Here is a 57671-nt window from a genome sequence, read left to right on the forward strand (position 1 = left end):
ACAGGGGCGCTGTTGATGGTCACCACAAAGTCTGACTCATCACTGCACACATTTGTAGCATCGCCCGTTACGGCATAGATATAAAGTGTCTGTGTTGTTGTTATCGGTGTGCCTGCTGCCAGCTGCGTACCTGTTCCGCCCGGTGCCGTATAGTAGTTCCCTACTGTAAGTGCCGGAAGCACATAGGTGTCACATGCCTGCAGGTCGGCTACCTCCGCTACTTCAGGAGCAGGGTAAATAGTTACCTCAAAGCTTGTCTCGTCAGTACACGTGTTTGGCGCCGTACCGGATTGCGCGTAAACGTAAACGGTTTGATCTGTATCTAGTACACTACCTGCAGGAAGCATAGTACCGCTACCGTTTAACCCAGTATAATAATTTCCTGTTGTTACAGCCGGAAGTGTATATGAGCCACATGAAGAAATATCAGAATAAGTTCCCACAACCGGCTGTGAATCTATAGTTAACGTTAGCGGTGCGACACCGTAAGCGTCGGGATCCGCATTCGCTGCATCTTCAGCCCTTACCCAAACAACCTCATCGGTACCTGTGTAGGTTTCAGGGCTTGCAATTGGGTTTGAAGGAGCTTCAGCGTCTGCCTGTGTGTGATAGAATGAATATACATAACTGGCAGGTACAGGATCTGTAACTGTCATCTCATCTGTATACGATGTAAGGTCAAAAGTTTCAATGCCGTCATAAGGCGCAGGCTCACATACATGAACTGCATAAGGCTCTAAATTTACGCTACACTCGTTAATATGAAGCGTAAACGGCCTTACTATAAAACAAGGGGTTGAATAACCAACGGCCTTAGCATAAATCACCTCACCGTCAGAACCTTCATAACCTATAGCAGGATCATAATAGATCATAGGATACCCTTCATCTATTTCCTGCTGGCTATGATAATATTCGATATCGTATTCAAATGGATTTGCAAGCGGTGCCTTCATGACATCATCATTTTGATGAAGATCAAAAAAACCATTTTGAGCAGGATCACCACAAATAGATAAATCTACAGGATCTGCAACATTAACTTCAGCCAAAGTAGCCGTAAATGAACGTTGGAATGATTGCCCGCAGTTATCTGTCACTGTAAGCGTATATGTTGTAGTAGCAGTTGGCGTGAAAACCGGGTTAGCTATAGCGGGATTACTTACACCTGTTGCAGGTGTCCATAAATAACTCGCCGCTCCCTGGTAAGTACCATCTATATCGCTGATGCTGCCACCTTCGCAAACTACCTGATCCTGAAATCCTCCGGCTACAAACGAGATATATTTAAAACAAACAGACTGCTGATTTGACAGCGCACCTGTTGATCCGGTAAAACCAAAATATACCGTAGGAGAACCTCCAAAAATGGAAATAATAATCTGATTATTATAGCTAATACGCTCAACACAATCAAAATATACTTTCAATATGTGAGTGCTCGCCCTCCAGGTTATTTTTACTTCGTGCTGCTGATTATCTTTTATGTTGCCAGATGTAGCCGAAGCCTGAACAGGCGCAACAAGATTGTGATTAACTAAACCGCTGCTTTCTAAACCAATATGGTCATAAGCGGGATCACCATAATTGCTGTTAGTATAAGTATCAAATTCAACGGCTAATGTCTGGCCTGTTAAGTTTTCATAACCAAGTCCGCCACCTGTATTTCCGATTACGGCATTAGAGGTAGACTTTAAAACAAATGCCATACCATCAGCGCCGCCTGCATTTGCTCCAAAGAAAGCATTGAAAACGATATCAAAGTCCTGAGACAAATCTATAGGGTTGCTATACCATGCAGCTCCTGAATTATTACCAGCGTTATTAGTAATGGTATAACAGTTTCCCCCTGTAGAAGCCGCGCTACCTATGTATGTAGGTGTAAGCTGGGAAATACCGGTAAAAGGAGCCAACAGGCAAACCAGCCAAAGCAGCTTTTGAGGTTCAAGATTGATTTTGTAAAAAATCTTTTTCATTGCAGATATATTAGCTTTAAATAATAATTATTTATTATAAATTGTATAAACACGTCAAATCTAACCCTTTTTCTTAACATTTAAATCATCGAAAATTTAACTTCACAAAAAAAGTTAAAAAAATATTATAAAAACGTTTTACTATCCCGAAATCAGTACTATTTCAAATTCTAAAAACGTATAACAGGAGTAGACAGGTTTTTCCCCACTCCGCTACGAAATATTTTAAAAAAGACTATAAGTGTTGCTTATAAAGAATTAAGAAACCTGATCACATCTTCGCGTTCTTTTGCAGAAAGCTTTTTGAACTTTTCTTTAGCAGCCTGTGCTTCCCCGCCATGCCACAAGATGGCTTCCATAAGATTACGCGCCCTGCCATCGTGTAAAAAGTTAGTATGCTTATTTACTGTCTGCACTAATCCTATTCCCCATAAAGGAGGCGTGCGCCACTCTGATCCTGAAGCCAGAAAATCTGTCGCGTTATCTGCAAGATTTTCACCCATATCATGAAGGAGTAAATCGGTATAAGGACGTATTGTCTGATTTTGATAACCGGAGATAAAGTAGCTGTCTCCAGTCTGCATTTTAGGTTTATGGCAGGCCACGCACTGCATATCGTTAAAAAGTTTTTTTCCGTTAAGCACATCCTGATCGTTATGATTGCGTCGTATAGGTACTGCTAAAACCCTGGAATAAAGCACCACCCTGTCAAAAGCAAGATCTGCAATTTCGGGAGTTCCACCGTTTGGAATGCTTCCACAATCTACGCCCGGTGGGCAGTTCTCATTAGGGAACATATAAGATGTAATTCCCATATCGTTAGAAAATGCGGCCGCAACCTGCTGCTTAACATTAGGCTGATTAGCCTTCCAGCCAAAACGTCCCAGTTTCTGCGAGTTGCTTTCTATATCATAAACATAGTTGGGCCGTCCTGAGATGCCATCTCCATCGTTGTCAAATTCATCGGCGAAGCCAAGAATTGCAGCATCCGGAACTGCCTCAAGCAGACCAAGACCTATAATCTGGTTTCCAACACGCGGCGAGATCATCGGGCCGGAAGCCAATGACCCATAACCCAAATTATTTATGGTATAAATTGGTTTTTTAAGTTCAACAGAAGTGCCATCATCAAAAGTTTCGGTAATGGTTTTATATGTTATTCCTATCTGGCCTTTTATTATTGGGCCTAAGATAGCATTATCCTGTAATTGCCCTCCATATGTTGGATCTGCCAAAGGCCCTCCGTGCGGATCCATGCCGGGTATGCTCAATCTAAGCAACAGTCCTCGTCCTAATTCTCCATCATATAAAGGCGGGCGCCCCCTTCCGTCCTTAAAATGGCAGCTTGCGCAGGCAACGGCGTTGTAAAAAGGCCCTAATCCGTCGCGGGCTGTAGTTGAAGATGGCGCCGATACCCAGCTCTGCCTGAAAAATGAATTCCCCACTCCAAAATCAGTAGATTCTGAAGCGCTTAGCCCATTATAAGCGAAACCAAAGGCTTCTTCTGTAGCATTACTGACTGTTGCTACTCCGCCCGAAAATTCTTCTCCTGCCTCGGCACCCAATGGCACATAATCGCTGCTATCATCCTTACTGCAGCCTGCAATAAAAAGAGAAGTTGCTACGAGTGCATAAACATATTTTTTCATTGTATTCTATAACAGAAAAAGTGCCCGTCATGTAGAGGGCACCTTTATTATTTCTTGCAAATATATTGTAAATTACTCTATGGTAACCGATATGCCTAATGCACTTGCTCCTGCAAGCAAGTTAGCTCCTAATTTTTCCTGAAGTGCAAGTACCGCTTTTTTAACTTTTGCACCTTCTGTAGATGTAGCTCCCTGAGAGATTGCAAAGTCAAAAGGAATCGCTATAGCCTCGATATCGTCTTCAGTTTCATCAAATGCTTTATCGGTATCTGTAGCAACCTGATTGTTAGCCTGTCTTACAAGATCCTCCAGAGATGGCCCATCGATATTGCCATATTCGCCTTCGTAAACATTTTCTATGCCTTTAAAGTTTAAGTAAATGTCTCTGTGCGTGTTGTCGCTAAAGCAGCTGTGCTCATCTTCCTGATCCATGTTAGCAAGAGCAACATCCATACGCTCAACTGCGAGTTCAGCAGATGCCAATGTAGCTATACCTAAATAGATATTTTGTAGCGCAGTGTCAACCGGTAAAGCAAGGAACACAGTCCTGTACTCTCCTCCCTCTTCCCATTGTTTAACAAGGTAATCAAGATTATCTGTAAGAAGATCTGCAACTACATTAAGATACTGGCGCCTTTTTGCCTGATTAATTGCAGCACTTCCATCAAGGTAATCAGTATAAGCCCTAAGTCCTGCTTTCTTTTCTGCAGGAGCTGTAAGATCCTGTCCCCAAAGTAAAAATTCAATAGCATGGTAACCTGTGCTGATATTTTTCTCACCACCGTCTTCGTTAAGGGCAGAAAGAAACTCTTTTGTAATCTCTACGGTCGCTGTGCTATTTATAATACCTCCGTTAACTATCGTTCCGTTATCATCAACATAGTCAATATAGTTTTCGTCAAGCGGCCATGCGTTAATAAGTCCTTCCGGTCCGTCTTCGTCATCAATTGGACCATTAGCAAAACGGAAGGCTTCTGTAGTTCCGTAGCTTTCCCTCGCTTCTTTCCATTTTGTTTTTGCAGTGTCAAAACCAGCCGAAGTTGGGTTTGCCGTAAATGCATTGATAGCAGTTTCAAGCTCTACTGCATCATCATAAGCATCTTTATAGTTTTGGTAAACGATTTTGGCGTAGTTAGCTACAACCTCTGATTTAGTAACTGTTCTTGACGTGTCGTTGTTATCGTCATCGCTGCATGAAGCAATTATAAGGCCGGCTCCGGCAAGTGATAAAAGGCTAATGGTAAGTTTTTTCATTGTTTAAAATTCTTTATTTAGATTGATTAAAAACAAGGCAAATGTAGAAACTTTTGGCACACTGCCAACAAAGTCAGAAATAATTTTTTCTTAAAATTGAAATTATAAATTATTTAGAATAATTCAATATAAGTAATCTCACTTTTATACTTTTGCATCAAATTATCGGAATATGAAAAAATTACTGTTTTCAGTTTGTTTTGTTTCAACACTATTATTAGCCTGTTCTTCAAGCGATAATAGCGAGACCAATAACAATAACACAAAAGGATACGACCGTACTGCCATGCTTACCAACTGGGCAGACAATATAATAATTCCTGCTTATGAAAATTATTCATCGAAGGTAAATACGCTTTCACAGCGTACCGCTGCCTTTACAGCTTCTCCAGATGCTTCAACACTTGCTTCTTTAAGGACAGAATGGCAGAATGCCTATACCGCTTACCAGTATATAGCAATGTACGATTTTGGCAAAGCTGCAGAGCTTTACCTTAAACAAAGTGCCAACACCTATCCTACAGATGTTACCGGAATACAGGCTAATATTGCATCAGGAACATACAATCTGAACCTTCAGGCGCAGTTTACCAAACAGGGTTTTCCTGCCGTAGATTACCTTATCAATGGCCAGGGCACGGATAGCGAGACAATCTCATTCTTCGCAAATGCAAATGCGTCAGCTTACCTTACGACGGTTGTAAACCAATTGAAAACTATTGCCGAAACAGTTACGGCGGACTGGAAAACAAACTTCCGCTCACAATACATACAGAATAATGGAACATCTGTAACCAGCTCTGTAAACAAGACGACCAACAACTTTATTAAAAATCTTGAGAAAGATGTGCGTACTGCAAAAATGGGCATTCCGGCAGGTCTGTTCTCAAATGGCACTACCTTTCCTGACAAGGTCGAAGCCTATTATAAAAATGATGTGTCTAAAGTGTTATTAAATGCTGGCATGCAAGCCGAAGTTGATTTCTTTAATGGCAAAGCTTTTAACGGAACTTCAACAGGTGCCAGCCTTAAAAGTGCACTCGATGATGTTAAGGCCGTTAGGAATAACCAAAATTTAAGCGATATTATAAACAGTCAGTTTAATTTGGTTTTCGCTGCAAACAATACACTCAGCGACAGTTTCTCACAGCAGATAGTAAACGATAATGCTAAAATGCTCGCTGCTTACAGTGCACTTCAGCAAAATGTTGTTTACATAAAAGTTGACATGATGCAGGCACTAAATATGACGATAGACTACGTTGACGGCGACGGCGATTAATCATGCATGATAAGATCAAAGCATACTTAAATTCATATACCGATTCAGCATCACTGGCATTTTACCGCATAGCCTTTGGCTTCATGATGCTGCTTGGCCTCATACGATTTGCACTTAACGGCTGGATAGACAAGTTTTATATCCAGCCGTCTTTTCATTTTACCTATTACGGCTTTAGCTGGGTTAAACCCATAGGAATGTATACTTACGGTATATTTATACTTTCTGCGCTTTCTGCTACAGGCATAATAGCAGGCTACAGATACAGGACTTCTGCCCTAACCTTTTTCCTGACATTTACATACATAGAGCTGATGGATAAGACAACCTATCTTAACCATTACTACTTTACCTCCATTATTGCCTTCATTTTAATTTTCATTCCTGCGGGTGCTTATTTTTCTGTCGACAGCTTTAAAAATCCCGAAAAACGATTTACAAAAATTCCGCGGTGGACTGTTGATATCTTAAAACTGACACTGGCAATAGTTTATTTATATGCCGGACTCGCAAAGCTTAATTCCGACTGGCTTGTTAATGCAATGCCTTTAAAAATATGGCTTACAGGCCATGCCGGGCTGCCAATTGTGGGCTCTCTAATGCTTAAAAGCTGGGTACATTATTTCTTTAGCTGGTTTGGAACCTTATACGACTTGGGCATTGTTTTTTTACTGATATACAAAAGAACACGATTATTAGGATTTGCCTTTGTAGTGGCATTCCACCTGCTTACATCTTTACTCTTCCCTATTGGGATGTTCCCGTACATAATGATAATATCATCGCTGATATTCTTTAGTTCAGGCTTTCATAAAAAATGTCTTTCAATGCTAGCGGATGCACTTCGCATTCCGCTATCTAAATCAGAAGGTGATACCTTTTATAAACCAAAAAATAAAAACCTTTATAAGGGCTGTATCCTATTGGTTACGATTTTTATGCTGGTGCAGCTGGTTTTTCCATTTCGTTATTTATGTTATCCGGAAGAATTGTTTTGGACAGAAGAGGGCTTCCGCTTCTCATGGCGTGTAATGCTTATGGAAAAAGCAGGCTATGCTCAATTTGTGGTATCTGATGCTAAGTCAGGTAAATCGCTATTAGTCGATAATGAGAAATTTCTAACGCGGTTTCAGGAAAAACAGATGTCTTTTCAACCCGACTTTATCCTGGAATATGCTCATTTTCTCCGCGACCATTATAGAGCTAAAGGTTTTGCCCATCCCGAAGTAAGAGTGCAGTGCTACGTTGCCCTTAACGGACGGCTAAGCCAGCCTTACATAGACCCTGCAGTAAACCTGGCGGATGAAAAAGAATCTTTTGCTCACAAAAAGTGGATACTGCCATTTAACGAAAGCATCCGGGGATTTTAGCATTTTACTTTTACCCCTGTTTTCTGCTTAGTTTATACGATATTTGCACTGTTAAAACTAAAGCATGACTGACAACTATATCATAGAAAAAGATTTTACGGGAGTAACTTTCGACACAGAGGAAATCATGTATAAGGATTTTGAACGCTGCACATTTACCGATTGTGATTTTTCAGGATGCGATTATACCGGCGTTGCCTTTATAGACTGCGTTTTTACTACCTGCAATTTTTATGAGGCAAAAATAAATTACGTCGCTTTTAGAGGCGCTGTTTTTAATGACTGCGATTTTAACGGGGTTAATTTTGCTATGGTAGATCCCCTGCTGTTTGAAATAGAGTTTAAGGACTGCATGCTTGACTATGCTAAGTTTTATACGCTTAAAATTAACGGAACGGTATTCAGCAATTGCAGCCTTATCGCAGTAGATTTTATGAAAACCGACCTTACCGGAGTTATTTTTGACAACTGCAACCTGCATAAAGCAGTATTTATTGATGCAATTGCCGATAAAGCCGACTTTACCACAAGCTACAACTTTTCTATTGACCCTGAACGAAATAAGCTTAAAAAAGCGATGTTTTCCCAGGCAGGGCTAAAAGGATTGTTGGACAAATATGAAATTATAGTAAAATAAAAAGCCCATTTATTAGGCTTTAAAAAATATCCAGCGTACATTTGCAGCTCACTATTAACCATGTTACAACGGTTAGTAGTTTAAAGACCCAGGGGCTTCCACCCACGGGTCTTTTTTATTTTATACACTTCCTTCCCTCTACATTATTATTTATAAGCATTCATAACTGTTACCTCATAAGCATTTTTACTTAACAGCAGATGAAGCATTGAACCATCGTTTGCATTCCACATCAGGTTTACTTTTGAGTTACCTTTTTGAATAGATGCGTTCATTGTATCGGGATTCCTGTTATTGTTATTATTAGAAAGGTCTTTACCATCTATGTTTCTGTAGATATCAGGATTATCAAAAGTCAATCCATTTTCGGTAAGCATTCCCTGAACCAATGTTGTAGCTTCGTTAATACCATTAGGAGTCTGCGGAAATACCATTGTAACATTACCGCTTGTCCCCTGCCTTAACCATTGCCTTGTTACCGGCTTAGCCGAATCATAAGTTCCCTTAACATCTAATGCTGTTGCTCCAAAGGTTTGGGCAATACATACTATCCCTGTCATAAAAAGTACCCAAGCATAAATGATTTTCATAACTATTTGGTTTTAAGTTGGATCTTAAAATTAGAAAAACCACTTTTTTATTGAAAGCACTTTAACAAAATAAAAAATCCCTTCCGCAAAAGCGAAAAGGATTTTATATATAATCGGAAAACCTGATTAGAATACGAATATCGGTCTTTCGCTCATCATAGCGTTAACCTCATCGGCAACCTGTTCAAGAACCTCTTCATCAGTATGGTTCATCACAACACGGTCAATCATGTCAACAATAGTTTCCATGTCTGCTTCAACAAGGCCACGTGTAGTGATTGCAGCAGTACCCACACGGATACCTGACGTTACAAAAGGTGACTTGTCATCAAAGGGAACCATGTTCTTGTTTACAGTGATCTCAGCTTTTACAAGTGCATTTTCAGCTTCTTTACCAGAAATGTTTTTATTTCTAAGGTCAATAAGCATCATGTGGTTATCTGTACCTCCTGAAATAATATCGTATCCACGTTTAACAAATGCAGCAGCCATAGCCTGTGCATTGCTGCGTATTTGCATAGCATACGTAAAGAACTCATCAGATAAAGCCTCTCCAAAAGCAACCGCTTTAGCAGCGATGATGTGCTCTAACGGCCCACCCTGGTTACCCGGGAATACAGCGCCATCAAGAAGCGAAGACATCATTCTTGTTTCTCCTTTAGGTGTTTTAAGGCCAAATGGGTTCTCAAAATCTTTACCCATAAGGATAAGTCCGCCTCTTGGCCCGCGAAGGGTTTTGTGCGTAGTTGTAGTAACAACGTGGCAGTGAGGAATTGGGTCGTTCATAAGCCCTTTAGCGATCAAGCCTGCAGGGTGAGAGATATCAGCAAAAAGGAAAGCACCTACGCTGTCAGCAATTTTTCTGAAACGCTCAAAATCCATATCACGAGAGTATGCCGAAGCACCTGCTATGATAAGTTTTGGCTGCTCCTTTGTCGCTATCTCCTGTATTTTATCGTAATCCAAACGACCTGTTTCTTTTTCTACACCGTAAAATACCGGTACATAAAGCCTTCCTGAAAAGTTTACAGGAGAACCGTGTGTAAGGTGGCCGCCGTGAGAAAGATCGAAACCTAAAATTTTGTCGCCCGGCTTAAGGAAAGCATGGAAAACAGAAACGTTAGCCTGAGAACCTGAGTGTGGCTGTACATTAGCATATTCGGCACCAAAAAGTGCTTTCGCCCTGTCTATGGCAATCTGCTCTATTACATCTACCACTTCGCAGCCTCCGTAATACCTTCTGCCAGGATAGCCCTCGGCATATTTATTAGTAAGCACAGAACCTGCAGCTTCCATTACCTGGTCGCTTACAAAGTTTTCTGATGCAATAAGTTCCAAACCGTGAATTTGCCTGTCTTGTTCCTCAAGAATAAGGTCGAAAATTTGTTCGTCGCGTTGCATTGTATAATTTTTCGTTAATTTGCCGTCAAAAGTACAAAAAACGTTTGGTAAAACGAATGACCAAACTATATTTGACTATTCAATAAAACAAAAAAACATAACGAAATATGCCGTTAACAGCAAACGATCCTTCAAGAAAATCCTGGCTTAACGTAAATAAAGACAGTGATTTCCCTATACAAAACATACCTTTTGGGGTTTTTATCACAAAAGACGATGTGGTAACCATCGGAACAAGAATTGGCGATCATGCCATAGATCTTGGTGCACTTCAGCAGTTAAATTACTTTGAAGGCATAGAACTTACTGATGATATGTTCATGCAGGACACCCTGAATGACTTTATTTCTGACGGAAAGAAAACATGGAGGCTGGTACGTAACCGTATCGCCGAGCTTTTTGATGTAAACAACACTACGCTTCAAAATAATGAAGACCATAAGGCAGTAGTTATCTTTAATATAGAGGATGTAGAAATGCAGCTTCCTGTACTTATAGGTGATTATACCGATTTTTATTCAAGCCGCGAGCATGCTACAAATGTAGGTGTGATGTTTCGTGACCCTGAAAATGCACTGCTGCCTAACTGGCTGCACCTGCCTGTAGGTTACCACGGAAGATCGTCTACAATAGTTCCTTCCGGAATTCCTGTACACCGACCAAACGGGCAGACATTGCCTAATGGCGAAACACAGCCGGTATTTGGCCCGTCTAAGCTGGTAGATTTTGAGCTTGAAATGGCTTTTATTACTACCGATGCCAACATTATGGGCGAGTCTATCCCTGTTGAAGAGGCCGAAGAACATATTTTTGGTATGGTGCTTTTCAATGACTGGAGCGCACGCGATATCCAGAAGTGGGAATACGTACCCCTAGGGCCATTCCTTGCCAAGAACTTTGCATCGTCAGTCTCTCCGTGGATCGTTACACTTGATGCCCTTGAACCATTCCGTACCAAAGGCCCATCGCAAAACGAACCTCAGCCTTTAGAGTACCTAAGACAGGAAGGCGCTCACGCGTTTGATATCAAACTTCAGGTTGCTATTGAGCCGGAAGGCGAAGTAGAAACCGTGGTTTCCAACTCCAACTTTAAATATATGTATTGGAGCATGGCGCAGCAGCTGGCACACCATACCGTAAATGGGTGCCGTGTAAACAGCGGTGACCTTATGGGCAGCGGAACAATCTCTGGTCCTACACCGGATAGTTTCGGTTCTATGCTTGAGTTAAGCTGGGGCGGAAAAAACCCTATCAAAATGAATGACGGCAGCGAACGCAAATTCATTAACGATAACGATACGGTTATTATGAGGGGCTATTGCCAGAATGATAATGTACGAATAGGATTTGGAGAGGTTTGCAGCAAGCTGCTTCCTCCTTTCACTAAGAAATAAAATATAAGCGCCCCAATAGGGGCGTTTTTTTTGACTTTTTATTTTAAAAGAAAAATTTAAATCCCATTTTATTGCTAAAAATGCAACAATTTTCTTATTGTTTTATTTTGAAGCATTAAATCCGAAATTACATTGTAACTTTATAATACGTACATAATAAATTTGCAATGAATTCACTTAAAAGACAATGGAATCCATTTATAATTGCATGGGTGCTTGGTCTGATCTTCTACTTTCTGGAATATGCCGTTCGCTCTACGCCAAGCATAATGATTCCTGAGCTTTCTAAATTATTTTCGGCATCTGTAAATGATGTCAGCACTATAATCGGTGCTTACTATATCACCTACTCTGTAACAAGCCTTGCCGCCGGACTTTCTTTCGATAAACTGGGCGCAAAATATCCGTTATTAACGGGAAGCGTACTATTAGGTTTAGGATGTATTCTATTTATAATCTCTGACTACACACCTGCTTACATTGGGAGGTTGTTGCAGGGAATGGGTTCAGCCATGGCTTTCCCTGCCTGTGTCTATCTTGCTGCCCGTGCATTTGCACCCAATAAGCTGGCAACAGCTATTGGCGTTACCCAATGCCTTGGTATGTTAGGCGGGTCTGCCGGACAATTTATCGCCGCCCCTGTTATAAATAATGTAATGAGCATTACGGCATTCTGGATCACGCTGGGTGTAATGTCGTTCATCATAAGCCTGCTCATACTCTATTTTATCCCTGTTGAAAATAAAACTGCAGAGGCAGCTTTGCCGAAGCAAAAACTACTTACTCCCTACAAAATCGTATTCTCTAATCCGCAGAGTTATATGTCGGGGATAATATCAGGTTTATTGTTTGCCCCAACAACCATTTTTGCCATGACCTGGGGCATTGCGTTTTTTCAGGAAGACAGGCATCTTGATTACAGTACTGCTACGCTTGCCTGCGCGCTTGTGCCGTTAGGCTGGGCTATCGGTTGCCCTTTATTAGGCTGGATTGCCGATAAGACGTATTACAGGAGGCCTGTAATAATAGGCGGCGGAATAGTTATGATATTTAGTTTTTTACAGCTATTGTATTTACCCGGCCTAATATCGCCCTATGCAAGCACATTGCTTTTAGGCATAGCATCTGGAGCAGCGATGATTCCGTATTCCATCATAAAAGAATCAAACCCCGATAACGTGAAAGGTACAGCTACAGGAATTATAAACTTTCTCACCTTTGGGGTCACTTCGTTATTAGGCCCTGTGTTTGCCCATTTCTTTGGCAGTACCCTTTATAACGTTTCAGATAATGAAGGGCACTTTCGTTCAGCAGGAATGTTTTGGGTGGGCTGCATAGCAATAGCGATAATAACTACATTTATAATTAAGGAAACGGGTAAAAAGGTAAGCCAGGCTTAAATTTTATTGGCCAGGCCTGCTGCAAAGATGTCGTCGTGATTAGCACTGTAAACCACTTTTTTATCTTTTATAAGCAGTAGTTGCGGCGACTGATGGATTACCCCAAATCGTGTAGCAATCTCGTCTGACACTTCCCTGTAATGCCTTAGATCTAAAAAGACTGGCTTTAGCACGTTTTCTCCGTATTCATACGTTCTTTCAAAACGCATAAGCATTGCCGCACTAAGGTCGCAGCGCGTGCTGTGCTTAAAAATTACCACAGGTGTAGTCGCAGATTCTTCAATAAGCTTATCCAACTGGCTAATTTCAGTTAGTTCATTCCACTCTATTGTGGGAGGCGATGGATAATCGATATAATAATTGCCGGGAAATTTTGCAATGATCCCCATCGCTAAGACGCTAATTTATTCTTTAGGGTTTCAGCATCTATATCACTGTGTGATGTGTCGTAAACAGCCGTTCCCTGTTTAATAAGTATAAGCTGCGGCGACTGGTGCATTACGCCAAAACGTGAAGCTATGGCATTGGATATATCCCTGTGTTCTAAAAGATCAAGAAAATAAGGCTTAGCACTTCCTTTTTCTATATTATACTCCCTTTCAAAATTTTTGAGTGCCATACGGCTGATGCTGCATCGTGTACTGTGCTTAAAGATTACCACAGGCACTTCTCTTGATTCTTCTGTGATCTCGTCTAACTGTTTTAGTTCTGTTAAATCGTTCCAATCCATATTTGAAGATGAATTATCTTTACTATCAGAATCGCCAAATAATTTACCTAATATACTCATAATGACATTTTTAAGACATTTTGTCTGCTAAAATTTAAACAATCAGATCAAAATCAGACAATTCGTCAGATTTTTCATATTGGAATATAAATTGAAATACTCTTATCAAATTTAAAAAAATTAAGATATGAACTTTGCCAATTTTACTATAAAATCTCAGGAAGCCATACAAAGGGCACAGCAAATTGCCCAAAGTTATGGACACCAGCAAATTGAAAACGAACATATAGTTAAAGCAATTTTAGAGGTAGACGAAAATGTAACGCCTTTCCTTCTTAAAAAGTTTAATGTTAACCTGCCATTATTCCAGCAAATACTGGACAGCACACTGCAAAGCTTCCCAAAAGTATCCGGTGGCGAGATGAGCATTTCTAGAGATGCCTCTACAGCACTTACTGAAGCCAGCAACATTGCCCGCAAAATGAACGATGAGTTCGTTTCTATTGAGCATTTGCTTTTAGCCATCTTTGCATCAAAAAGTAAGGTAGCCCAGATATTAAAAGATCAGGGTGTTACCGAAAAGGGCTTGGCGGCAGCGATAGATGAACTTCGCAAAGGCGAAAGAGTAACCTCAGCCAGTGCCGAAGAAACTTATAATTCGCTTAATAAATACGCCAAAAACTTAAATCAGCTGGCTAATGATGGCAAGCTTGACCCGGTTATTGGCCGGGATGAAGAGATTCGCCGTGTATTGCAAATCCTTTCTCGACGAACCAAAAACAACCCTATGCTTGTAGGTGAGCCGGGGGTGGGTAAAACTGCGATTGCAGAAGGGCTTGCACACCGAATCATTCAGGGTGACGTTCCTGAAAACCTGAAGAATAAGATTGTATTCTCGCTTGATATGGGCGCTCTGATTGCAGGCGCAAAATACAAAGGAGAATTTGAAGAGCGATTAAAATCGGTTGTTAAGGAAGTTACATCTGCCGAAGGCGATATTGTACTTTTCATTGACGAGATACACACCCTTGTGGGTGCCGGTGGCGGCGATGGCGCCATGGATGCTGCAAATATCCTTAAACCTGCCCTTGCCCGTGGAGAACTTCGGGCAATAGGCGCTACAACACTTGACGAATACCAAAAATACTTTGAAAAAGATAAAGCGCTGGAACGCCGTTTCCAAAAAGTTCTGGTAGACGAACCGGATACCGAAAGTGCCATCTCTATCCTTCGAGGTATTAAAGAAAAATATGAGACACATCACCAGGTGCGTATCAAAGACGAGGCTATTATTGCCGCTGTAGAGTTATCGCAACGTTATATTACCAACCGTTTCCTTCCTGACAAGGCGATTGACCTTATGGACGAAGCAGCTTCTAAACTGCGTATGGAGATCAACTCAAAACCGGAAGAGCTTGACGTGCTTGACAGAAGGATAATGCAGCTTGAAATTGAAATTGAAGCCATTAAACGTGAAAACGATGAAAGTAAGCTAAAATCCCTTGGCCTTGACCTTGCCAACGTTAAAGAAGAACGCAACGAGATCTACGCACGCTGGAAAAGCGAGAAGGATGTTGTAGACAACATTCAGGCCGCCAAGACCGAGATTGAAAATTATAAGCTTGAAGCTGAACGCGCCGAGCGCGAAGGCAACTACGGTAAAGTAGCTGAACTTCGTTACGGCAAGATAAAAGACAGTGAAGAAAAGCTAAACCAGATGGAACAGCAGCTTGCGGAAAACCAAAACGGGCACAGCCTTATTAAAGAGGAAGTAACCCGTGAAGATATTGCAGAAGTTGTAGCAAAATGGACGGGCATTCCTGTTACCAAAATGCTGCAGGGCGAACGTGAAAAACTGCTTAGCCTGGAAACCGAACTACACAAACGCGTGGTAGGACAAGAAGAAGCTATTGAGGCCGTGAGCGACGCCGTAAGGAGAAGCCGTGCCGGATTGCAGGATCAGAGGAAACCTATTGGTTCGTTCCTTTTTTTAGGTACAACGGGTGTAGGTAAAACAGAACTTGCCAAAGCACTTGCCTCATACCTGTTTGATGATGAAAACGCTATGACGCGTATTGATATGAGCGAATATCAGGAACGCCACAGCGTAAGCCGATTAGTAGGTGCGCCTCCGGGATACGTGGGTTATGATGAAGGCGGGCAACTTACGGAAGCCGTTAGAAGAAAACCATATTCGGTCGTACTGCTTGATGAAATAGAGAAAGCCCACCCTGACACTTTTAATATATTGTTACAAGTGCTGGATGAAGGCCGACTTACCGACAATAAGGGCCGTGTAGCTGACTTTAAGAACACGATCATCATTATGACGTCCAATATGGGAAGTACAATCATTCAGGAGAAATTTGAAAACCTGAAAGGCAATGTGGACGCTGCTATTGAAGCTGCCAAAACAGAGGTGCTTGGCTTACTGAAACAAACTGTACGCCCTGAATTCATAAACCGTATAGACGACATCGTGATGTTTACGCCGCTAAGCTCAGACAATATCAAAGAGATTGTAGGCTTACAGGTAAAATCGGTTACGAAACTGCTGGCACAGCAAAACATTACGCTGGACGCCACACCGGAAGCGATTGATTACCTTTCTAAAAAAGGCTATGACCCTGACTTTGGCGCACGCCCTGTAAAACGTGTCATCCAGAAAGAGGTTATGAACGAACTATCTAAACAGATACTTTCGGGCAAAGTGACAACCGACAGTATAATTTTACTGGATAGTTTTGACGGACAGTTGGTTTTCAGGAACCAGAGTGATCTTTTAAATAAATAAGAAGTATATAAAAACATAAAATCCCGGCTTATTTCTTGCCGGGATTTTTGTTTCAAAAACAAACCCCAACTCGCAAGTCAGGGTTCTACAAAGCGTAGCCGTATGTTTAACGGGCGCTTTTATATTGGTAATACTGTCGTATTGTCATTACATCTTTAGTAAGATGTTTGCGCCTGATCGCAACGAGATAAGCTCCTATAGCGATAGCCACACATGACAGCAGCAGAATAAACAGTGTATTGATAAGATAGTTGCTAAAACTTATGTTATCAAAATTAAAGTCGTTTAAGACCAAATATCCCGTAACAAACAGGACTATTAAAAGGACTAAATAGTAAAATGGCTTCATATTGTAAGGTGTTATTTTAGACCTCCTTTAAAATTTCATTGCAATTTCAACATTTAAACAATTACCTCATAGAACTTTATGACTATATAACTTTTGGTTAAGAAGAATTTTGTAGTCAAAAAACCACACACATACCCACACATCCTTAAAACGTTGAACTATTTACAATTCAAAAACAATCCATTACATTTAATGTTAATGTTTATCTAAACATTTTAAATATTATATAATTAAACTCCAAATTTGTAGTGATATTAACAACACCTATACTATGAACTTAAAAAGAATCTTCGGAGCAATACTTACAGTATTAGGCATTGGAAGCCTTATTTATGCTGCCTACGTTTTTGCTAATACTACTACAGCGGAACAAAACATAAAAACAACTATTATATATGGCATACTTGGCCTTATATTCTTCATCTCGGGTATCGGACTTATAAAGACCACCAAAGATGAAGCGTAACCTTATTTCAAGATGTTTCATATTGCTGACAGCTTTGACCATATTAAGTTGCGCGGCCGGAAAAGACACGTCTAAAAATGCTCTTTTTAAAACCAGGAAAGGCGAACAGAAATATATAAATGCCTACAACAAAAGCCTTAGGCTTTGGCCGGTGCCTTATACAGAACAGGATATCCCTACTACTTTTGGCACTGTGCACGCTGTAATAAGCGGCCCCGTAAATGCCGAACCACTCGTGCTGCTTCACGGTATGGATGCAAGCTCTACCATGTGGTACCTCAATGTAAAAGACTATAGCAAAAATTACCGTGTGTATGCTATTGACTACATCATGGAGGCAGGAAAATCGTCTCTCAAGGAAAACAGAAACTTAAACAGTGACGAAATAGTTCAGCTTTACAACGAAACATTTGACGGCCTAAAACTGACTAACATCAATCTTTTGGGCACTTCACGCGGAGGATGGATCGCTACACTATATGCTATACACCATAAAGAAAGAATTAAAAAACTTGCATTGCTCGCACCGGTACAAACTTTTAAGATGATAAGCATGAATTCTGACCTTATAAATGCTGCTAATTTTAAAATCGCACCAACAAGAAACCGCCTTAAAAAACTTGTTCATGACTTTTCATTATATCCCGAAAAAATTGACCCTGTTGTAAAAGACCAGATATATTTTGGGAACAAATACACCAAAACTAAGCTTGATTTGTTTTCCATGACTCCTTTTAGCGACGATGAACTAAAAAGCCTTGATCTTCCTGTATTGGTATTGGTAGGCGATCACGATATACTGAGTCCCATCACCATCATTGAAATCGCTGCTGAAAAAATACCCAATTCTCACGGTGCGGTAATTGAGACCGCAGGGCATTTTTTAACCGTAGACCGCGCCGAAGAGGTTGACAAACGAGTACTTGAATTTTTAAGCGAAAAATAATAAATCCCTGTTAATCAATTATTGCCAGCATAATGGTTTTCGTAGCTTTAATATACCAATCTAAAAAATAAAGCTATGAAATCTCTTATCGTTAAAAACAACATCAGGATTGATGCACCAGTAACACGAGTCTGGGAAGTATTGATACGACCGGAATATATAAGGAAATGGGACGACCTTCCTGAAGATTTTGGGGATTATGAAATACACCCTGCAACAATTATACAATGGCCGGACGCTTCTAAACTCAGCGTTATTGAAATTGAACTCAACCATAAATTAAGATATTCGCTATATGTCCCCGCATGGGATGACCTTAATATTACGAACATTGGCTACACCTACACACTCAATGTAGATGATGAAGGCCATACGTGGCTGGGTATAGAGATTGGCGATTTTGCAATTTTAGCAGACGGTGCAAAATATTACGATGCAAGTATTAACTTTGGGCAGACGGCATCGCAGAAAATAAAAGAGCTTGCTGAGAAAAAACCAATCGCACTTTAAACCACACTACATTGAATATTACCATTACAAACAATAAGCTTACAGCCCATATTAATCCGCATGGCGCTGAATTAATTTCGCTAAAAGATGAAAACAAGGAGTATATGTGGGAAGGTAACCCTGATTTTTGGGGCAAGCACTCCCCTATTCTTTTTCCGATAGTAGGTACACTAAAAGACAATACTTACACACATAATGGCTTTGCGTATACTATGACACGGCATGGCTTTGCGCGCGATAACAAATTTGCCGTTAAAGAACACGACAGTAAAAGCGTAACTTTTTCTCTTGTATCTAATACCGGAACAAAAAAGCTATATCCGTTTGACTTTGAGCTTGAATTAAAATATACGCTTAAGGACTCTACATTACATCTTGGCTATACAGTTAGGAATACTGGAAAGGAAACAATGCCGTTTTCGTTGGGTGCACATCCTGCTTTTGCACTACCAGGAGATTTTAAAGAATATAGCCTTAAGTTTGAAAAAGAAGAAATGCTCACTGCAACCCAGCTGGAAAACGACCTGCTGTCTGACAAAAAAACTTCCATCAGAGCAGATAATGCTGAGCTACCTTTAGAGTACAGCCTGTTTACTAATGATGCACTTATCTTTAAGGCTCTTGAATCTGACTATATAGAAATTAAAAATCAGGGGAAGGCTTTTTTAAAAGTAAGGTTTGAAGATTTTCCTCACATGGGAATCTGGACAAAAGAAAACGCCCCTTTTTTATGTATTGAGCCGTGGCAGGGATTTTCAGACAGTAATAATGCAAGTGGCGTGCTATCTAACAAAGAGGGAATAATTAATTTAGAACCTCATACAGAATACAATGCAGGTTTTTATATTGAAATATTAGGTTAAATTTGTTTTAATAACGCAACCGGAACGCAAACTTATCATCTACTTATAAATTAAAACAAAATGAAAAATCTAAAATTTAAATTCGTCGCATTTTTAATCGTGTTGGCGTGCATTAGCGCAGCCTGTTCTGTAGATGATAACGACAATTATTGCTACTTTCAGAGCTACACTAACCCTACAGGTGTAACAGGCCCTACAACCACAACAGTGAATACACCAATTACTCTTAATGTTGCATTTATTCCACTTGGAACGTGCGGTAAGTTTAACCGTTTTGCAGAAGCCACTACTACATCTCCTAAAGAAATAAGGATATTGTTAGACTACGAAGGATGCAGCTGCCCTCCCACTACAAAAGAATCTACGGCGCCTTATACTTTTACGGCGACAACGGCAGGAGAATATGAGCTGAGATTTGTGGCTGCAGACCCTACCAAAATGATAGTAAGAAAAATTACCGTTACAGAATAATACAAAAATCTTCCTAAGGGAAGATTTTTTAGTTTTGTAAGAACTTCTTTAATACATTTGAAAATCAATCACCAACCATGACCGATTTTCAAAAAAGCTTTGAGGAAGTAAAAGACCTTATAAAATTTCAGGACTACACATTAGCCATTAAGCGTGTAATAGATTTTACACTCGACACAGAAGACGTAACATTTTACCGTAAAACCTGCAACTTTCTGGACTGGTCAGATGCTAATGACGATAAATTTACTCTCGCAGAAAAAACAACCTCGCTCCTGAACGAATTGTATTCTGTCTTATCTGTAAAGCCCTTAAAGCCAAAAGAAAAAATACTTGATATAAAGCACCTCACAAAAAAACATTCTTCTGTGTTTTCTTTGGGACCAATAAACCTCGATCTGTCTGAAGGCGATATAGTAGGGCTTGTAGGCGAGAATGGTAACGGAAAGACTACCCTGCTCCGCTTGCTATGCGGTGAGCTTTATGCCACATCGGGCACTATTGATTATAATTTTAATTTTGAAGATGCGTATGACCTGCGCACAAAACTGGTTTACATACCGCAGCGCACCGATACCTGGAGGGGATCAATGTATGAAAATTTAGTTTTTACAGCAGCATCTTACGGTTACCTGCCACAGGAAAACATACTTATCGTTGAGCTTATAATAGCACGCCTTGGATTGCGGAAATTCAGGCAGCATGCGTGGAAAGACCTTTCATCAGGCTACAAGATGCGTTTTGAACTGGCACGAATGCTGCTTAGGAAACCTAAGATATTGCTTATAGACGAACCCCTTGCCAACCTTGACATATTGGCACAGCAAACCGTGCTCGAAGATTTTAGGGCTATCGCAAAATCACCATTCAGGCCTATTGGTATTATTCTTAGCTCGCAGCAATTGTATGAAGTAGAGAAAACGTCTGACCAGGTTATTTTCTTAAAACAAGGGGTTCAGCGCAACCTTCACGGAAACACGCCGGAAGGTACTGCACCGGAGGAAAAACAGCTCGTAATAGAATTTGAAAGCGAATGGACACAAAGCCTGCTGAACAACGTTTTCAGCCAGCATGAATTGGTTTCACTCCAATTTAACGGCGGAACTTATATTGCAACCTTTTCCAGCGATAAAACCATCCATGATTTTATGGGAATTATTACAAAAAATAATATTCCTGTAAATTACCTGCGAAACATCTCTAACTCTACAAGACGCTTTTTTGTATCATAACAGCTACACCATGTTCAAAAAAACCCAGCATTACCTGCTTCTTAACCATCCGCTTCTCTGGAATGTAAAATTTGTTCCATTAGTAATAACAGGACTTCTCATAAACATCATATTTTTTATTAGCGGATATATTTATGGAGAAATTGACTTTAGTGAAATAAGGGAAGAATATTATTATGGCGAAGGCAGTCCGGCTTTAGTAACATTTTTAAGCATCATATTATCTTTGCTTATTCTTATAATGTGGATCGTTTATTACATTCGTAATAATGCATTTAAGAGCTTTTATCCTAAAAAACGCACTTCATTATTTAAAGAATGGATCCTGATCTTTATAGTGTGCCTCTTTAATTGTTCTTATTTTATAACATTTACGTATGCAACCGAAGTACGGGCAAGGCATTATTACTCTAAGGCAGAACTGATCAAAAGACAGGACATACTGTCTAAAGCCTCTTTATTTACTGAGGGCAGTTACGAAAGGGGCACCGATACCGTATTCAATAAGAGAAGATATACAAGAAAAATATTTAGCTACTGTGGTAAAACATACGAGTTTAGCTCCTTGCTTAATAAACTTCCATATACATTCTCAATGCAGGGACATAGTAAAGATTCAGTTACTTTAAGAAAAGTGAGAAGATGGCTGGTAAACGGAAATAAAGATTCTATTTATAACGTATTAAAACAATTTCATGACCTGGCCGAAAAAGAGCACGACCTAAAAGGAAATATTACCGCCAATGAGTGGTTTGATCTTATATATCATTATCCTGATTTTAACCATTATAAAGTGATAGGCAACAACTCTTTCAGCCCTGTTTTTGCTTATGAAACTGAGAATAATACTCTCAGCAACACTGATGAATACGACGAGTACCAATATGACCAATATACTCCTTTAGACAGCGCAAAAATTGATTACAGCATCAATATAAAAAAGGTAGTGAATGGCAAATCTGTTATATTGCCTAAGTATTATGTTCCTATGAGCGCACTTAAAACTGTCTATGGAAGAATTAATAAAGCTTATACGAATCCTGTCGCAAATTTTACAATGCTGGCAGCACTTATCTATTTCACGCTGGGATTGTCTATGCTATTATTTTCATTCAGGGCAACATCAGGCAGAAGCTGGCTTATATCGGGAGTAAGCGGAGGAATACTTGTTTTTGCTACAGCTTTATTATCAGTTGTAATTGACGAAGTTGTAGATTACAGATTTAGGCGGATAAATGGCGAATATATGTTTTTAGCTATTTGGGTGGTAATCGTAATTCTATTGCTGCTTTATTATATTATAACGTCCCAAAGAAAGTCAAAAGGTATTTCAGGTATTGTACTCAATATGCTATTATGGCTGCTGCCTTTCTTGATACCGGCAGCATATACAATACTTAACCACGCCACACGAAATTTATATACTTATAAGATTATAGACGGTAAGACTGTGAGTTTTGATAATCCCGTCTATGTATGGACAAATGCAAATTTTGGTACTATGTTCTTTTTAAACATAGTGTTTGTTGGTTTGTATATGTACTTCTTTACGGTCTCTATAAAGAAATGGAAAGGAATCGCCGAAGCCTAATTGTTTAACTTAGGCAGGGTCCTGATATAAAGCTCTTCAACCTTTTTGCGTGCCCAATCTGTTTTACGCAAAAAGGTAAGGCTTGATTTAATGCTTGGGTTTTCGTTAAAGCATTTTATCTTTATAAGTTCACCCAGTGTACCAAAGCCGTAAAAGCCTACAAGGTCTTCCAGTATTTTCTTTAGCGTTATGCCATGCATCGGATTGTTTGAAACTGTGTTTTCCATGTTGCAAAAATAGTGAATAACATTAAAGCGGAAGCCTGAGGCAAAAAATTATAATAATTGTAACTAATACAGCAGTTGTAGCATTAAACTATTGTGCTTACCTTTGCAGTCCTTATGCAAAAAACGGTTAATATACTAAACAAGAGAGCAAGGTTTGATTATGAAATAATTGAAACCTACACAGCGGGCATTGTACTGGCCGGCTCTGAAATTAAATCCATACGTTTGGGCAAGGCTTCTATTGCCGAAAGTTTTTGCGAATTTCACGAACATGAGCTGTTTGCCATCAATACAAACATTGAAGAATATGCCTATAGCCGCAGCTTTAGCCATACCCCAAAAAGCGAACGTAAACTGCTCCTGAATAAAAAAGAGCTTAAAGGCCTTTTAAAGAGCGTGCAGAACAAAGGGCTTACCATAATTCCGCTTAAGCTTTTTACTAACGAAAAAGGCATTGCAAAGCTTGACATTGGGCTGGCTCGTGGTAAGAAAAACTATGACAAACGTGAAACGATGAAAGAGCGTGACTCCAAACGTGACATTGACAGGATCAAAAAAGAATTCAAATAAAAAAATGGCCTCATGTAAATTATGAGGCCATTTTTAGTTTTTATTTTCAAGCAGCGGTACAAACCTGAATTCACCGAATTCATGTTTTTCAAACTGCGTTTCGTTTTTACGTATCAGCATGGTCATAATCTGCGGGTCGTCGCCTACAGGTATTACGAGCCTTCCACCTATTTTAAGCTGCGCCATAAGCGGTTTGGGTATCATCGGCGCACCTGCCGTAACGATAATGCTGTCAAAAGGGGCGTAATTAGGAAGCCCTTTGTAGCCATCGCCAAAAGAAAGATGCTTAGGCCTTATATTGAGCTTAGGCAGCAGCAGCGATGTGGTTTTAAATAATTCATTCTGCCTTTCTACGCTGAATACCTTAGCGCCCATTGCATACAACACAGCCGTTTGATAACCAGACCCTGTTCCTATTTCTAATACCTTATGATCTTTCTCTACTTCAAGCAGCTGCGACTGAAAAGCCACGGTATAAGGCTGAGATATGGTTTGCCCTGCCCCTATAGGAAATGCCTTATCCTGATAGGCATAATCTTCAAAACTTGAATTAAGAAAAAGGTGGCGCGGCACTTTTTTTATCGCCTCAAGAACATTCTTATCGGTAATGCCTTTCTGTTCCAAGACGGCAGAAAGCTGATTGCGAAGTCCTTGATGTTTGGCTGTATCTTTCAATGGTAAGGGAATTTATTTTTGTAAAAATAGCAAACAATACGGTATTCTCAAATCTTAAAATCTTCTTAAAGCATATTTTAAAGATTCAGCAAAATTATAGGCTCTTTTGGCAGATGCTTTTGTTATTTCAAACCAAATAATAGTATTTTTGTTTTTCAAAATTTATACTTATGCTAAAAGTTGGCGTATTAGGTGCCGGTCATCTCGGAAAGATACACCTTAGATTGCTTAACCAATCTGAAAAATATGACCTTGTAGGTTTTTACGATCCTAACAGCGAAAACGCAGATAAAGTAGCCGCTGAATTCGGTTACAAAAAATTTGACACCATACAATCACTTATAGAGGCTGTAGATGTTGTAGACATCGTAACACCTACCCTATCCCACTACGACTGTGCAAAAGATGTTATTCAGGCTGGTAAACACCTGTTCATAGAAAAGCCTATATCTAATACTGTTGAAGAAGCTGATGAGCTTATCGCCCTTAGCAAACAATATAATGTAAAAGGACAGGTAGGCCATGTAGAGCGCTTTAACCCTGCTTTTATAGCGACAAAAGACAAGATCGAAAACCCAATGTTCATAGAAACACACCGCCTGGCAGAGTTTAATCCGCGTGGTACAGATGTTCCTGTGGTACTGGATCTAATGATACATGACATTGATGTTATACTTAGCGTTGTAAAATCTAAGGTAAGCCTTATCAATGCCAGTGGTGTTTCGGTAATCAGCGATACGCCTGATATTGCCAATGCCCGTCTTGAGTTTGAAAATGGCTGTGTGGCAAACCTAACGGCAAGCCGCATCTCTATGAAGAACATGCGCAAATCGCGTTTCTTCCAGAAAGATGCTTATATCTCGGTTGACTTTCTTGACAAGATCTGCGAAGTGGTAAAAATGAAGGATGCACCGGAAGTCCCGGGAGATTTTGACATGATACTGCAAAACGCTGAAGGCATCAAAAAACAGATTTATTTTGACAATCCTGACGTTAACGCAAACAATGCCATACTTGATGAGCTTGAAACATTTGCAGACGCCATTAACAACAATACTACCCCGATTGTAACACTTGAAGATGGTACGGAAGCACTTCGTGTAGCCTATCAGATTATTGATTGCTTTAAGAAGTAATATCAGACAACAAACAAATCCTATATACAAACAACAAATAAAATGAAAAACATTGCAGTAATAGGTGCAGGAACAATGGGTAATGGTATTGCCCACACCTTTGCACAAAACGGCTTTAACGTTAAGCTGATTGACAAGTCTGAGACAACCCTTGATAAAGCAATGGCTACTATTGAAGCTAATCTTGACCGTATGGTTGCTAAAGGCACTATAACTGGGGAAGACAAAGCCAAAACCATTACTAATATCATTACTTATACTGATATTAAAGATGGTGTGGTTAACGCCGACCTTGTTGTGGAAGCGGCTACCGAAAATGTTGAGCTTAAACTGCGCATTTTTAAAGACCTTGACGGTTTTTGCGATGAGAAAACAATTCTTGCTACAAATACCTCTTCTATCTCTATAACACAGATTGCTGCTGTTACTAAAAGGCAGGACAAAGTAATAGGCATGCACTTTATGAATCCTGTGCCCATCATGAAACTGGTGGAGATCATCCGTGGATATAATACATCAGACGAGGTGACTAATGCTATAATGGAACTTTCTGAAAAACTGGGTAAAGTACCTGTAGAGGTTAACGATTACCCTGGTTTTGTAGCAAACCGCATTCTTATGCCGATGATCAACGAAGCTATTGAAACACTTTACAATGGTGTTGCAGGTGTCTACGAAATTGATACGGTTATGAAATTAGGTATGGCACACCCTATGGGTCCGCTTCAGTTAGCCGATTTTATTGGCCTTGATGTTTGTCTTTCTATACTTAATGTAATGCACGACGGATTTAAAAATCCAAAATATGCGCCATGCCCGCTGTTAGTTAATATGGTAATGGCCGGTAAGCTGGGCGTTAAGTCGGGCGAAGGTTTTTACGACTATAAAGAGAGTAAAAAAGCTGAGAAAATTGCAGCAATGTTTACTAAATAATGTACAGGAAGACGGGTTTATAATCCGTCTTTTTTCTATCTTGTAACACTATGGAATCAAACTGGATAAACACTATTTTCTCTATGCCTTTCCTTATCGGAGCAGTCTTTACAATTATGGGACTGATTATGTATTATTTCCCTCCTAAGAAAATTAACGGATTATACGGCTACAGAACAGGATCATCTATGGCTTCTCAGGAAAAATGGGACTTTTCACAGAAATATTCTGCTGCAATGATGGCAAAATGTGGCAGCGGAATGATGCTAATAGGTATCTTGCTAATGATCTTTCCGCAAGAAAAATTTATTGAAACAGCAATAGGTGTGGCAGGAGCAATTGCAGCCTGTATTGTTCTTTTAACACAAACAGAACGCGCCATCATTAAACGATTTGGAAAATAATACATGGCAAAAATAGTTCCTTTTAAAGCAGTACGCCCGGCACGTGACAAAGTAAGCCTCGTAACATCGCGCTCGTATGACGAATACAGTCCCGCCGAACTCGCTTCGCAACTGGACTATAATCCTTTTTCGTTTCTGCATGTGCTTAAACCAGCGTATTTGAATATGCAGAAGATATCTGCAACGACAAGATTTAAATCGGTTGCCACCAAATACAACGAATACAAAGACGAGGAAATCCTGAAAAGAGAAAGTACTCCCGTTTTTTACCTTTATGAAATACAAAGCAAAAACAGGGTATATACCGGTATTATTGCCGGAACATCTATAGACGATTACAAAAATAACATCATCAAAAAACATGAGGATACACTGCCTTATCGTGTAGAATATTTTAAAGATTATCTTCACCTTACAGGCTTTAATACGGAACCCGTACTTATAACCTATCCTGAAAAACCCGAGCTTACAAAATATATAGCCGATAAAAAGCACAAACGTCCGTTATACCTGTTCTCTTCGCTTAACAGGGATAAGCATACGCTGTGGCGCATTAAGGATGAAAGTGAAATACAATGGCTTCAGGAACAATTTAACTCTATTGAAAGCCTCTATATCGCTGATGGGCACCACCGTTCAGCATCTTCAGAAATGCTGTATGATGAAGACAAAGCGACATCGGGCAATGCAAACCTGGATTACTTTATGAGTTTCCTGATTGCAGAAAATGACCTTAAGATATACGAATATAACCGCATTATCCACGACCTGAACGGACTGAGCAAAAAACAGTTCCTTACCGCTTTAAACGCCGACTTTACTGTTGAGAACAAAGCGCAGGAGCTATGGAAACCCGATGCTAAATTCAGTTTTGGGATGTACCTTGACGGTGAATTTTATGCCTTAACGCTAAAGGACACTACATTTGATTCGACCTTAGAAGCGCTGGATGCCCAGATATTATACGAAAAGGTATTGCACCCATTGTTAGGTATTACCGATTTGCGTAATGACAACCGTATAGAATATATTCCCGGAAACAAACCTATCACCCTGATAAAACAGATGATAGATGAAGAGGAATATGAGGTGGGCTTTATGTTGTATCCTGCAAGTATCAATGAAATTAAAGACTTAGCCGATAATAACCTGATAATGCCGCCAAAAAGCACATACATTGAGCCAAAGTTCAGGAGTGGATTGGTAGTATATGAGCTTTAACAAATCATTTGACCGTTAGAATTTGCTTATTCAACCTCAATCAGGAAATTTTTCTAAACGAACTTACAGGCTTAAATTTGCCTTCATTTTTTTTCGAATAAATCGAAAAATCCAATACCTTAATTATGTCAATACAATCTAACCTACTAGAAATAACATCAACACTTCCTGCTCACGTAACTCTTGTTGCAGTTAGCAAAACCAAACCTGTACCCGATCTTATGGAAGCCTACAATGCAGGCCAGCGTATTTTTGGCGAAAACAAGATACAGGAAATGGAAGCCAAACACGCAGAAATGCCAAAGGATATAGAGTGGCACATGATAGGCCACGTGCAAACCAATAAGGTAAAATACATGGCAACGTTTGTAAGCCTTGTACATGGTGTGGACAGCCTCAAACTATTGGCAGAAATAAACAAACAGGCTAAAAAGAACAACCGCGTTATCGACTGCCTGTTGCAGATGCATATTGCCGAAGAAGAAACTAAATTCGGGATGGATGAAAACGAACTGGACGAACTTTTAGCATCGGAAGAATTCAAACAACTCGAAAATATAAAAGTAACCGGACTTATGGGGATGGCTACCTTTACCGAAGACGAAAACCAGATACGTAAAGAATTTACCCATCTTAAAACTGTTTTTGATGTTTTGAGCAGTAAACCCGAAACCCGAAACCTTAAACCCGTAACACTGAGCATGGGTATGAGTGGAGATTACAACATCGCGATTGGCTGCGGAAGTACTATGGTGCGCATTGGCAGCAGTATTTTTGGCCATCGATAAAACAGTTGTTATTCATTGATTAATTTGATGGCTTTGGCTATTGACAATAATTTTAATTTACGTACTTTGTAACTTTAAAACTCAACATAAAACATACGCTTTTTTTGTACGCCATACTCGACATAGAAACTACCGGAGGACAATTTAATGAAGAAGGTATTACCGAGATCGCCATTTACAAATTTGATGGCCACGAAGTTGTAGACCAGTTTATTAGTCTTGTAAACCCCGAAAAACCCATACAGCCTTTTGTTGTAAAGCTAACCGGTATAAACAATGCCATGCTTCGCAGTGCGCCTAAGTTTTATGAAGTGGCAAAACGCATCATAGAAATTACCGAAGGCTGCATTATCGTGGCGCATAATGCCCAGTTTGATTACCGTGTTCTTCGCACAGAGTTTAAAAACCTTGGGTACGATTTTGAAAAACAGACACTCTGCACTGTAGAACTTTCGCAAAAATTATTGCCCGAACAAAAATCGCACAGCCTTGGCAAATTAGTACGCGCATTAGGTATACCTATGAGCGACAGGCACCGCGCTACGGGAGATGCCATGGCTACGGTTCAGTTATTCAGGCTATTGCTATCTAAAGACACCGAAAAAGAAATTTTTACAAGCCTTATAAAGACCGAACAGAAAAAAGGCATTTCGCCTAAGCTGCTTGATTTGGTTGAGGCTATTCCATCAGTTACAGGATTATATTATATATACAAAGAAAGTGGCGACCTTATCTATTTAGGTAAAAGCAGAAATATAAAGAAGAGGGTAAATCAACATTTTACCAGCGCAGCACGAAAGTCTAAAAAACTGCAGCGTGAAGCATTTTCAGTACAATACGAAGAAACCGGAAGCGAACTTATTGCGCTTCTTAAAGAGTGCCAGGAAATAAAGGTAAACAAACCGGTTTATAACCGTGCCATGAAAAAAACCATTTTTCCATGGTCGCTTTATGCCGAAAAAAATGAGTTTGGCTACCTATGCCTAAAGATCCAAAAGACCGATAACCGTAAAAAAGAGATTGTTTCTTTTCCCGGTATCGTGGAAGGAAGAGATGCCCTTTTTGCCATTACCGAAAAATATAAGCTCTGCCAAAAGATAAATGAGATAAGTACGTCTGATAAAGATAGTTGCTTTCCGCTTGAGCTGGGTAATTGCAACGGCGCCTGTATAGGCCACGAAACGCCGGTTGAATATAATGAGCGCGTTATGGAGTTCATTAACAACAATAGCTTTCATAACCAGAGCATGATAATTATAGATAAGGGCCGTACCATAGATGAGCGCAGCGCCGTGCTTATTGAAAAAGGCGAGTATAAGGGCTATGCTTTTTTTAACCTTAACTACCAGGTAAATAATATCGAAATCCTTAAAAACATTCTTGTCCCTATGGAAAACAACAAGGATGCAAAAAAGATCATTCGAAGCTACATTCGTAAAAAGAAAGGCTTAAAAATAGTGCGTCTATAATAGATTGCTTATTTTTGATAAAAGCAAAACCAAACCCCTTGAAAAACGGCATTATAACCGAAGATTTCCGCAAAAAGCTGCATACAATTGTATATGAAGCCGACACGCCCGCAGGCCGTTTTTTTGACCTTGCGCTGCTGGCTGTAATACTTATTAGCGTTGCTGCTGTAATGCTTGAAAGTATAGCTTCCATAAAGATAAAATACGGGCATGCCTTAGCTGTTATAGAATGGATTGTTACAATCTTTTTTACGCTTGAATATATAGCACGAATTATCGCTGTAAAAAAACCTATACATTACATCTTCAGCTTTTATGGTATTGTAGACCTATTGGCTACCATACCTAAATACGTGGGGCTTTTATTTCCGGGAACGGGTGTATTAATAGCTATACGAGCCATACGTCTGCTGCGTATTTTCAGGATACTCAAGCTGGCACATTTCGTTGGTGCTTCTAACCAATTACTTGTAGCCTTAAAATCGAGCCGTGCTAAAATAGCGGTATTCCTGTTTAACGTAATCGTATTGTGCATCATACTCGGTACACTCATGTATATGATAGAAGGGCCTGAAAATGGCTTTACAAGTATCCCCATCAGCATTTACTGGACTGTGGTAACGCTTACTACTGTTGGCTTTGGCGATATAACTCCTGCAACGCCTTTTGGGCAGTTCGTTTCGTCACTCATTATGATACTGGGGTATGGTATTATTGCTGTGCCCACCGGGCTTGTAACAGCCGAACTTATGCGTGATAAGGGCGTAATTAACCTCAATACCCAGGTATGCCCTAATTGCGGTGCCGAAAAACACCGTGACGATGCAAAATTCTGCTATAATTGCGGACATTCACTTGATACCTGATGAACACACATTTACCAAATAAGTACCTTATTACTGTAATAGGCCCTACTGCCATAGGCAAAACAGCCATGGCTATCGAAATTGCCAAACATTATAATTGCGAGATCATATCTGCCGATAGCAGGCAGTTCTTTAAAGAAATGGCTATTGGTACGGCCGTACCTTCTAAAGAGGAACTGGCAGGCGCAAAACATCATTTTATACAACACATAAGCATCTTTAAAGATTACAACGTAGGCGATTTTGAGCGCGATGCCATCGCCAAGCTTGATGCACTTTACCAGAACAATGATTTTGCTGTTATGGTAGGTGGATCTGGACTATATATAGATGCTGTATTAAAAGGTTTTGACGATTTTCCTGACGTTGATATGTCGGTAAGAGAATTGCTTATCGCGAATTATGAAGAGAAAGGTATAGAATATTTGCAACAGGAATTGCAAAGACTTGACCCTATACACTATGAAAACGTAGCAACGGGAAATCCGCAAAGAATGATGCGCGCCCTGGAAGTATGTATCAGTTCCGGAAAACCGTATTCTTCATTCCTGAACATAAAAAAGAACAGCAGGCAATTCATTCCAATAGTTATTGGACTTGAAGCCGAAAGGGAAACCATGTACAGCCGCATCGACCAAAGGGTAAATATTATGGTAAACGAAGGCATTTTAGATGAGGCAAAAGCGTTATATCCAAACAAAAAACTTAATGCACTGCAAACAGTGGGATACCGCGAACTGTTTAGTTACTTTGACGGTGAGATTACGCTCGACTTTGCATTAGAAGAAATAAAAAAGAATACGCGCCGTTTTGCCAAAAGGCAAATGACCTGGTTTAAGCGTAGTGAAACTGCCAGATGGTTTGATTTTAAATCACCGGCAGCAGAAGTTATTAATTATATAGATACACAATCAAATGCCAATATCTGATCAGTTTACATCTGTTTACTCTCACGACTGGGAAATAAATTTTTTACAGTGCAACCCTAACGGATTGCTTAAGCACACTGAGCTTTGCAACCTGCTTCAGCTAACGGCCGGATACCATGCCGAACACGGTGGTCTGAGCTTTACAGATATGCAGGAATTTGACCAGGCATGGGTACTGAGCCGCATGCGTGTTGAAATTGAAGAATTGCCTAAATGGCGTGATATTGTTACGGTAAAGACGTGGATATACGATCTACAGGGTTCGCGTTCTATACGTGCACTGGAAATGTATGTGGGCGATAAGAAAATAGTGGGATCAGTTACTTACTGGGCTGTGTTCAACACCAAACTGAGAAAAGCCGAAGCGCTTGCCCTGCCCCATGAGCATTTTGAAAAATTCCCTGAAAGGGAGGCGACATCAGAATCGTTTAGAAAGGTAAACCTGCAAAGGGAAAGCGCTCTTGCTTTCGAAAAGAAGGTTGTCCTGTCTGACCTTGATATCGTTTTCCATGCAAACAATGTAAAATACCTTGAGTGGTGCCTTGACAGCATAGACCACCGCCCTATCCTGAAACAGCAGCTAAAAAGCTTTGACATGAACTATATGCGCGAACTGATGATGGGCGACGAAATACAGATACATACCGCAGCAGAAGATAAACAAACTTATTTTGTGGTAAGCAAAAACGAAAAACCCAGTTTTGCACTTGAACTGAACTGGAAATAAAAATGCCCCTTAAAAATAAGGGGCATTTTTAGTCTTATTTCTCTTCAGAAACTTTGTTTTTAACAACAAGCCTGAAGCCTTCACCGTGAATGTTCAGTATTTCTACATCCTCATCCGGTTTAAGGTATTTTCTTAGCTTAGCGATGTAAACATCCATACTTCTTGATGTAAAGTAGTTGTCATCTCTCCATATTTTGGTAAGAGCAAGTTCTCTTGGCATCAGGTCATTTTCATGCAGCGCAAGCATTTTTAGAAGTTCGTTTTCTTTTGGCGATAGTTTTATAGGCTCATCGTTATCAAAAGTAAGGAATCTAAGTTTTGAGTTCAGGTGGAATTTACCAATCTGGAATTCAAATTTAGAGTTATCCGTTTTAGTTTCGGATGCTTTTCTCTGAATAATAGCTTTGATTTTCATCAAAAGAACTTCAGAATCAAAAGGTTTGTTCAGATAATCATCTGCACCCACTTTATAACCTTTCAATACATCTTCCTTCATCGATTTGGCAGTAAGGAAAATGATGGGCACTTCCTTATTTTTTTCCCTAATCTCTCTTGCAAGTGTATATCCGTCTTTGTAAGGCATCATGACATCAAGAATACATAAGTCGAAGTTATCTTTCTTGAATTTTTCGAAACCTTCCATTCCGTTTTTAGCTAGTGTAACATCAAAATCGTTGATTAACAAATAGTCTTTAAGTACCGCCCCAAAATTTGGATCGTCTTCAACTAAGAGAATCTTTTTGTTTGCTTCTTCCATATTTTTTTAATTAATTAATGGCATTTTTATTATAAAGGTGCTCCCTTTTCCTTTTTCACTTTCCACGTAAATGTGGCAATTATGGTCGTCTATAATTCGTTTCACGTAAGCCAGCCCTAAGCCATGCCCTTTTACGTTATGTATGTCTCCTGTGTGCTCTCTGTAGAATTTCTCAAAGATCCTTTTCATCGTTACTTTAGACATCCCTAAACCGTGATCTTTGATCTTTATAAGAATAAAGTCTTTCACGTTCTCGGTATGAATATCTATAACGGGTTCTTCAGGAGAATATTTGATGGCATTATCCAGAATATTAACAAGAACATTCGTAAAATGCACATCATTTAGCAACGCCGTTGTTCTTTGTGCATCAAAATGCTTCGTCAGCGTTCCGTTTCTTTTTTCAATAATAAGATGAACATGCTCAATTGCGTCTTCAATCACCTCGTGAATGTCGGCTTGGTCTTTTGTAATATCAAGCTCTCTTTTATCCAGCTTAGAAATCTGCAGCACATTTTCTACCTGTGCATGCATCCTTTTATTCTCGTCCCTTATCATCTGGAGATATCGCTGTACCTTCTCGGGGTCGGTAAATATCTTCGGGTTCTTGATCGCGTCTAATGCAAGGTTAATTGTAGCAATGGGCGTCTTGAACTCATGCGTCATATTGTTTATAAAATCTGTCTTGATCTCAGATATCTGCTTTTGTTTGATAAGCTGGTTAATAGCACTCAAATAAGCAATTATGATAATTAGTGTAAAAATTATAGACAATAACGTTATACTAAAAATCTCCCTGAACAAAAAATTCTCCTTTTTAGGAAAAGTCAATAATAATGCAAATCTGGATCTTCCGTTGTTATCAAAAATTGCATAATCTTCGTGATTATCCGGTATATACTTAAAAGTCTTCGAACCAATACTTGTTGCCAGCTGATTTTTGTAGATGGCAAAATCAAATTCAATATTGATCTTATTTTTACTGAGTTCCTCAGCAATAATATCTCCTAGTTCCTGACTTGTTAGCCACAGTTCTATCGGGTTATATTCTCTAAAATCCCTTAAATAAAGACTGAGCTGGTTTGAACTTATCACACCTTTTGCTTTATCATCAAAATTCCTGCCACTACCCGATTTTAACCTGCCTTTTTTTACAATACCGGAGTCGTCATTATCAAAGTCCTCTTCCCTGTAATCATTTCCGGTTAAATGTTCCGAATAAATAATTTTTGCATCCTTAGTTTTACTGTACTGATAAACACCTAAGAGATCAGCTCTTGTAGGTTCATGACCTGTGCTATCCAGATAATCTTCGGCAATCTTATAAAACTTTTTTTCTGCTTCTTTACCTATACGGTATGATGTTTTTTCAAGCACATGCTGAACATTATACTGAAACTGCTCCCCGCTTGTTTTTAGGGATGAGTTGACCCAATAAAGCTGCACCAGTATTATACCTATCAGCGATAGGCTCATAAAAAACACCAGTAAGCGAAATCTCGTCTTATTCATCGTTACAAAATTAACATTTTAACATTTACAGCAAGGATACATTAACCAAACATTAACAGCAGGCCTTATTTTTCCATTTTATTTAGAATTTTAAGGATTTCTAACGCATGTGCCTTAGCATTTTCCAATTCAATATTTGTAATTATAAAATCGCTTAATTCTTCTTTTTTTTTATCATCCCACTGAGCATTAATACGTTCCAAAACTTTTTCTCTCGTTGTTTTGTCCCTTTCCATGACTCTGCGTATTCTTAGATCAAGAGGTGCTGTAACTAAAATTATTTTATCGCAGTCTATGTAGCTGCCACTTTCAAACAATATTGCTGCCTCTCTTATTACGAATTTTTCATTATTATGCTGCTCCATCCACTTTTGAAAGTGCTCTTTTACCTTGGGGTGAATAATTGCGTTAAGCGTTTTAAGCTTTTCAGGGTCGCTAAAAACTACCGAAGCAAGCTTTGACCTATCAGGCATTTCATTGGTAAATACATTTTTACCAAATGCTTCTCTTACCTCTTTAACAGCGTCTGGAGTATACAAAATTGTTTTAGCCTCATCATCCGCTATATAAAGCGGTATTCCCTGCTCCTTAAAAAAGTTAGCTATAGTTGTTTTACCACTGCCTATACCGCCTGTAAGCCCAATGAGTCTTGCTGCCATTACTTAAAGAATAATTCGGGAAATGCTTTTTTGGGATCTTCTTTTAAGATATGAACCTTTACAAAAGACTGAAGGTATCCGCTGCCATATCCGTAAAATTGTATAAATACTGCTATGACAGATAGTAAACCGATTTTAAAACTTTTGTTTTGTAGTGATGAAATAATCGATACTAAAAGTGTATACATTATATATAGATATGCAAAAAAGTAAACACCAAACAAGGCCAAGATAAGCGAACCGGTCAACCCAAGTATAAATAGTGTAGGAAAAAGAAATGTGATCTTTTTATACTCAGGATGCCATAAATCAAGAATAGGACGGGCTTTACCAAATTTATTTACCTGTTTTTTAAATTTTTCCCAGTCAATCCTGCGTTTATGGTATACATAAGAATCTGTAAACAATGTCGTCTTATACCCCAGCTTCCATAAACGGATAGAAAGATCAGGATCTTCTCCCGGGTGGATATGGCCAAAACCTCCAGATGTTTCAAAAGCGTTTTTAGAGATCCCCATATTAAAGCTCCTTGGCTGGAATTTTTCAATTTTTTCCGATTTTCCTCTTACACCGCCGGTAGTAAGAAACGATGTCATGGAAAAATTAATTGCTTTCTGAACGTCGCTGAACGAGTCAAGTGCAGCATCAGGACCACCAAAACAGTCCACATAATTAAGTGTCAGATTTGTATTTACGCTCTCCATGTAATGCGGCGGAATAATACAATCTGAGTCGAGTATAATAAAATAGTCCCCTTTCGCTATTTTCATTCCGTAATTCCTGGAATCACCCGGCCCGCTATTAGGCTTAAAGTAATACGAAATATTGAGCCTGCCATTGTAACTGTCTACAACATCCTTACAGGTTATGGCTGATCCGTCTTCAATAATAACGATCTCGTAGTCTTCTTTAAACGATTGCAGCGTCAGACTCTGTAAAAGCTCTTCTACTTCGTCTGGCCTGTTAAACACAGGGATTATAAGTGAAAAAAACATCCGGTTTATTTTTTTAACAAAGTTACTCTTTTATAAATAAAAAAGCCACCAAAATTGGTGGCTTAATTATTACGACAGGTAGTAATACCTGCCTATATTTCAATTATTGTCTTTTGATAACTTTAATTGTTTTTACTGTGTTACCTGCCGTTACATTTACAATGTAAGCAGCATCAGCAAGCGCAGACATATCTAATTTCACATCCGCACTGTTAGGAGCAAGTGTAATAACCTGCTGGCCTAATAGGTTGAATACTGTAACAGATGTAATATCTGAAGAGTAAGAAATATTCAATACATCTTTAACAGGGTTTGGATAGAAAGTAAATGCTTTTACATCAAATCCTTTATCTCCAAGCACCACGTCTACAGTTACTGCAAGAGCATTAGCACTTTCACAGGTACCTACAGTTTGCGTAGCGTAGTAAGTAGCACCCTGTGTAAGCTGAGTGTCTGCAGCAAGAGGATTAGTTCCTGCAGCAGCATCTGCTTCAGTAGCATACCATGTAACGGTTCCCTGAGCAGTTACAACAATATCTGCAATTGTAGCATCGGCAGCATCAGTTACACTTACCGTTTGAGGAGAATCTCCTGTTGGAGCAGCAATATTTGCAATTGTTATAACAAAAGAGTTTTCGTCAGAACATACAATATCTGTACCTTCTGTAGCATATACATAAAGAGTAGTTGTCTCTTCGATTGCAGTACCAGCCGCAACTTCAGTTCCAAGACCACCAGCTTCAGTAAAGTAAGCACCGCTTGTAAGTACAGGAAGTACATAAGAGTAACATTCGTTAACATCAGCCGGAGCATCTGCAACAACATTGTGTATAACCGCAGTTACGCCAAATCTTGTTAAGCCTTCGCAAGTATCAATTGTTTGAGAAGCGTAGTAAGTAGTACCATTTACAAGTGCGGCATCAGCAGCAACAATATTACCGGCTATAGCAGCATCATACCATGTGATGTTATCGCCAGTAGCTGTAAGCTGTGCAACAGTGGCAGCAGAACAGAATTCCTGCTCGCTATCTCCGGTTGGAGCAGCAGTAACATTTATTGTAGCCGTAACAGCGCCTCTTACAAGACCTTCGCAAGTACCGATAGTTTGAGAAGCATAATAAGTAGTACCGTCAACAAGAGCTTCTGTAGAAGCTAAAGCTGTACCACCTGTAGCATCTGCATACCATTTGATTGATGCATCGTTTGGAAGCAGATCTGCAACAGTAGCTGCATTACAGAATTCCTGAGCAGCAGCATTAATAGGAGCAGCAGCAATAACGTTAACAGTTACAGTTACTAAAGTCCTTGTAAGTCCTTCGCATCCATTTACAGTTTGAGAAGCATAGTAAGAACCTGAAGCAAGAGCATCGGTAGAAGCTAAAGCTGTACCACCTGTCGCAACGCTATACCATTTGATAGAAGCATCGTTAGGAAGAAGTTCTGCCACAGTACCTGCATTACAGAATTCCTGAGTATCATCTGCAACTGTAGGAGCTGCAATAACATTTATAACTGCCGTAAGAGCAGTTCTCGCAACGCTTTCGCATCCGTTTACCGTTTGAGAAGCATAGTATGTAGTATTATTTACAAGAGCAGTAGTAGCCGCTAAAGCAGTACCGCCTGTAGCTGCAGCATACCATTTAATTGCTGTACCTGTAGCAGTAAGACCAGCAACAGTTCCTGAGTTACAAAATTCCTGTGTTGCAGCAGCAACTGTAGGTGCTGCGATTACGGTAACAGTAACATTTACTGTTGCAGAAGAAGTACACCCTATAGCCGTTGTGGCCGTAGCTGTATACGTAAGAGCTCCTGTAGGTTTTACATAAACCGTTAATGCCGGCTGTCCTGTGTAAGCCACAGTTGCAGCAGCATCAGTATAAAGCGATGTTACCGGTGCCCAGGTTACTGCATTAGGAAGACCTGCACCAAATACGATATTAGGCCTCAATGTCGATGCACTGCCTACAGAATAAGTAGCTTCACCGTCAAAACCGGCAACATTACCAGCAACATTGTCTTTAGCCTGAGTATAAACACTGTCAAAAGTTGTAGCAGTTGTTTTAGTTCTCGTACCACTACCATTACCGCCATTACCTGCATTGTGAGCAATTTCAACAACAAGATTACCGCCACTATAATTAAAAGGTGTCGTAAGGGTAAATGCCACAAGACCGGTTGCATTTGCAGTAGGTGTATAAGAAGCATTATAAACTGTTGTAAGACCTGTAGAAGGTACCACTCCCGCAGTCAAGTTATCATTAGCTGTAGCACCTAATTTAATTCTCATATCGTTAAGTTCAAATGCTGATGAAGCAAAAAAGTCAAATGAAAGCGAATTAATTACAGTACCGCTCACTATTCCCTGAGCCTGAAGCTCGGCTGCTGTAAACAAAATTTGCGTTTTAGTACCACCGTAATAAGCACTGAACGGATTAGGATATGAAGTTGTGCTTGGAGCAGTAGTTCCATTTCCGTAAGCAACTGAAGCTGCTGTTAAACCTCCAGACAATGTAAGTGGCTGTGACTGACCTTCACATACTGCAACCGGAGACGAAGAAATAGATGCTGCCGAAGGTATTTGTCCTATTGTAACAGATACTGTTACCGGAGCGGCATTACAAAGCGTTCCTGCAGACTGTGAAGCCTGAAGCGTATACACTGTTGATACAGCTGGATTAAATGTCCATCCTGTTGCAGCATTACCTGCAACACCCGTTGACGGGGTCCATGTAAAGACATCATACGCCCCTGCACCGGTTACTATCGTTACAGGAGCAGTAGACTGGCCTGCACAAACTGCGGCAGGAGTACTTAATGTTAATGCCGGAGGAGCATTTACAGTCGCAACAACAGCTGTTCTTGGAGACCTGCAATATGTCTGCCCTGCAAACATAATATCCGGTCTTTTTACAGCAAGTGTTCCTGTTACAGGATCTACTCCTGTAGAATAAAGTACAGTATTACCTGTTGTTGATGTGTAGTAAGTAACCGCATTGTTTATAAGGTCTGCACCTGCATGAGATACTTCTACAATAATATTAGAAGTTCCGTTCCATACATAAGGCGTAGTCAAGTTGATAACCTGCCATCCTGATGCTGTATGAGTATGCGTAACAGGACCATAAACGGTAGTAAGACCCGAAGCCACAAATGTTGTAGAAGGTATAGTTGCTGTTGCAATAGTACCCATTTTAACAGTATAGTTAGCATTTGTAGCGCCGTCGCCTAAAGTAGTAGTCCTAAATGCCAGAGACGTGATATTGCCGGCAGCAAGGCCTGCAGCGTTAAGGTCGGCAACAGTATAAACAATCTGCATCCTATATGCCGCAAAACGGTTGTTAAATGCTGTAAGAACCTCAACAGGGTCTGTCAAACTTGCACCCGTACCCACTGTTGCAGTACCTGCAAGCGCAGTAGCAGATGTAGCATAGAAAGTAGTTGTAGCATTTACATTAGTTGTTAATGCTGAAGCTGAACCAACAAGGTTACCCCCTGTTGCTGCATCAAACCACTGTATTGCAGAACCTGCACTTGCCGTTGCATTCAAAGTGATATTACCTGCACCGCATCTTGTAGCAGGGGTAGATGCTGTTACAGATCCGTAGTCACAAAGTGTACCAAATGTGCCTGAAAGGCTCCAGTCACTAAAATCAGATCCGCAAGCTGTTCTTACAAAAACATAATATGTAGTTAGAGGAGCTAGTGATGTAACATTTGCAGTTGTACCCGTTACAGCTGTTCCTGCTGCTACCGGTGTAGTATTAGAAGTAGATACTACGTATTGATAACCTGTAGGCACACCCAAAGTAGGTGCATTCCAATTGATTGTAGCGCTATTCTTGGTTATGTTTGTAGTAGCTGTTAATACAGGTTTTTCACAAGATGGGATAGCCTCTACAATTACATTGCTAATATGGAAATCATAACTAGGAGTATCATCAACCGGACCTTCTGTTGCCTGAAAACCTACTTGAACCGTTTGACCGATATAAGACGATGGTATGACTACAATAAAATCAGTAAGCGCATTTGTTAGCGTAGTAGTGTTTGCTGCACTAAAAGTATATAACGGTGTCCATGTAGCACCACAATCTGTAGTGATCATAACAAAAACCTTATCGTCAGTGCCCTGCATACCTGTAGCATTAGCAGTAGCAGCAGTATTATTTGTTATAGCGGCCTTAAATTTAACCCTTGAAGCTGCAGCAATAGCCAATTTAGGGCTAATGATCCATTCATTCTTAGTATTAGAAGTAAGGTTAACTCTTGCAGTAGTCGCTGTAAAAGCAGTCGAACTTGTCCAGCTCGACGTTAAACCTGCAGGATTAGCCGTTGTAGGAGTTGCACCTGCAGCAGTAACAATAGCTGCTTCATACCAACCTGGTACAGCTGTTAAAAGATTGCTTCCGGTAAAACCTGTAAAATTATTAGCTGAAGGAAGTGCAACGGCTGGAGTAACAGCTTTTGTTGCTGAATTTGACCCTGAAGTAGTATTAAAATAAACATCATACGGACCTGATCCACATCTGTTGTATTCAAATACCTTTACATAATATACACCACATCCCAGTCCTCCTACAGTTACTGAAGAACCTGTACCTTCGTATACAAGCTTTTGACCTGTACCAGAATAAGCTGCATTTGGAGTATATGCAGGAATAGCAGTTCCTGAAACAGGATCTGTAATAGGAGAATCACTCACATAAACCAGTCTTCTTGCTCCCGAACCATTAGTCCAAGATGCAGTAAATCCTGTTGCAAAATCACCCGATAGCGTTATACTTGATGATTGTACAGTAGGAGCTCCTATAGGATTTACAGTAGATACAGATGATGTAGCTGTTAATGCACTGTTTGCACACGTTGTTTTTAGTCTGTAACGAATTGCAGTACCTGCAAAAGTTGGTGGACTATAAGAAAGTGTTGTTGCTCCTGAACCACCTACCGCATTAGACCAGGTAGTCCCTCCATCTGTAGATTGTTCCCACTGAAATGTTATTCCGGGAGCAGCAGGATTCGCATTCATTATACTAATTGCCGATGGTGTACCGGTACCGCATATAAACTGATCAGCAAATCCTGCTACACTACCACCTGCAGGTGTGCCCGAACAGGCGACCGCAGGAGTATAAGTAAATCTTAAACCAGACATCACCACAGCTGCTGGAGCACCTGACGTAAAGCGTACAGTAGATGAATTTGACCAAGAACTTGCTGTATCATCCCATGAAGGAGTAAAATCAGGCACGTTTATTGATAAAACCCTGTTATTAAAATCTGTGTTTGCCGATCCTCTTAAACCAACTTGAGGCTGATACCCTGTAGAATTCGCAACTCCGGTGAAAGCTCCATAATTAAAATTAATTACACCCGTAGCTTTATTAATACTAACCTGAAAATCAAGTCTTTCAACGGTTTCCTGATTCCAGCGGGAAGCATTTTTCCATTGAAAAACATAATTAGTACCCGTGTCTTCCCATCTTAGCTCATAGACACCACCTACCGTGCTATTCCTTAAATCCATTCCTAATGGGGAAATAACGCCCGTACCCGTAGTAGAAGAGCTAATTGGAGTTGTTGAATTTGTTGTTGAAGTACCTAATAACAAAGATCCATCAACGCGCATCACGACAGACGTGACTGCAGTTCCATTATACGGAAAACTTGTAGGCAAAGTAATGGCATACGTTTCTGCGTCGTATGCTGTACTACAAGCATTACAGGTAACGAGGGCCGTTCCTCCTGTAATTTCTGTGTACGTATTACCTGTTGATTGCGAGAATGAGTAGCCCGCAACCTGCCCATATCCTGCCGTTATTACGGAGAATAAAAAAGCGATTAGTAAAGTAATTCTCTTCATATAAATGATTAATTAATTAAAAGTTAATAAAAATAAAAAATTTAGTGAAGTCTGTAACACAACACCTATAAAAAGTTATATTTTTACATAAATAGCATGTAATTTTATTTTTTAGTAGTTTAAAACCAATAAAGTGTTGTTTTTTAAACAATATTTAATAAATAGATAAATATTTTATGTTAAATACTGACTACTAAAATGTTGTAATTATTAATAATATTGAATATATAGTATAAAAAAAGCCTCACAAGGAGGCTTTTTGTTATCAATATCACAATATTAAGACATAAGATGCGTTACTTGATACTTTCTACGCCAACCATTTCGTTAGCATCTGCCTTGTAATCAACATTTTCGAAATCAAATCCGAAAAGATTATAGAAATCTTTCCTATATCCTGCTAGATCGCCAATGTCTGAAAGGTTTTCGGTATCGGCCTCTTTCCAAAGTTCCGCCACTTTTGCCTGAACATCATCACGCATTTCCCAGTCATCAATCCTGATCCTGCCTTTATCATCAACAGGAACTTCAGGACCATTATAAAGCCGTTCAGCATATAAACGCTGAATCTGCTCTATAGTACCTTCGTGTATACCCATCTCTTTCATTGTTTTATATAACAATGATATATACAGAGGTATAACCGGAATTGCAGAACTAGCCTGTGTAACTAATGCTTTGTTTACAGAAACATAAGCCTTACCATGAAGGTCTTTCAGTTTATCTGTAATTTCAAATGCAGTTGCTTCAAGGTGGTCTTTAGCGCGGCCGATTGTACCTTTTCTGTATACAGCCTCAGTTAATGATGGGCCAATATAAGAATAAGCAACCGTTAGGGCACCTTCTGCAAGTACACCTGCATCTTTAAGTGCGTCTATCCACATCGCCCAGTCTTCACCTCCCATTACTGTAACCGTGTTGTCAATATCATCACCCTCAGCAGGATTAATAGAAACTTCAGATACTTTACCTGTATGGAAATCTACTGTTTTGTTAGAAAAAGTCTGCCCTATAGGCTTAAGCACAGAGCGGTGCAATACACCTGTATCAGGATGCATACGTACCGGAGATGCAAGGCTGTATATAATAAGGTCAATTTTTCCAAGATCTGCTTTGATAAGATCTATAACTTCATTTTTCACCTCTTTTGAGAATGCATCGCCATTTACACTTTTAGCATAAAGGCCTGCTGCGTGCGCTTCTTTTTCAAAAGCCGCCGAGTTGTACCAGCCAGGAGATGCCGTTTTACCTTCCACAGGAGGTTTTTCAAAGAAAACACCTATTGTAGATGCATTGCTGCCAAAAGCGCTGGTTATTCTTGATGAAAGTCCAAAACCTGTAGAAGCACCTATAACAAGCACTTTCTTAGCACCGTTTATGGCACCTTTAGATTTTACATAGGCAATTTGTTGTTTCACATTTTGCGCTGCGCCATCAGGGTGGGCTGTCAGGCAAATGAATCCTCTCATTCTTGGTTCTATAATCATAACGAAATAATGGAATTACTGTATAAGTGTATTTTGTTTTAAGTACGCAAATATAATCTTTTTAATTAAGGAGTGCCTCGGCGTGCGTGAGTGCAGAGTCTGAAATATCCTTGCCTGACAGCATTTCGGCTATCTCCCTAATCCTTTCGGCGTGAGACAACAGCTTAAGTTCAGACACTGTAGTTTCCCCCTGTGTAGATTTAAACACTTTATAATGCTGGTCGCCTTTGGCAGCGATCTGTGGTAAATGCGTTATTGCCATAACCTGCATGCCGCGGCTCATCACTTTCATGATATCGCCCATTTTATGAGCCACTTCACCCGATACCCCTGTATCTATCTCATCAAATATAATCGTAGGCAGTTTAGAATAGTCGGCCAGCACAGCTTTTACAGCAAGCATGATACGAGACATCTCCCCGCCCGAAGCTACTTTTTTAAGCAGGCCAAAGTCGGTTCCCTTATTACCTGAGAACAACAGGTTGATCTCATCCTTACCTACCGCATGGTAATTTTCGGTAACATTCAATTGAAAATTAAAACGGGCGTTAGGCATGCCTAACTGCGCTAATATAGCAGTGATCTTATCGCTCAATACAGGAATAGCTTTTTCACGTTTTGCATGTATCGCTAAAGCTGTGCTGTCAATTTCGGCTTTTATCTTTTCAGCTTCAATTTCCAGTTTTTCAATAGTATCATCTAATGTACCTGCCATTAACGCCTTGCTGTCTAACGCCTCCTGAATTTCCAAAAGTTCACCCACTGTAGCCACCTGATGTTTCTTTTGGAGCGTATAGATCAATTGTAATTTCTGGTTAACCAGTTCAAGTCTTTGAGGATCATCTGTAACCTTTTCAAGGTTTTCAGACAATTCATCTGTTATATCATCAAACTCTATTATAAGGCTTGATATTCTTTCAGACAATGCAGCATATTCAGCAGAGATACCACTTACCTTTTGCATTGCCACTTTTATTTCTTTTAAATTTTGGAATACGCCAATCTGTTCTTCATTGGCAATTGCCAATGCCTTCCCTACCGACTCTTTTATGAATTCTACATTGCTAAGCTTTTCCAGTTCTGCTTCCATCTCCTCCTGCTCTCCGGCTTTAAGGTTTGCACCAAGCAGTTCCTGAAGTAAAAAAGCATTATAATCCTGTTCTTTACCAAGTGCCTCTTTTTCCTCCTTAGCTTTTTTAAGCTGAGCCAAAACAGATTTATAACCTGAGAATTGTTTTTTATAGATACTTACCAATTCGCCACTTCCGGCCACCGCATCAAGTATCTGCATCTGGTATTGCTCATCTGATAGTTCCCGTGTCTGTTGTTGCGAATGTATATCTAACAGATAGTTACCTAACTCCTGAAGTTCCTGAAGATTTACGGGGCTGTCGTTTACAAAAGCACGTGATTTACCCGAAGGAAGTATTTCCCTCCTTATGATGGTTACGTCTTCGTAATCAAGGTCGTTTTGTTTGAAAAAATCCCGAAGGTGGTAATCTGTAATGTTAAAGTGGGCCTCCACAATACACTTTTGCTCCTTATCCTTAAGAGAGGAAAGGTCGGCGCGGTTACCCTGCACTAGTCCCAGCGCACCTAATAATATAGATTTACCGGCGCCTGTTTCGCCCGTTATGGTAGAAAGCCTGTCAGAAAAATCGATATGCAGATGCTCAATAAGAGCAAAGTTTTTTATGTGTAGTGTTTGCAGCATATGTTAATTACATAATACAATACAAATATAGTATTTAGCAGCAAATAAAAATGCTTATAACAAATTTATAACCCCTATTTGAGTTTTTATATAATCGCTTAAAATAAAAAACCGGCAGCAATAAATGCCGCCGGTACTATATAATGTTTTGTGTAAATTTCTATTTTATCTTATTCCATTTAGCTCCGTTAAGTGGGGACAACCTGCCTAATGTTTCCACCAAGTCGCTTACGTTCATGTTAGGCCCTCCCGAAAAAACAGCAACAATCTCCTCTGACTTCGCATCAAAAAACACCCTTGTAAGTAATGCGTTAGGACGCACGCTCTGCACCTTAGACAAGGTTTTTATTGCAGCAATCACTTTCTCTTTACCACCTTTCTGGTCATCTGCCATAGTATCCATAGCACCTAAATGATAATCATATAAGGCATCCCTAAAAGGAGCAAAAGTACTGGATAAAAGATCGGCGATAAGGAAATACCTGTTTTGGTTACCGCCTTCCTGCTGGCTCCACCCTTTATAACTCTGCCCTGCACCAAGGCTTGCAATATTTTGCGCTACCTGATAATAAGGGGTCCCACTGTTTTTTTCATAAGAATCAGCATCCAGGCCTATGATTATGTTTGCATAGTAGGCAACCATAGCTACAAGGTTTGAGTCAAAGCTGTTTGGGTTATAATACAAACTTTCTCCCTCGTTATACCTAAAATTACAGTCTTTGTCATTAAAGTTAAATATCGGCGAAGAATAGGTAGAATTAAAAATCGGCCTCGAAGACTGTATCTGTAGCGCGGCGGTAAATGCATTGGAATCATACCCTGATACATTGATGATCATAGAGCATTCTATACGCTCGCTGCGATCAAAGTCTCTTGATGTCCAGCGGGTGTTGTTTACAAAATCGTTAAGTGAACGCTCTAGCGTTTTAAAGACCTGCGGGTTTGCATCTGTAATACGATCAAAACTTACCTTTACCGTACAGTTAAGCTCCTGCCCTTTTACAGAAACAGTGAACAGTAACAAAACTACTCCTAACCATTTATACATTGTAATGCGATTTTATCTTATTTATAATATCTTCCGCTACTTCTTCTTTAGATTTAAGATCTAAAGGCTCAAGGTTAAAGTCCTTATCAATAAATGTAACTTTATTGGTAGGCGTACCAAAACCTGCCCCTTCATCATTTAGCGAATTTAAAACTATCAAATCTAAGTTTTTTTTCCTGATCTTCAGCTTTGCATTCTCAATTTCATTTTCCGTTTCCAGTGCAAAACCAATCAGGAACTGATTTTTCTTGATCTGGCCCAGCGAAAACAGTATATCTTTTGTTTTTTCAAGCTCAAGCAAAAATTCGCTGTCACTTTTCTTTATCTTTTGTTCTGCCACAAATTTCGGCTTATAATCTGCAACAGCGGCAGCGGCTATTGCAGTATCAACTCCATCAAAATATGCATGGCAGGCTTTATACATTTCCTCTGAAGAATTCACATGAACTACAGTAACCAGCGAATGCTCAAGCTTTAAATGTGTAGGCCCGGCAACGAGCACTACCTCAGCGCCGGCATCGGCAGCAGCCTTTGCGATGTCAAATCCCATTTTTCCGGTAGAATGATTTCCTATAAAACGCACAGGGTCCAGTGGTTCGTATGTGGGACCGGCAGTAATTAGTATTTTTTTTCCGCGAAGGGGTAATTTAGCTTCAAGATCGGCTTCTAAAAAGGCAATTATGTTTTCAGGCTCAGCCATCCTGCCTTCACCTGAAAGTCCGCTGGCAAGTTCTCCGCTTTCGGCAGGTATCATGATGTTACCGTGAGAGTGCAGCGTTTTAAAACTTGAGAGTGTAGAGGGATGCTTATACATATCCAGATCCATTGCCGGAGCAAAATAAACAGGGCATTTCGCCGATAGATAAGTAGCAAGCAGTAGATTATCTGAATTGCCCGACACCATTTTAGAAAGTGTATTGGCCGTAGCGGGGGCAATTAAAAAGAGGTCGGCCCAGAGTGCCAGGTCAACATGGTTATTCCATACCGCATTTTCATCTTCTTCGTTAAAAAAGGAAGAATGAACCGGGTTTTTTGATAGTGTAGACAATGTAAGCGGCGTTACAAAGTCTTTAGAAGCAGGCGTCATTATAACCTGTACATGAGCGCCTGCTTTCATAAAAAGCCTTACCAGCGAGGCTGTTTTATAGGCGGCTATCCCCCCGGAAATGCCGAGTAAAATTTTCTTCCCGCTTAAAACAGACATCCCTGTAATTATTTGTTTTCTCTTCTGTAAGATATCTTCTCATCTAACCATTCCTGCACCGCTAATGCGTGAGGCTTAGGCAGTTTTTCGTAGAATTTAGAAACTTCGATCTGTTCTTTGTTTTCAAAAATTTCCTCCAGGCTGTCGTTGTAAGTAGCAAACTCCTCAAGCTTCTCGATCAGTTCCTTTTTTATTTCGGTATTGATCTGGTTAGCTCTCCTTGCTATAATGGTAATTGCTTCATACACGTTACCTGTAGGCTCTTCTATTACATTCTTATTGTAAGTAATAGTGTTTACGGGAGCTGTTGTTTTCTTTAAATCCATGACTCGTTTATTTAGAAAATTTTTGTAATTCAGTGTCTATGTTTGCAAGCATCTTATCTGCCTGCGCTTTGTATTTTGTTTCAGGGCTAAACTTTATAAGTGCGTTATAATTTGATTTCGCCGTTTCAAGACGGTCCTGCATCTTATTCTGTACACTGTTTATAGCCAGCTGGTAAGAAGAGTCAAATTTATAATATAAAGCGTCTTCTTTGTACTTTGTACCCGGATAATCCAAAATAAAATTATCAAGTGCCTTTATTGCTGCGTTGTGGTCGCCTGTGTATTCTGATATTGTATTGTATTGTTTAGCGATCTCGTAAGCTTTAAGCTCCAGTTTTTCCCTTAGTTCTTTCACAAGGCTATTTGCTTCTGCCATGTACTGCGAGTTAGGGTAGTTATCTATAAACAGCTGTAGTTTATCGAGAGCCTTATAAGTGTCTACCTGATCAAGTGAATACCTTGGCGACAACATATAATAACTTTTACAAGCCAGGAATGCTGCTTCTTCTGCCTTGTCACTCTTAGGATAAATAGCGGTAAAACTATCAAACTGGTAACCTGCAGTATAATATTGCTTTGTTTTATAAAGCGCGGTAGAATACATGTAAAACATTTTCTGAGCCTGCGGCTTACCTTTATAAGAAGGAGAAATCTGTTCAAAAAGCCTTATGGCTTTTGTATATTTTTCTTTTTCATACAGTTTCTCGGCAACCTCATATTTCTTAGCAATATCGTCATTTTTAAGCGCTTTCTGGTATTCGCTGCACGATGTAAGTGCTAATGCAAAAAAAAGTATATAAAAGTATCTTGTCATATTTGTATTTTAGGCTGTATACAGCCGCTATTTTAGCAACTGCAAATTTAGTTAATAATTAGAGAATACAAAATCTTTTTTTAAGGCCGCCGGATATAAAAAAAGATGCCTTCAACAGGCATCTTCCTAAAACTTAATTATGCGCTTTTTATTGCACGATATTATGTCCGTTTGCGGTAAAATTCTTCATATCGTTGTCAAACATATAAAGACCGCCTTTATCATCTCCTATAAGATCTATTTTATCAAGGATCACTTTAGCTGTAGCTTCTTCCTCTATCTGCTCAGAAACATACCACTGAAGGAAATTATGTGTTGCATAATCTTTTCCTGTAAGTGCAATATCTACAAGTTCGTTGATGCTTGCTGATACTTTTACTTCGTGTTCATATAACTGGCGGAAAAGTGTCCTGAACGATGAGTAATCCAGCCTTGGTTCATCCAATGCCGAAACTACTGCCTCGCCACCGCGCTGGTTTACATATTTCAAAAGCTTCAGCATGTGCTGTCTTTCTTCGTCAGACTGCTTGAACATGAATGCCGATATACCTTCAAACCCTTTAATTTCTGCCCATGACGCCATAGCAAGGTAAATTTGGGAAGACTCTGCTTCCATCCTTATCTGGTCATTAAGCGCTTGTTGCATTTTATCCGATAGCATGGTGTACTGTTTTAAAGTTATCTATACAAATTAACGGATTTTTTTTACAAAGTCACCCAGCCTGCCTGCTAAATCTTCGTTAACAGGAACAAGCGGAAGCCTCACCACATCCTCGCAAAGCCCTAAGTGTTTGAAAACCGATTTTATTCCCGCAGGGTTACCCTGTTCGAATATCATGTCGATAGAATCGGCTAAAAGGTAATGCAGTTTATACGCATCATCAACTTTTTTCTCAAGACCAAGGCGAACCATATCTGAAAACTCCCTTGGAAAGCCTTCGCCGATAACAGAGATCACTCCTGCCCCACCGGCAAGAACCATAGGAAGCGTAACCATATCATCTCCCGATATTACCAGGAAACCTTCCGGAGCACACTGAATAAGTTTCATTGCCTGTACGATATCGCCCGCAGCTTCTTTAATTGCCACAACGTTAGCAAAATCGTTTGCCAGGCGGATAACCGTTGCCGGAAGCATATTGCTTGCTGTACGGCCCGGTACATTATATAATATTACAGGTATAGGTGAAGCATCTGCCACAGCTTTAAAGTGCTGGTAGATTCCTTCCTGCGTAGGTTTATTATAATAAGGAGATACAGAAAGTATCGCTGCAAATGCAGAAAGATCTCTTGTTTTAAGCTCTTCCACAACCTCAGCGGTATTATTGCCTCCCACCCCAAGCACTACAGGCAGTTTGCCTGCGTTTGCCTTTAACACGGTCTTTATAACAAGTTCCTTTTCATCTTTAGTCAGGGTAGCTGCTTCTGCTGTAGTACCTAATACTACAAGATATTCAATGCCACCAGCTATCTGATAACCGACTATTCTTTCCAGTGCCTCAACGTCTACTGAAAAGTCTTTTTTAAAGGGAGTAATGAGCGCAACGCCCGTACCTTTTAATGACTGCATGTTAAATTTTATTTAGGATTTTTAAATACTTGAATAATTCTGAAATGAATTCAGTATACTTTTCTGCCTGGCTGCTTATCATAAAGCTGTTAAGGCGATTATCAATGCTGGAAAAACCAACCTTAAACTTTGCCTTAGACTTTAATGTTGCCAGTAAAAGCGGTGCTTTCTCTATATCATAGTAGCTAATAAGCATATCAAAGGGTTTATTGATAAAAGCAGCAACGTCTTCTTTAGCAAATGTACCGCCTACAGATATGTCTTTTCGGGTATAGTGACAGCAGTCTACTATTTCTTTAGGTTTTATTTTTTCCTTAAAACTTAATGTTTCGATATTACTCCTCTTGAACCCCATACCGATCAACTCGGTTATCAACCCCTCTTTGTCAGCAAAATAGCTCTCATCAATAAGGATACCAATGGTATTTATAGCGTCGGGAGAAGTTGCCGGTTTATATCCCGGTAAACTTTTCTTAATTATTTTTTTAAGGCCAAAATCTTTAATAAACTTCAAAAACATAGTACTTTTACTTGTCGATTACAAAAATAATTCAAATATAGGTCATTGCAATGAGAATCTTCAAAAAGTATAACACATACGCAACACGGTTTGTTTTATTTTTAACACTACTTCCTTTTTTCGCTGCCTGCGCCACAACAGGGCTTCATAACACCAAAATTGAGGCCAGAAAAACGCCCATAACAGCATCGCTTCCTGAAACGGCATCCATAGAAAATTTTATAGCACCTTACAGGATACAGTTAGACAAAGACCTTGACAGCGTTTTAGCCTACGCTCCCGAAACATTCGACAAAAGTAAAGGCAAATGGAGCAACCCAATGGGCAACCTGCTTGCCGAAGCCACTTTTGCAAAAGCTGACAAATTATTCTTTGCGAAAGAAAACAGGCATATAGACCTCTGCATGCTTAATCACGGCGGCATACGATCCATTATCCCCAAAGGTCAGGTTACAACCCGTACAGCTTTTGAGATCATGCCTTTTGAAAACAGCGTTAAGATCGTAGCCCTTAAAGGCACACAGGTACGCGAAATGGCAGCCTATATTGCGCGCGAGAAGAGGGCACATCCTCTGGCAGGTATAACCATTACGCTTGATGCCAATGGTATGGTAAAAAACATTACAGTACAAGGAAAACTTCTTGACAACAACACCGTTTATTATGTTGCCTCTATAGATTACCTGATAGGCGGTGGCGATAACATGGCATTCTTTGCCACAAACGAAGGCGTGTTTGACCCTGACTATAAGCTTCGTGACCTGTATCTTGATTATTTTAAGGAAACAGACACATTGCCAATAATAACCACCCAGCATATTATAACAGAATAACGCATGAAAAGAAGGGATTTTATACAGAAAACCGCAGCGGGTTCTGCACTGGTACTGGGAGGACTTTCGCTAAACAGCTTTAGTGCACCTAACATAAAGAAGATAACCATACTGCACACAAACGATGTGCACAGCCATATTGACCCTTTTCCTGTAGACGACCCTAAATATCCAAACATGGGCGGTGCGGCAAGAAGAGCAACGGCCATACAGCAGATACGACAGGAAAACCCCAATACATTACTCTTAGATGCAGGCGATGTATTCCAGGGAACGCCCTATTTTAACTATTATGGCGGCGAACTTGAATTTAAGCTCATGAGCATGATGCAGTATGATCTCTGCACTATGGGCAATCATGATTTTGACAACGGCCTTGAAGGATTCCACAAGCAATTGCCACACGCCAAGTTCGATTTTGTGTCTGCTAATTACGATTTTAAGAACACAATACTGGACGGAATAATAAAGCCATACAAGATCTTTATAAAAGATGGTATTAAGATTGGCGTTTTCGGATTGGGGATTGAGCTTTCAGGGCTTGTGGAAAAGAAAAACTACAAAGAAACAGTATATAACGACCCGTTAGGTGTAGCCCAGGATATGGCACGCATATTACGCCATACCGAAAAGTGCGACCTTGTTATATGCCTTTCACATCTCGGGTTTATGTATAAAGACGAATCGTCTAAAATATCCGACCTTACCCTTGCCCGAAACACTAAAGATATAGACCTTATTATTGGCGGCCACACCCATACCTTTCTTACCAAACCGTACATCGAAAAAAATGCAGATGGTAAAGAAGTGCTCGTAAACCAGGTAGGCTGTTACGGACTTAACCTTGGCCAGATCGATTTTTATTTTGAAGAAGGCAAAATGTCGTCTAAAGGAAGGACTATAGCGGTTTAATTCAGCGGCTGACGCATTTTCTTTTTCACTAAACGCGAAACAACCAGTATTACAAGCAGGCACATACCTGTTTGCAGGAAAAAAAAGAATACTGTTGCAATAAATTGCGTCCATAGCCCAACAAAAATCATAGATTGTTTACTACTTACCAGAATCTTAATTACGTTGATTGCAAAATTGGGTACCAGATAGCAAACCATAAGATACAGTATGGCGACAATTTTATCTTTTCTTTCCAGCAGAAAGCTCCTGCTTTCGGATGTAAACATCCATACCGCTGTTACTACGGGCAACAGGATGTATATAGGTATCAACAGCATGTAATCAACATCTGCCAATAAAAAAGACACGCTAAGCTGCAGCACAATGGCGAGTATAACGGAAAACACATAAAATCTCCTGAATAATTCCTGCAGGCTGTGTTTTGGTTTTATAAACTCTTCTTCGTTAATCAGGTCTTCCATAACAGTTATTTAAAAAGGCGTTTTTGTCTCCAATTGAATATGGGCATAATTACAGCCAGCGGCACTACCGCAAAAACGGCGAGTACAGCTAATGCTTCGCTATAACCTCCTTCAGAAATTATAATTAGCGAAACCGGGACATAAAAGACACATAACAGAAAAAACAAACCCAAAGCAACAGTGCCAAACGATGCCGTAAGAAGTTTCTTTTGCCCAAAAATCATGTAAATGACAATTAATAGCGGAATTATAAACACCATGAAACCAATATACATTGACTTGACATGAAAAACAACGCTCATAATCCCGAGTAAAGCAATCAACGCTATCAGACTCCCGACGGCTATCAGGTAGCATTTCCTGAAATATTTCCAGGGATTGAAATATTCCTTAGTAATAAATTCGTCCTCATCGAGCAGGTCTTCCATGTGGTAATGATTGGTGACGCTAAAATAGCAAATTACCTCAAATACCCAACTACCTCAACTGCTGTATAGGGGTAACAGTGATGGAATCCTCGTGGGCAAAATGGGTTTGAGGCACGACCAGCGGGATAATACAATCTACCGAAGATGTAACCTGGGCTTCCTCGCTGCGCTGTCCGCAGGAGATAATGAAAAGCAATAAAAATGTACAACTAACTTTCATATTATGGAAAATAAATACATCCTGTCTGCGTACAAACAGGATGCATTGCATTAATTAACAAAAAAAACTATTGTTTAAGCACTGATATTTTCTCTATCTGGATATCATCGGCCTTATTGCCGTTAAAGCCAAGTATTGAAACATCAAACGCCTGTTTTGCCATAGCCTGGGTATCTACAGCCTCATCGGTAATATCGAAGGTAAACGTTTTGGTTTTCCTTGCATGTGCTTTAACAGAAGAGGTATGGTTGTGCTTATGGTCGGCACCAAAGAAGGTCATGAAACCGGCAAAATGATCGTTTTCCGGGGTAGCCTTAACGTTGGTTGGCAGGTTAAGGTACACCTCAAAGTCACCTTTAGGCACTTTAGCAAACGATACTGTTACAGTAAGAATAAGCATCTCCCCTTTTTTGTTCTTTTCCGACATCAGCACTACGTTTTTGCCTTTAGCATTAGGAAGCGACACTTTGATATCTTTATTCAGCGCTACCCTTTTAGACGAAATAGAAAGGGTATCGCCCTTGCTGAAGTTTTTTACGCTGAAAACAAGCGGAGATTTCTCAACCGGCTTAGGTTCCACTTTAGTATCGTCAAAATCATAATCCATGGTGTACAGCATATCCACAACCTGCTCCATGGTGTAAGTAACTTTTTTACCGTTCTCATCAAAGAACTGGTATTTCCACGGCACTTTTTGCAGTTCTGCAAGCAGCACCTGCTTACCGTTAGCCGAATTGGTCCACTGCTGCCATATCCTGTCGATGTTAGAATGGTGCAGCCAGAAAATAGGGTCGAAACCGGCTGTAGCAACCTCAGCCATCATGCCGTCGGTCTTTTTCTGCCATATCTCGTTGTATTTTGCCTTGCCTAAGGTATCATTGCCATACCCTATGTAATTGTGCATGGCACCATGAGGGGCAGCATCAATATTTTCGTTGTACAGCGCATAAGTATTGTATTCGTTAAGCTTGGTAAGGCTTATCCTCCTCACGGTTTTACCGCTTATCGGCTGGCCGTTCAGCAGGCTGTCAAGGCGTGCAGACTGGTACAGGCTTGACGATTTATCACTGAATATGGCAGGAAGCGTTCGGTTTGTCGCCTCATCTGTGGTATTGGTGTAACCCCAGTACGGAAGCGCAAAATCGGCTTTGCCTGAAACTTTACGGATGATCTTTTCAAAATGGTAGATAAACATCCTGTGCCATACCAAAAAGTGGATCTGCTCTGTACCTGCATCGGTATGCGTACAGTTGTCCCATGCATCTTTAAGGTCTTTGTAGGTTTGGTAATCAGGGCACAGCTTGTTGGCACCCACAATAGTATCAGGCACCCAGTGGATAGCACCCTGGTAGTACCAGCTTGTAGGGTCGTCGCAGCCCTTTTTCTTCATGATCGCAATGGCTTTTGCCAATGCCTCAAGGTCTTTTTGAGCTTCAGGAGAATGAGCATTTTTCCTAACATAACGCTGGTTAGCCGATGTGCCTGTAACTGGCGCATCCTCTTCGGTCGAGGCTTCTTTTTTACACGAAGCCAGCACTGTAAGGGCCAGCAATAGTAAACAGGTAATTTTTTTCATAAATACGGTTTATTGGTTGTCCTGCAAAATTAGAACAGCCAAACAACCTGTGTAAGAGTATTTTTACCTGATTTTTTTAGTTTATTACAGCGCTAATTAATTCATTCGCTGGCGCATTCTATGATAAAAAACAATTACGGTTAGTATTTAAAAAACAAATAAAAAAGTGTTTAACCATTTAAAAATCAACTTTAACATTAGAAATTATAATTTCAGTCGTCATACAAAAGAATTATCTTACTAAAATAAATTATACTTGCATTGATTTACAGTCGACGGTAAACAAATTAATCAATTTATTATTAAATTTTATGAAAAGATTCCTAATGTCAGGACTATTAATTCTGACTATTTCAACAATTACTCTTGTTTCATGTTCTGAAGAAGATACTATCGAAACCAGAGATCGCTTCAACACAAAAATTGATCCTCCTAAATCAGGAGGTATTCTTTTCGGAATAACTATTGGCAGAAATTCTTTGGGCTGTGATGGAATTGGTTTTTGTAGAGTGAAAGATGCTAAAGTTACCGTCGGTGGTGTTTCCGTTAACATACCTCAATTAGCACCCATAAAACAAGTAAATGTTATCACTCCAGCTCCTCCAGGACCAACAAATGGTCCATTTCCTATACCTCGTCCGGGCCCGTCTAATAGAACTTATTCAACAGGCGTTGCAAGTTATTTAAGAATAGAGTTTTTTGATGACGGATTAGAAGACTCAAGGCCAAATTTAACTTATGCAAAAATGATGTTTGGTGGAAACAATATAATATTAGAGGAACCGTTTATTTTTGACACATCAATTTGGGATCAAAAAGACATTAAAAATTTCACCTCTGATACTGGCTCTTTTCCAATAACGTTAAACCCAGAAACTGGTCGTTATGGCATTACTTTAACAGGGACTTTAGAATAACTTATGAAGAAACTTTTGTTCACTTTAGTTTTTATTATACCTTTCACTGCGGGGGCTCAAAACAAAAAAAAACCTGCAGCACATTTTGAATGGGAAAACAACACAACTCTTACTAAATTTTTAGAAGAGAATGATGTCGAAATAAATATAAAAGACCTTGCTACCCTTGATTATATCGGTTCATGGGCCTATTTTAATAATAATAATTTCATACAGGTGCCAAGTGCTATTTTTTTTAATCGTGAAGGATATAGGATTGCAAAAGACTTTGTGGGAGAAAAATGTTCTCAAACCATCAAAGACATGGACAAAATAGATACTTATAAGGTTAATAAAGATGAAAACATTAATGACTGGGTAAGTAAATATATGGCATTCCCATTTACTACAGAACCTGTCTTTGGCGAACCTTTTGATGCTTATGTAATTATCTTTTATTGCAAATGCCTAAACTCTTATGATGATGTAAATGCAACTTCTTTTAGATGGTATAAATCATTGAAAAACAACAACAAGGTTAAAGTTAAAGTCATACTTCTAAATCTTGATATTCAAGATACTTGGGAACTCAACGATGAACAAAAGAAAGCAATAGGTTTACAATAAACATAAGGGCAGCTAATTGCTGCCTTTATGTTTTAAGAAGATCTTCTTACTCCTGGTTTATTAAAAAAACCTTATTTTAGCCTTACTAAATAATTACAATGATATCTGAAACCCAATTTCAGCACGAACTCCAGCTTATTATAGAAAATGCCATCCGCGAAGATGTAGGCCCCGGCGATTACAGCTCGCTTGCCTGTATTCCTGCTTCGGCTGCCGGAAAGGCAAAACTGCTTGTTAAAGACAACGGCATACTTGCAGGCGTGGCTTTTGCACAGCAGGTTTTCACTTATGTAGACCCGCAATTAGAAATAGAAGTTTTTATACACGACGGTACTCCCGTAAAATACGGCGACGTGGCTTTTCACGTTTCGGGAAGTTCGCAGAGTATCCTTAAATCCG

General features: G+C 39.8%; 56 protein-coding genes (1 of these 56 running past the window's edge). 28 read left to right on the forward strand and 28 right to left on the reverse strand.

The genetic code is table 11. From position 1 onward, the window contains the following. The 3 genes from R1T16_RS15955 to R1T16_RS15965 all read right to left on the reverse strand — a co-directional run. A partial coding sequence (locus R1T16_RS15955; protein ID WP_317502127.1) for an L-type lectin-domain containing protein occupies positions 1-1976 on the reverse strand: 1976 nt, incomplete at its 3' end. 248 nt (positions 1977-2224) lie between these two features. After that, positions 2225-3625 carry a di-heme oxidoredictase family protein gene (locus R1T16_RS15960; RefSeq protein WP_317502128.1) on the reverse strand — a complete coding sequence of 467 codons (1401 nt, stop codon included), beginning with the start codon at positions 3623-3625 and terminating at the stop codon, positions 2225-2227. A 72-nt stretch (positions 3626-3697) separates the two neighbouring features. Then, positions 3698-4879 (reverse strand): imelysin family protein, encoded by a 1182-nt coding sequence (locus tag R1T16_RS15965; RefSeq protein ID WP_317502129.1) that lies wholly within the window; start codon positions 4877-4879, stop codon positions 3698-3700. Between the two features lie 172 nt (positions 4880-5051). On the opposite strand from R1T16_RS15965, the gene R1T16_RS15970 reads away from it, so the two are divergent. The 3 genes from R1T16_RS15970 (at position 5052) to R1T16_RS15980 (ending at position 8168) form a co-directional block, all read left to right on the forward strand. Beyond that, entirely contained in the window at positions 5052-6161 is a 1110-nt protein-coding gene (locus tag R1T16_RS15970) for an imelysin family protein (RefSeq protein WP_317502130.1), read from the forward strand. A 2-nt stretch (positions 6162-6163) separates the two neighbouring features. Next, positions 6164-7531: an HTTM domain-containing protein gene (locus R1T16_RS15975; RefSeq protein ID WP_317502131.1), complete on the forward strand. Its 1368-nt coding sequence runs from the start codon at positions 6164-6166 to the stop codon at positions 7529-7531. A 64-nt stretch (positions 7532-7595) separates the two neighbouring features. Then, a complete protein-coding gene (locus R1T16_RS15980) occupies positions 7596-8168 on the forward strand; it encodes a pentapeptide repeat-containing protein (protein WP_317502132.1) in 573 nt (190 codons plus the stop codon). A 146-nt stretch (positions 8169-8314) separates the two neighbouring features. Here R1T16_RS15980 and R1T16_RS15985 read toward each other — a convergent pair whose 3' ends face one another. Continuing rightward, positions 8315-8758, reverse strand: coding sequence for a hypothetical protein (locus tag R1T16_RS15985; RefSeq protein WP_317502133.1), 444 nt, complete (start codon positions 8756-8758; stop codon positions 8315-8317). A 126-nt stretch (positions 8759-8884) separates the two neighbouring features. Next, the gene (gene glyA, locus R1T16_RS15990; protein ID WP_317502134.1) at positions 8885-10159 is read right to left on the reverse strand and encodes a serine hydroxymethyltransferase; all 1275 of its coding nucleotides are present in this window, start codon (positions 10157-10159) and stop codon (positions 8885-8887) included. Between the two features lie 107 nt (positions 10160-10266). Between glyA and fahA the strand changes: the two genes are divergently transcribed. Both fahA and R1T16_RS16000 read left to right on the forward strand, forming a co-directional pair. Next, positions 10267-11553, forward strand: a complete 1287-nt coding sequence (fahA, locus tag R1T16_RS15995) for a fumarylacetoacetase (RefSeq protein ID WP_317502135.1) — start codon at positions 10267-10269, stop codon at positions 11551-11553. Between the two features lie 167 nt (positions 11554-11720). Beyond that, the gene (locus R1T16_RS16000; RefSeq protein WP_317502136.1) at positions 11721-12953 is read left to right on the forward strand and encodes an MFS transporter; all 1233 of its coding nucleotides are present in this window, start codon (positions 11721-11723) and stop codon (positions 12951-12953) included. On the opposite strand, the gene ytxJ (R1T16_RS16005) is transcribed toward R1T16_RS16000, so the two are convergent. Then, positions 12950-13342, reverse strand: coding sequence for a bacillithiol system redox-active protein YtxJ (ytxJ, locus tag R1T16_RS16005; RefSeq protein ID WP_317502137.1), 393 nt, complete (start codon positions 13340-13342; stop codon positions 12950-12952). The two genes, R1T16_RS16000 and ytxJ (R1T16_RS16005), sit on opposite strands and share 4 nt — an antisense overlap. Positions 13343-13344: 2 nt before the next feature. Beyond that, entirely contained in the window at positions 13345-13743 is a 399-nt protein-coding gene (ytxJ, locus tag R1T16_RS16010; protein ID WP_317502138.1) for a bacillithiol system redox-active protein YtxJ, read from the reverse strand. A gap of 127 nt (positions 13744-13870) precedes the next feature. On the opposite strand from ytxJ (R1T16_RS16010), the gene clpB reads away from it, so the two are divergent. Continuing rightward, entirely contained in the window at positions 13871-16477 is a 2607-nt protein-coding gene (gene clpB / locus R1T16_RS16015) for an ATP-dependent chaperone ClpB (protein ID WP_317502139.1), read from the forward strand. Positions 16478-16583: 106 nt separating this feature from the next. Here the strand turns inward: clpB and R1T16_RS16020 are convergent, their stop codons facing one another. Next, positions 16584-16826, reverse strand: a complete 243-nt coding sequence (locus R1T16_RS16020) for a hypothetical protein (RefSeq protein WP_317502140.1) — start codon at positions 16824-16826, stop codon at positions 16584-16586. 271 nt (positions 16827-17097) lie between these two features. Between R1T16_RS16020 and R1T16_RS16025 the strand changes: the two genes are divergently transcribed. From R1T16_RS16025 to R1T16_RS16055, 7 genes are all read left to right on the forward strand, one after another. Further along, entirely contained in the window at positions 17098-17292 is a 195-nt protein-coding gene (locus tag R1T16_RS16025) for a hypothetical protein (protein WP_317502141.1), read from the forward strand. Further along, the gene (locus R1T16_RS16030) at positions 17282-18238 is read left to right on the forward strand and encodes an alpha/beta hydrolase (protein WP_317502142.1); all 957 of its coding nucleotides are present in this window, start codon (positions 17282-17284) and stop codon (positions 18236-18238) included. Before R1T16_RS16025 ends, R1T16_RS16030 begins: the two co-directional genes overlap by 11 nt. 75 nt (positions 18239-18313) lie before the next feature. Beyond that, positions 18314-18748, forward strand: a complete 435-nt coding sequence (locus tag R1T16_RS16035; protein WP_317502143.1) for a hypothetical protein — start codon at positions 18314-18316, stop codon at positions 18746-18748. Between the two features lie 11 nt (positions 18749-18759). Continuing rightward, entirely contained in the window at positions 18760-19611 is an 852-nt protein-coding gene (locus tag R1T16_RS16040; protein WP_317502144.1) for an aldose 1-epimerase family protein, read from the forward strand. 60 nt (positions 19612-19671) lie between these two features. Next, entirely contained in the window at positions 19672-20082 is a 411-nt protein-coding gene (locus R1T16_RS16045) for a hypothetical protein (protein WP_317502145.1), read from the forward strand. Positions 20083-20159: 77 nt separating this feature from the next. Continuing rightward, entirely contained in the window at positions 20160-21314 is a 1155-nt protein-coding gene (locus tag R1T16_RS16050; RefSeq protein ID WP_317502146.1) for an ABC transporter ATP-binding protein, read from the forward strand. 10 nt (positions 21315-21324) lie between these two features. Further along, entirely contained in the window at positions 21325-22905 is a 1581-nt protein-coding gene (locus tag R1T16_RS16055; protein ID WP_317502147.1) for a hypothetical protein, read from the forward strand. On the opposite strand, the gene R1T16_RS16060 is transcribed toward R1T16_RS16055, so the two are convergent. Beyond that, entirely contained in the window at positions 22902-23132 is a 231-nt protein-coding gene (locus R1T16_RS16060; protein ID WP_317502148.1) for a VF530 family protein, read from the reverse strand. The genes R1T16_RS16055 and R1T16_RS16060 overlap by 4 nt on opposite strands. A 114-nt stretch (positions 23133-23246) precedes the next feature. Here R1T16_RS16060 and smpB point away from each other — a divergent pair, with 114 nt between their 5' ends. After that, positions 23247-23702, forward strand: coding sequence for an SsrA-binding protein SmpB (gene smpB, locus R1T16_RS16065; RefSeq protein WP_317502149.1), 456 nt, complete (start codon positions 23247-23249; stop codon positions 23700-23702). A 33-nt stretch (positions 23703-23735) separates the two neighbouring features. Here smpB and R1T16_RS16070 read toward each other — a convergent pair whose 3' ends face one another. Continuing rightward, entirely contained in the window at positions 23736-24377 is a 642-nt protein-coding gene (locus R1T16_RS16070; RefSeq protein WP_317502150.1) for a protein-L-isoaspartate(D-aspartate) O-methyltransferase, read from the reverse strand. 170 nt (positions 24378-24547) lie between these two features. Between R1T16_RS16070 and R1T16_RS16075 the strand changes: the two genes are divergently transcribed. The 9 genes from R1T16_RS16075 to R1T16_RS16115 all read left to right on the forward strand — a co-directional run bounded on the left by R1T16_RS16075 (position 24548) and on the right by R1T16_RS16115 (position 32850). Then, positions 24548-25513 carry a Gfo/Idh/MocA family oxidoreductase gene (locus R1T16_RS16075; RefSeq protein WP_317502151.1) on the forward strand — a complete coding sequence of 322 codons (966 nt, stop codon included), beginning with the start codon at positions 24548-24550 and terminating at the stop codon, positions 25511-25513. Positions 25514-25555: 42 nt separating this feature from the next. Continuing rightward, on the forward strand, positions 25556-26446 hold the full coding sequence (locus tag R1T16_RS16080; RefSeq protein WP_317502152.1) for a 3-hydroxybutyryl-CoA dehydrogenase: 891 nt from the start codon (positions 25556-25558) through the stop codon (positions 26444-26446). Positions 26447-26496: 50 nt separating this feature from the next. Continuing rightward, entirely contained in the window at positions 26497-26850 is a 354-nt protein-coding gene (locus tag R1T16_RS16085) for an SdpI family protein (protein WP_317502153.1), read from the forward strand. A 3-nt stretch (positions 26851-26853) separates the two neighbouring features. Then, a complete protein-coding gene (locus R1T16_RS16090; protein ID WP_317502154.1) occupies positions 26854-28071 on the forward strand; it encodes a DUF1015 domain-containing protein in 1218 nt (405 codons plus the stop codon). Between the two features lie 125 nt (positions 28072-28196). Next, complete coding sequence (locus R1T16_RS16095) at positions 28197-28859, forward strand: YggS family pyridoxal phosphate-dependent enzyme (RefSeq protein WP_317502155.1); 663 nt, start codon at positions 28197-28199, stop codon at positions 28857-28859. A 104-nt stretch (positions 28860-28963) separates the two neighbouring features. Then, a complete protein-coding gene (locus R1T16_RS16100) occupies positions 28964-30328 on the forward strand; it encodes an exonuclease domain-containing protein (RefSeq protein WP_317502156.1) in 1365 nt (454 codons plus the stop codon). Positions 30329-30366: 38 nt separating this feature from the next. Further along, the gene (locus R1T16_RS16105; RefSeq protein WP_317502157.1) at positions 30367-31194 is read left to right on the forward strand and encodes an ion transporter; all 828 of its coding nucleotides are present in this window, start codon (positions 30367-30369) and stop codon (positions 31192-31194) included. After that, positions 31194-32123, forward strand: a complete 930-nt coding sequence (gene miaA / locus R1T16_RS16110) for a tRNA (adenosine(37)-N6)-dimethylallyltransferase MiaA (RefSeq protein WP_317502158.1) — start codon at positions 31194-31196, stop codon at positions 32121-32123. Before R1T16_RS16105 ends, miaA begins: the two co-directional genes overlap by 1 nt. Beyond that, positions 32110-32850, forward strand: a complete 741-nt coding sequence (locus R1T16_RS16115) for an acyl-[acyl-carrier-protein] thioesterase (RefSeq protein WP_317502159.1) — start codon at positions 32110-32112, stop codon at positions 32848-32850. The genes miaA and R1T16_RS16115 overlap by 14 nt, the downstream gene beginning before the upstream one ends. A 34-nt stretch (positions 32851-32884) precedes the next feature. Here the strand turns inward: R1T16_RS16115 and R1T16_RS16120 are convergent, their stop codons facing one another. The 14 genes from R1T16_RS16120 to R1T16_RS16185 all read right to left on the reverse strand — a co-directional run bounded on the left by R1T16_RS16120 (position 32885) and on the right by R1T16_RS16185 (position 51316). Next, the gene (locus tag R1T16_RS16120; RefSeq protein ID WP_317502160.1) at positions 32885-33607 is read right to left on the reverse strand and encodes a response regulator transcription factor; all 723 of its coding nucleotides are present in this window, start codon (positions 33605-33607) and stop codon (positions 32885-32887) included. Positions 33608-33613: 6 nt separating this feature from the next. Beyond that, a complete protein-coding gene (locus tag R1T16_RS16125) occupies positions 33614-35119 on the reverse strand; it encodes a HAMP domain-containing sensor histidine kinase (protein ID WP_317502161.1) in 1506 nt (501 codons plus the stop codon). A gap of 65 nt (positions 35120-35184) precedes the next feature. Beyond that, positions 35185-35778, reverse strand: a complete 594-nt coding sequence (gene coaE, locus R1T16_RS16130) for a dephospho-CoA kinase (RefSeq protein WP_317502162.1) — start codon at positions 35776-35778, stop codon at positions 35185-35187. After that, positions 35778-36773, reverse strand: coding sequence for a glycosyltransferase (locus R1T16_RS16135; RefSeq protein ID WP_317502163.1), 996 nt, complete (start codon positions 36771-36773; stop codon positions 35778-35780). Before R1T16_RS16135 ends, coaE begins: the two co-directional genes overlap by 1 nt. Before the next feature lie 103 nt (positions 36774-36876). Then, complete coding sequence (locus tag R1T16_RS16140; RefSeq protein WP_317502164.1) at positions 36877-42633, reverse strand: T9SS type A sorting domain-containing protein; 5757 nt, start codon at positions 42631-42633, stop codon at positions 36877-36879. Between the two features lie 296 nt (positions 42634-42929). Then, positions 42930-44120 carry an enoyl-ACP reductase FabV gene (fabV, locus tag R1T16_RS16145; protein WP_317502165.1) on the reverse strand — a complete coding sequence of 397 codons (1191 nt, stop codon included), beginning with the start codon at positions 44118-44120 and terminating at the stop codon, positions 42930-42932. Positions 44121-44181: 61 nt separating this feature from the next. Beyond that, complete coding sequence (gene recN, locus R1T16_RS16150; RefSeq protein WP_317502166.1) at positions 44182-45834, reverse strand: DNA repair protein RecN; 1653 nt, start codon at positions 45832-45834, stop codon at positions 44182-44184. 160 nt (positions 45835-45994) lie between these two features. Continuing rightward, entirely contained in the window at positions 45995-46882 is an 888-nt protein-coding gene (locus tag R1T16_RS16155) for a DUF4835 family protein (protein WP_317502167.1), read from the reverse strand. Then, the gene (gene coaBC, locus R1T16_RS16160) at positions 46875-48086 is read right to left on the reverse strand and encodes a bifunctional phosphopantothenoylcysteine decarboxylase/phosphopantothenate--cysteine ligase CoaBC (RefSeq protein ID WP_317502168.1); all 1212 of its coding nucleotides are present in this window, start codon (positions 48084-48086) and stop codon (positions 46875-46877) included. The genes R1T16_RS16155 and coaBC overlap by 8 nt, the downstream gene beginning before the upstream one ends. An 8-nt stretch (positions 48087-48094) precedes the next feature. Beyond that, a complete protein-coding gene (locus R1T16_RS16165; protein WP_317502169.1) occupies positions 48095-48412 on the reverse strand; it encodes a DNA-directed RNA polymerase subunit omega in 318 nt (105 codons plus the stop codon). 7 nt (positions 48413-48419) lie between these two features. Further along, a complete protein-coding gene (locus R1T16_RS16170; RefSeq protein WP_317502170.1) occupies positions 48420-49226 on the reverse strand; it encodes an outer membrane protein assembly factor BamD in 807 nt (268 codons plus the stop codon). 148 nt (positions 49227-49374) lie between these two features. Then, the gene (locus R1T16_RS16175; protein WP_317502171.1) at positions 49375-49887 is read right to left on the reverse strand and encodes a ferritin; all 513 of its coding nucleotides are present in this window, start codon (positions 49885-49887) and stop codon (positions 49375-49377) included. Between the two features lie 30 nt (positions 49888-49917). After that, the gene (gene dapA, locus R1T16_RS16180) at positions 49918-50796 is read right to left on the reverse strand and encodes a 4-hydroxy-tetrahydrodipicolinate synthase (RefSeq protein WP_317502172.1); all 879 of its coding nucleotides are present in this window, start codon (positions 50794-50796) and stop codon (positions 49918-49920) included. Between the two features lies 1 nt (position 50797). After that, entirely contained in the window at positions 50798-51316 is a 519-nt protein-coding gene (locus R1T16_RS16185; protein WP_317502173.1) for a DUF6913 domain-containing protein, read from the reverse strand. Between the two features lie 50 nt (positions 51317-51366). Between R1T16_RS16185 and R1T16_RS16190 the strand changes: the two genes are divergently transcribed. Beyond that, entirely contained in the window at positions 51367-52149 is a 783-nt protein-coding gene (locus tag R1T16_RS16190; RefSeq protein ID WP_317502174.1) for a 5'-nucleotidase, read from the forward strand. Positions 52150-52152: 3 nt separating this feature from the next. Next, positions 52153-53061, forward strand: coding sequence for a metallophosphatase (locus tag R1T16_RS16195; RefSeq protein ID WP_317502175.1), 909 nt, complete (start codon positions 52153-52155; stop codon positions 53059-53061). Here R1T16_RS16195 and R1T16_RS16200 read toward each other — a convergent pair. From R1T16_RS16200 to R1T16_RS16215, 4 genes are all read right to left on the reverse strand, one after another. Continuing rightward, positions 53058-53525, reverse strand: a complete 468-nt coding sequence (locus R1T16_RS16200; RefSeq protein ID WP_317502176.1) for a hypothetical protein — start codon at positions 53523-53525, stop codon at positions 53058-53060. The genes R1T16_RS16195 and R1T16_RS16200 overlap by 4 nt on opposite strands. Before the next feature lie 5 nt (positions 53526-53530). After that, positions 53531-53953, reverse strand: coding sequence for a hypothetical protein (locus R1T16_RS16205; protein WP_317502177.1), 423 nt, complete (start codon positions 53951-53953; stop codon positions 53531-53533). 49 nt (positions 53954-54002) lie between these two features. Then, positions 54003-54173 (reverse strand): hypothetical protein, encoded by a 171-nt coding sequence (locus tag R1T16_RS16210; RefSeq protein WP_317502178.1) that lies wholly within the window; start codon positions 54171-54173, stop codon positions 54003-54005. A 67-nt stretch (positions 54174-54240) separates the two neighbouring features. Next, on the reverse strand, positions 54241-55749 hold the full coding sequence (locus tag R1T16_RS16215) for a tyrosinase family protein (RefSeq protein WP_317502179.1): 1509 nt from the start codon (positions 55747-55749) through the stop codon (positions 54241-54243). 326 nt (positions 55750-56075) lie between these two features. Here R1T16_RS16215 and R1T16_RS16220 point away from each other — a divergent pair, with 326 nt between their 5' ends. The 3 genes from R1T16_RS16220 to nadC all read left to right on the forward strand — a co-directional run. Then, positions 56076-56666: a hypothetical protein gene (locus R1T16_RS16220; protein ID WP_317502180.1), complete on the forward strand. Its 591-nt coding sequence runs from the start codon at positions 56076-56078 to the stop codon at positions 56664-56666. 3 nt (positions 56667-56669) lie between these two features. Beyond that, positions 56670-57272 carry a hypothetical protein gene (locus R1T16_RS16225; RefSeq protein ID WP_317502181.1) on the forward strand — a complete coding sequence of 201 codons (603 nt, stop codon included), beginning with the start codon at positions 56670-56672 and terminating at the stop codon, positions 57270-57272. Positions 57273-57370: 98 nt separating this feature from the next. Beyond that, positions 57371-57671, forward strand: the 5' end (the start) of a protein-coding gene (nadC, locus tag R1T16_RS16230) for a carboxylating nicotinate-nucleotide diphosphorylase (protein WP_317502182.1). 557 nt of this gene lie beyond the right edge of the window; the window shows 301 of its 858 coding nt (coding positions 1-301); its start codon is at positions 57371-57373; its stop codon lies beyond the right edge, outside the window.

Origin of the sequence: Flavobacterium sp. DG1-102-2 (assembly GCF_033042555.1) — a bacterium.
In the GTDB taxonomy this organism is placed as follows: domain Bacteria; phylum Bacteroidota; class Bacteroidia; order Flavobacteriales; family Flavobacteriaceae; genus Flavobacterium.

Coding starts and splice junctions, on each gene's coding strand:
- R1T16_RS15960 (WP_317502128.1), bottom strand. CDS start 3,625: ATGAAAAAATATGTTTATGCACTCGTAGCAACTTCTCTTTTTATTGCA.
- R1T16_RS15965 (WP_317502129.1), bottom strand. CDS start 4,879: ATGAAAAAACTTACCATTAGCCTTTTATCACTTGCCGGAGCCGGCCTT.
- R1T16_RS15970 (WP_317502130.1), top strand. CDS start 5,052: ATGAAAAAATTACTGTTTTCAGTTTGTTTTGTTTCAACACTATTATTA.
- R1T16_RS15975 (WP_317502131.1), top strand. CDS start 6,164: ATGCATGATAAGATCAAAGCATACTTAAATTCATATACCGATTCAGCA.
- R1T16_RS15980 (WP_317502132.1), top strand. CDS start 7,596: ATGACTGACAACTATATCATAGAAAAAGATTTTACGGGAGTAACTTTC.
- R1T16_RS15985 (WP_317502133.1), bottom strand. CDS start 8,758: ATGAAAATCATTTATGCTTGGGTACTTTTTATGACAGGGATAGTATGT.
- glyA (WP_317502134.1), bottom strand. CDS start 10,159: ATGCAACGCGACGAACAAATTTTCGACCTTATTCTTGAGGAACAAGAC.
- fahA (WP_317502135.1), top strand. CDS start 10,267: ATGCCGTTAACAGCAAACGATCCTTCAAGAAAATCCTGGCTTAACGTA.
- R1T16_RS16000 (WP_317502136.1), top strand. CDS start 11,721: ATGAATTCACTTAAAAGACAATGGAATCCATTTATAATTGCATGGGTG.
- ytxJ (WP_317502137.1), bottom strand. CDS start 13,342: ATGGGGATCATTGCAAAATTTCCCGGCAATTATTATATCGATTATCCA.
- ytxJ (WP_317502138.1), bottom strand. CDS start 13,743: ATGAGTATATTAGGTAAATTATTTGGCGATTCTGATAGTAAAGATAAT.
- clpB (WP_317502139.1), top strand. CDS start 13,871: ATGAACTTTGCCAATTTTACTATAAAATCTCAGGAAGCCATACAAAGG.
- R1T16_RS16020 (WP_317502140.1), bottom strand. CDS start 16,826: ATGAAGCCATTTTACTATTTAGTCCTTTTAATAGTCCTGTTTGTTACG.
- R1T16_RS16025 (WP_317502141.1), top strand. CDS start 17,098: ATGAACTTAAAAAGAATCTTCGGAGCAATACTTACAGTATTAGGCATT.
- R1T16_RS16030 (WP_317502142.1), top strand. CDS start 17,282: ATGAAGCGTAACCTTATTTCAAGATGTTTCATATTGCTGACAGCTTTG.
- R1T16_RS16035 (WP_317502143.1), top strand. CDS start 18,314: ATGAAATCTCTTATCGTTAAAAACAACATCAGGATTGATGCACCAGTA.
- R1T16_RS16045 (WP_317502145.1), top strand. CDS start 19,672: ATGAAAAATCTAAAATTTAAATTCGTCGCATTTTTAATCGTGTTGGCG.
- R1T16_RS16050 (WP_317502146.1), top strand. CDS start 20,160: ATGACCGATTTTCAAAAAAGCTTTGAGGAAGTAAAAGACCTTATAAAA.
- R1T16_RS16055 (WP_317502147.1), top strand. CDS start 21,325: ATGTTCAAAAAAACCCAGCATTACCTGCTTCTTAACCATCCGCTTCTC.
- R1T16_RS16060 (WP_317502148.1), bottom strand. CDS start 23,132: ATGGAAAACACAGTTTCAAACAATCCGATGCATGGCATAACGCTAAAG.
- smpB (WP_317502149.1), top strand. CDS start 23,247: ATGCAAAAAACGGTTAATATACTAAACAAGAGAGCAAGGTTTGATTAT.
- R1T16_RS16075 (WP_317502151.1), top strand. CDS start 24,548: ATGCTAAAAGTTGGCGTATTAGGTGCCGGTCATCTCGGAAAGATACAC.
- R1T16_RS16080 (WP_317502152.1), top strand. CDS start 25,556: ATGAAAAACATTGCAGTAATAGGTGCAGGAACAATGGGTAATGGTATT.
- R1T16_RS16085 (WP_317502153.1), top strand. CDS start 26,497: ATGGAATCAAACTGGATAAACACTATTTTCTCTATGCCTTTCCTTATC.
- R1T16_RS16090 (WP_317502154.1), top strand. CDS start 26,854: ATGGCAAAAATAGTTCCTTTTAAAGCAGTACGCCCGGCACGTGACAAA.
- R1T16_RS16095 (WP_317502155.1), top strand. CDS start 28,197: ATGTCAATACAATCTAACCTACTAGAAATAACATCAACACTTCCTGCT.
- miaA (WP_317502158.1), top strand. CDS start 31,194: ATGAACACACATTTACCAAATAAGTACCTTATTACTGTAATAGGCCCT.
- R1T16_RS16115 (WP_317502159.1), top strand. CDS start 32,110: ATGCCAATATCTGATCAGTTTACATCTGTTTACTCTCACGACTGGGAA.
- R1T16_RS16120 (WP_317502160.1), bottom strand. CDS start 33,607: ATGGAAGAAGCAAACAAAAAGATTCTCTTAGTTGAAGACGATCCAAAT.
- R1T16_RS16125 (WP_317502161.1), bottom strand. CDS start 35,119: ATGAATAAGACGAGATTTCGCTTACTGGTGTTTTTTATGAGCCTATCG.
- coaE (WP_317502162.1), bottom strand. CDS start 35,778: ATGGCAGCAAGACTCATTGGGCTTACAGGCGGTATAGGCAGTGGTAAA.
- R1T16_RS16135 (WP_317502163.1), bottom strand. CDS start 36,773: ATGTTTTTTTCACTTATAATCCCTGTGTTTAACAGGCCAGACGAAGTA.
- R1T16_RS16140 (WP_317502164.1), bottom strand. CDS start 42,633: ATGAAGAGAATTACTTTACTAATCGCTTTTTTATTCTCCGTAATAACG.
- fabV (WP_317502165.1), bottom strand. CDS start 44,120: ATGATTATAGAACCAAGAATGAGAGGATTCATTTGCCTGACAGCCCAC.
- recN (WP_317502166.1), bottom strand. CDS start 45,834: ATGCTGCAAACACTACACATAAAAAACTTTGCTCTTATTGAGCATCTG.
- R1T16_RS16155 (WP_317502167.1), bottom strand. CDS start 46,882: ATGTATAAATGGTTAGGAGTAGTTTTGTTACTGTTCACTGTTTCTGTA.
- coaBC (WP_317502168.1), bottom strand. CDS start 48,086: ATGTCTGTTTTAAGCGGGAAGAAAATTTTACTCGGCATTTCCGGGGGG.
- R1T16_RS16165 (WP_317502169.1), bottom strand. CDS start 48,412: ATGGATTTAAAGAAAACAACAGCTCCCGTAAACACTATTACTTACAAT.
- R1T16_RS16170 (WP_317502170.1), bottom strand. CDS start 49,226: ATGACAAGATACTTTTATATACTTTTTTTTGCATTAGCACTTACATCG.
- R1T16_RS16175 (WP_317502171.1), bottom strand. CDS start 49,887: ATGCTATCGGATAAAATGCAACAAGCGCTTAATGACCAGATAAGGATG.
- dapA (WP_317502172.1), bottom strand. CDS start 50,796: ATGCAGTCATTAAAAGGTACGGGCGTTGCGCTCATTACTCCCTTTAAA.
- R1T16_RS16185 (WP_317502173.1), bottom strand. CDS start 51,316: ATGTTTTTGAAGTTTATTAAAGATTTTGGCCTTAAAAAAATAATTAAG.
- R1T16_RS16190 (WP_317502174.1), top strand. CDS start 51,367: ATGAGAATCTTCAAAAAGTATAACACATACGCAACACGGTTTGTTTTA.
- R1T16_RS16195 (WP_317502175.1), top strand. CDS start 52,153: ATGAAAAGAAGGGATTTTATACAGAAAACCGCAGCGGGTTCTGCACTG.
- R1T16_RS16200 (WP_317502176.1), bottom strand. CDS start 53,525: ATGGAAGACCTGATTAACGAAGAAGAGTTTATAAAACCAAAACACAGC.
- R1T16_RS16205 (WP_317502177.1), bottom strand. CDS start 53,953: ATGGAAGACCTGCTCGATGAGGACGAATTTATTACTAAGGAATATTTC.
- R1T16_RS16210 (WP_317502178.1), bottom strand. CDS start 54,173: ATGAAAGTTAGTTGTACATTTTTATTGCTTTTCATTATCTCCTGCGGA.
- R1T16_RS16215 (WP_317502179.1), bottom strand. CDS start 55,749: ATGAAAAAAATTACCTGTTTACTATTGCTGGCCCTTACAGTGCTGGCT.
- R1T16_RS16220 (WP_317502180.1), top strand. CDS start 56,076: ATGTCAGGACTATTAATTCTGACTATTTCAACAATTACTCTTGTTTCA.
- R1T16_RS16225 (WP_317502181.1), top strand. CDS start 56,670: ATGAAGAAACTTTTGTTCACTTTAGTTTTTATTATACCTTTCACTGCG.